Genomic DNA, 57,224 nt, shown 5'->3' with positions numbered 1-57,224 from the left:
GGCGATTTTCACGCGGTCACCGTGGCGGAGGAGCGAGTTGAGCAGCGTGCCCACCACCACGGCGTCGGTCACGTTGTATTTGTCCTCGATCACCCGGGGGTGCTCACGCCAGCCTGCCTTGGCCACATTGTGCGGCTGGTCCTCGGTGTCCAGTCCGCGCTGGTACCAAACGTTCCACTCATCGAAGGACAGATTGATGTGCTTCTTGTGCTTGCCCTTGGCACGCACAGCGTCCGCGGTGGCCACCACTGACTCAATGAAGTAGTCAGTATCGACGGCGGAGGCCAGGAAGCTGCCCACGTCACCTTCATGTTCCTGGTAGTAGGCGTGGAGGGAAACGTAATCCACTTCGTCATAGGTGTGGGTGAGGACCGTCTGCTCCCACGCGCCGAAGGTGGGCATGCTGGAACTGGAACTGCCGCAGGCCACCAACTCAAGCGAGGGATCCACGAACCGCATGGCTTTGGCGGCTTCCTGTGCCAACCGGCCATACTCGTCGGCGGTCTTGTGGCCAATCTGCCAAGGCCCGTCCAACTCGTTGCCGAGGCACCAGAGCTTGATGTTGAACGGGTCCTTGTGCCCGTTCTTTGCCCGGAGGTCGGACAGGTACGTGCCGCCGGGGTGGTTGGCGTACTCCACAATCTCGCGGGCTGCGTCCACTCCCCTGGTGCCCAGGTTGATGGCTTCCATGATTTCCGTGCCGGCCTGCTTGGACCAGTCCACAAATTCGTGCAGGCCAAACGCGTTGGTCTCTACGGTGTGCCAGGCACCGTCAAGCCTGCGCGGCCTGTTTTCGCGGGGGCCGATGCCGTCTTCCCAGTTGTAGCCCGAAACGAAGTTGCCGCCGGGGTACCGGATGACGGTGGCGCCCAGTTCCTTGACGAGTTTCATGACGTCCTGGCGGAAGCCGTTCTCGTCCGCCTCGGGGTGTCCGGGCTCGTAGATGCCGGTGTAGACACAGCGGCCCATGTGCTCCACGAAGGAGCCGAAGAGTCGTCGGGGTACCTCGCCAATGGTGAAGTCGCGATCGAGGGTGATGCGTGCGCGGGACATGTATCTCCTTGGTTGTGATGCTGAATCTTTGGTTGTCAAAAAGGTGCCGGTCAGGTTCCGGCGAGTCCCGTCGTCGCAACGCCTTTGATGATTTGGCGCTGGAAGAAGAGGAAGACCACAATCAGCGGCAGCGCGGCCAGCAGCGCGGACGCCATGTTCTGCGCGTACTGGATGCCGTAGGCGCTCTTGATGGTCTGCAGCCCCACGGGGAGGGTCAGCAGGTTGCCGTCGTTGGTGGCGATGAACGGCCACAGGAAGTTGTTCCACGCGCCGATGAACACGAAGATCGCGACGGCGGCCAGGATGGGCCGGGACAACGGCAGGATGATTTGGGTAAAAATCCGCAAGCGACTGGCGCCATCCATCACAGCCGCTTCCTCGAGCTCGCGCGGGATCTGGTCGAAGAACTTCTTCAGCACGAACACCATGGCGGGGTGGATGACCTGCGGCAGGATGATGGCCCACGAGGTATCGATCAGGTTCAGCGCCAGCATCTGGTAGAACAACGGGATGATCAGCACGGGTGGCGGAATGATGATGGACGCGATGATCACGGTCATCAGCACCTTCTTGCCCTTGAAGTCGATCCTCGAGAGCGCGTAGGCCACCAGTGCCGAGATGACCAGGGTGATGGCCGTGATGGCAGCCGAGGTGTAGAGCGAATTCCAGGTCCAGAGCGGGATGTTGCCGTCCTGGAACACCTTGACGAACGCTTCAGGAGTGAATCCCGACGGCGGCAGCCAGGTGACGTCCGGAGCGGCGGCATCCGTCTCGGTCTTGAAAGCGGTCGCCGTGGCCCATGCGAATGGGATCAGCCACAGAACGGCAATAATAGCGGCGACCACGACGGCCGCGATCCTGCCCACCGTCAGCTTCTTGCGGGGTTGGCGGATCTCCGGGCTGTTTGTGGTGGTGCTGGGTGCGGGACGTGTCAGGGTAGGGGTTGCCATTGCTTATGCACTCCTGCGGCGGGTGATGACGAACTGCATGACGGAAACAACCACGATCAGTCCGAAGAAGATGTAGGAGATGGCTGCAGAGTAGCCCAGCCGGTAGCCGGTGAACCCGGTTTCAAAGATGTACTGCACCACGGGGCGGGTGGACCCTGCCGGGCCGCCTGCGGTCATTTGGTAGACCTGATCGAAGATCTTCAGTGACGCCAGGATCTGGAGGAGCACAATCATCACGGTGGTGGGGGTGAGCTGCGGCAGCGTGATGGAGAAGAACTGGCGCCAGGCTCCGGCGCCGTCCAAGGAAGCTGCCTCGTAGTGCTGGGCCGGGATGTTTTGCATGGCGGCCAGGTAGAGCAGGAAGTTGAAGCCCACGGTCCACCAGAGGGTGGCGATGACAATTGCCCACATGGCCACGTTGGGGTCGTTGAGCCAGGCAACCCGAGGGAGGCCGATGCCGGTGAGGAACTCGTTGATCAGGCCAAGCTGCGGGTTGTACAGCCAGGTGAAGAACAGCGAAACCACAGTGGAAGCCAGCAGGTACGGCGCAAAGTAGGAGAGCCGCCACAGCCATTGGGCCGGGAGTCCCACGTTGAGCAGGGCTGCCATGACCAGGGCTACGAGGACCAGGGGCACGGTGCTGATCACCGTGAAGTAGAGGGTGTTGCCCAAGGACCGCCACATGTCTGCGTCGGCCAAGGCCTCGGCGTAGTTGGCGAAACCGATCAGGCTGTCGTTGGCCCCGGTGAGGGACTTGCCCGTGAGGCTCATGTAAAAGCCGTAGAGGATGGGCCAGACGAGGAAAACGAGGAAGAACACCAGGAACGGGGCGGCAAATCCCCAGCCGCTCAGGTTGCTGCGGGTGCGGCTCCCGGGTTTGCGCAGACTCTCCGGCCTCGGCCGGGACAGCGTAGAGGTACTCATTCAAGAACTCCTTTGGTCGCTCGGTACGTGGGCCGGTTAGACCGGGTTGGGACGGGAGAGGAGGGTGTTGGTGCGCTGTTCAAACGCATCCCATCCGGCGGAGGCCTTGTCCCTGCCCAAGAGGACGTTCTGCACGTTCTCCGCAAAGTAGGTCTGCCAGTCCGAGCCGGAGCCACTGAACCAGGCCTCGGGATCGTAGGCGATGATGTCCGCAGCGTTGGCGTAGTGGATCTGCGGGGTCAGTTCGCGGTACGCCTGGGATTGGACCACGGGCTGGTAGCCGGGGATGTGTCCGGCTTCTGCCCAGGACAGTGATCCCTTCAGGACGTCGGTGACAAACTTGTAGACGTCCCGGCGCTTGTCCTCGTTGACGTTGAGTTGCCGTGGGAGTACGAACGAGTGCGAGTCAGCGTAAGAGGCCGGTGTCCCATACAGCGTGGGAATGGTGGCCGCGTCAACGGGAATGCCGGCCTTCTTCATGGTGGGCAGTTCCCAAACACCGCTGAACAGCATCCCGGAACCGCCACGGGCGAACTCGGCGATACCGGTGCTGATGTCACCGGCCTGGGCTGCGATGGTGTCGTCGAACAGGGAGGCCATGAATTCCAGCGACTCAATGGCCGCGTCCCGGTCCACTTTCATAGGCTGCCCTGGCGTCAGTTCCATGTCCACGCCGTGCTGCTTGTAAAGCGTGTAGAACAAGCGCCACATCTGCGATCCACTGCCCAGATAGCCGAAGGACAGGCCGTGGGCCTTGGTCACTTTCTGCATTTCCAAGGCCATTGCCTTGAACCCGTTCGGCGAGCTCACCTCCTGGAGCAGCCCGTTGCCGCCCAGGACGCCCGCTTTGGCTGCTACGTCCGTGTTGTAGAACATGACGAACGGGTGCGAGTCCAGGGCAATGGAGAAGACCTTGCCGCCATGCTGGCTCTTCTCCCAGATCCTCGGGGCGAAATCCGAGGCCGTCACACCGTTCTCGGCGAGCAGGTCCAGGTCCCAAGGATCAATGAGTCCCCCTGGCGCGTAACCGGGCACCCTGCTGGCGTGCATAATAGCTACCTCAGGAGGGCGGCCTCCCGCCGATGCCATAGCCAACTTGGTGTAGTACGGCGGCCCCCAGGCCAGCACTGTGGGGTGCACCTTGAAACCGGGATTGGCCTGGTTGGCCGCGTTGATCATGGCCTGCATCTTGATGCCGTCACCGCCGGAGAGGAGGTGCCAGAACCCGATGTCCTGCACTGCGGCGGCCTGGGCTGCCCCTCCGCAACCGGTGAGGCCTGTTGCCAGGAGTCCCCCGCCAAGGAGGGCCGATCCTGTTAGTAACTGTCTCCGGGACAACTGTTTCCCGGTCAAAGAATCAAACTGCTTCACCCGTCACTCCTTTGGATGGGTCCGCTGAAAGGTCACTGCTGCACTGCTCAAAAGCCGGCTCCGGTGCGTCCCCACGCTCGGGTAAATGGTGGCCCGGGGTGACGCAGGTCTCACATTACATCGATGTAATAGGCAGGGCAAGAGAAAATTGTTAGCGCCAACATTTTCGGTGGGAAGTGTCGTTTCAGGCCCAGGGAACTCCCGGCTCAGGCGCGGCTGCTGTCCCGCTCTACGATCTCGTACTCGATTTCAACAAGACGTTGCCCATGGGACCTGTCAGACATGCGTTCAGTCAGCAGGCGAAGGGCCTCCGTGGCAATCGCTCGCTTGTCGAAGGAAACCGTGGTGAGGGACGGTACCGCAAAGCGACCGTCAATCACATCGTCAAACCCTGCCACCGCGATGTCATCCGGAACGCGCAGGCCTCTCTTCCACAGGAGATTCAATGCGCCAAGAGCCATGGAGTCCGTGAAACAAAACAGTGCATCCGGCACCGGGTTCGAGTCCAAATACTCCGCAAGTGCTTCAGCGGCTGATGCGGGCGTCCAGCTGTCGCAGGAAATCCTCAGTGACTCATCCCTGGGGATTCCCAGCATGTCGAGCGCAGCTTCATAACCACCCCTCCGCTGAATGGCTGTGGCGGATTGTCTTCCTCGATTTACCCCCAGAACCGCGATCCGCCTTCGCCCGGGCCGGGCCAGAGCCAGGGTCATGTCCCGCGCCGCAGCGAAGCTGTCCACAAAGACGCGGTCAGCCAACTGCTGGGTGACCTCGCCCAGGAGAACAACCGGGGGCAGCGCGACACCCACTTGCACGGCACTTTCCTTGAGCACCACGGGGTTGAGAATCAGCCCATCGATGAGGTTGGCCCGCGCACGTGTCATCAACTCGTGCTCACGATGGGGGTCGGAGCCGGTTTCCTCGATCTGCACGCTGAAACCCTGCGCATGGGCAACTTCCACGATGCTTTGGGCCAGTTCCGCGGAGAAGGGAGTAGCCAGGTCCGGCAGTGCCAGGCCGATGACACCTGAGCGGCCATTCCGCAGTCCGCGCGCCGAAAGATTTGGGACGTAGTCGAGCTCCGCCATAGCCTGCTCAACCCTGAGCCGGGTGGGTCCACTGACCGGCACGACGCCGTTCATCACGTTCGAGACTGTCTTGGGCGATACCCCTGCACGGCGCGCCACGTCCTTGACCGTTGCGCGCAATACGCCCCCTAGCTACAGTGTTGACCGGCGATGCGATTGACCGGTTTTCCTTGATGCTACGCGAGTTTTGACCCGTGGATGCAGCGCTCCCGCGCAGGTACCGACCAACGCGGGAGCGTAGGGTGCCATCCCTGACCCGCGGGCGGGCCGCTCTTAGCTAGCTTTCAAAGGCCGCACGGAACGCCGCCAGCGCGGCATCCCCTGATTCCAGGTCGTCTCCCCCGGCGGCCTTCGCCTCGAGGCCTACTACCCCCGCGTATCCGGCCTTCTGAAGAGCATCTGCGACTCCGCGATAGTTGACTTCCCCGGTGCCGGGTTCGCGGCGGCCCGGGACGTCGGCCACCTGTATTTCTCCGACCCAGGGCAACGCGGCCCGGACAAGTTGGATCAGGTTTCCCTCACCGATTTGGGCGTGATACAGGTCCAACATCATCCTGACGTTGGGGTGGTTAACCGCGGAGACCAACGCCAGGGTGTCTTTGGCCCGCGCCAAAGGGATCCCGGGATGGTCCAGAATGGTGTTCAGGTTCTCCAGCGCGAAGGTTACTCCGTGCTTCTCGCCCAGCGCGCCCAGGCGCTCGAGGGTGCTTCGCCCGGTCAGCCACATCTCGCCGGTAGACCGGTGAACCGGTCGGACAGCATGGCCGCCCTCCCCGAGCTCCGCAGGGTGGACCACCATCCGCTCGACACCAAGCTCAAGCGCCACGGGAATCAACTTCTCCGCGGAAGCCAGCACCTCCTCGGCACTACCGGGATCAGTAAGGCTGCCGCCGAAATAGCCGCTCATCGACGAGAACCGGGCTCCTGTTGCTGCCAGGGCCGCGATATCCCGGCCCCGGGTGTCCCACAGCTCCACTTCGAACCCTTGCCCGTGGATCCTCTTCACCCGCTCCGTCAAGGGCAGTTCGCCATAGAGCATTTCAGCGCATACGGCCAAGCGGAAGCTCATGCTTTATCCCCCACAGTGAGCAACGCGGGCTCCGCCGGGCGCAGTGCGGCAATCGATGCCACATCAACAGGCAGCCCCGTGTGGGCCGAACGGGTGGCAGCCAGGGCAACAGCCAAAGCATTCCGCGCGTCCGCTCCGCCGGCACCTTGGGCCACGGGAGCCTGGGTACCATCGCGGCCAGCCTTCACCGCATCCACAAAGTGGGCGAGTTCAGCCGTGTAGGCATCGTGAAAGAGATCCACGTTCAGGCGGACGGTGGCCGCATTGATGCCGGCAGCAGTGTAGCTCGTGGCCGAGCTGGCCTGCGGGCCACCCGCCGTCACCATACCCGCAGATCCAAATACCTCTCCCCGCACGTCATAGCCGTACAGCGCATTGAAGTTGGCCTCGGCCACGGCAATGGCCCCATTGCTGTAGGTCACGGTGACTACAGCGGTATCCAACAGGCCGCCCTCTTTTGCCTCAGGAGCAACCAGTGCGTCAGCCACGGCATGGACTCGCACTGGGACCGCGCCGGGGTTCAGCCAGTTCAAGGTGTCAAAGTCGTGGATGAGGGTCTCAAGAAAAATGGTGCCCGGCGGAATCCTCTCCGGATTGGCGATCCCGTCCCTGCTGCCCGGGTCCCGTGTCAGGGACCGCAACAACTGCGGGGTTCCCACAACGCCATCATCGATAAGTTGGCGGGCGGCAGCGAAATCTGCAGCGAAGCGGCGGTTGAAACCGAACTGGACCACCACACCCGCGGCCTCTGCTGCTTCCAGTGCCGCGTCAAGTTCTTCCACGGTACGGCCGCCCGGCTTTTCGCAGAAGGCATGCTTTCCTGCACGTGCGGCCGCCGAGATCAGCCCGGAATGAAAGCGGGCCGGCGCGGAGATCAGGACAGCATCCACCTCGGGATCGTTCAGTACATCCTCCGGGTCAGTACTGATCTTGCGGACACCCAGTCGGCCAGCCAGCGTCTGGACGGCGGGGAGGGCCGGATCCACGATGGCCTCCAGCCGGGCATTGGGGATCCGCTGGGCAACGGATTCGGCGTGGAAACTGCCAATCCATCCCGCTCCGATCAGAGCAATACGAACCGGTCGGTCTTCACTGACCTGGTGCTGAAGGTAAACCATGGGAGCTCCTGACGCATGTCTTCTAGATCGTTCTAGTCCGACCATACTGACATGCGGTTCACGTCCCGTCTAGATCGTTCTATACACTGATTGCAATTGGAGGAAATATGTCAGAACTGCAGCGCCGCCCCACCCTGATGGACGTAGCCGAGGCGGCTGGCGTCTCGCGGGCCTTGGTTTCCATCGTGATGCGGGGCGCCCCCGGTGCAGCGGAATCCACCCGGCAAAGAGTCCTGCAGGCGGCCAGCGATCTCGGTTATCGGGCAGACTCCCGCGCCAGGCTGCTGCGGAGCAGCAGGACGAAACTCCTGGGCCTCACCTTTTCCAGCTCACAGCCGTTTCACGCTGAAATCGTCGACGCCGCCTACGCCGAGGCGTCCGCCAAGGGATATGAGATAACGCTGAGCGCCGTGGCCGGCGGCAGACCCGAGGCGCGCGCCATCGAGACCTTGTTGGATGTTGGCGCCGAGGCGTTGATCATCATCGCCCCCACCCTCAGCGTGGATGATCTGGCACGGCACGCCCGACAGGTGCCGGTAGTGAGCCTCCTGCGCGAGGATGTGGGCGAGTACGTGGATTCGGTCAGCAGCGACGATCACGCCGGCATCGTACTGGCCGTTGACCATCTGGTGGGTCTGGGTCATCGCCGGATCGTCCACGTGGATGGCGGCGAGGCTGTCTCCTCGGACAAACGCCGGGAGGCGTACCGCACTGAAATGGTCCGGCACGGCCTGCAACCTGTGGTTGTTTCCGGCGGCCCCGGGGAAGAGGACGGCATGAGCGCGGGGCCGATCCTTCAGGCTGATCTGCCAACGGCAGTCATCGCCTTCAACGACAGGTCGGCCCTCGGAATCATGGAAAGCTTCAGGGCTGCGGGAATCAGCATCCCCTCAGATGTATCGGTGCTGGGCTATGACGACAGCAACTTCGCCAAGCTGAGTTACGTCCAGTTATCCTCTGTCAGCCAGGACGCTCCGCTCCTTGCGGCAGCCGCCGTCGGCCGCGCCGTGGACCGGATTGAAGGGGCAAAGTCGCCGGGCAGCGTGGTCCGGACCCCGCACTTGGTCATCCGCAAAACCACGGCCCCAGCTCCTGAAGGAAACAGCGACACCTGACCTAACCCGCAGCTCTTAGTGACAGATCACTGTAAAGTGTCTATATGCCCAGGATCACGGCCGCCACGAATGCTGCCCAACGCGCCGAGACCCAACGGAGGATTCTCACCGCCTTCGGTGAACTTCTCTTCACCCATGGCCTCCCCGGCCTGACCATGACCGACGTCGCCCGGCATGCGGGGGTGGGCCGTACCGCCGTCTACAACTATTACGCGGACATGGAACAACTGCTGATCGCGTACGCCTTGGACGAGACCGAGCGCTTCATTGTTGATCTCCGGGAGTCACTGGCCGCGCTGGAAAACCCCGTGGACAGGCTGGCCCTCTACGTCCGTGCGCAAGTGGAGGACCTCAGCCGCCGCCATCTGCCCCCGGGGCCGGCCATGGCCGCTGTCCTCTCCCCCGGCTCCTTCGCGAAGCTCGCGGACCACGTGGGCGACCTCAACATCCTTCTGCAGGACATCCTTCAAGACGGTGTCCACCAGGGCTACCTCCCTGACGTCGATGTCGCCCAGCTGGCGCGACTCATTCACGGAACGCTGTCTGCCAGCGCCGCACGACGCAACCGAACGCCCGACGGCGAGACTCCCCCAGCGGCCCCGGCCACCGACGTCGAAGTCCGGACGGCTACTGAAGCAAACACGGCCGTTGAAGCGCACACAGCGCAGACGGTGCACTTCATCCAGCTCGGGGCAGGAGCACGCTTCGACGACGACGGCCGGCCGATCCGGTTGGAAGCACCCGTCCACAACGCCCCCATCCACGACGCCCTGGCGGGCTAGCACAGGCGCGCGGCGCTGGTCTTGCTGCGGCCGTTATTGCCCCGCCGGAAGCGTCGGAATGATCGGCCACTTGGAGTTGTCAGCGATACGCAGGTCTTCGCGCGGACACAACAGCTTTCCAGGGGTCTGATCCACCAGTTCGGGCTCCACCAGGCCTTCGTAGCCTGAGGTGAGGATGACATCCACGGACTCGTCCTCACGGTTGTCCTGGAAGTAATCCGTGCCGGCAAGGTTGCGCTGGACGTTGAACGCAGCCGCCTGGCCCTTGACGCCGGAAACTACTACGGCCACTCCGGCGTAGGCGGTCTCGCTGTTGTCCACCGAAGCCACTTTGAAGCCCCGGGCAGTAAATTGCTCAGCCACGGTACCTGCCAGGCCGCCGCGGGAGGTGGCGTTGAAGACGTTGAGGTTCACTGTTTCGTTCGGAACGTAGTCGAACGTGGTGGTGGGGCACAGGCTGACGGGGGCTTTACTGGCGATCGCGGTGGGGACTTTGATCACGCCATTCATGATCGCCCAGGCGCCTACGGCCCCGGCAGCGATCACACCCACCAGCAGGACCAGGACAATTCCGTGAAGCAGCCGGCGCCGGAAACGGCTCTTCTGGGCCGCGGCATCCTCGGCAAAGGTGGCCCGGAGCTCCGGGCCGGTGACCACGTGGTGGCCATGGAGCAGCGTCACATCCTTGGGACGCTTACGTTTTTTTGCCGGGGACGCCTCCGGATCGGCGGGACCCGTCCGCCTAGCCATCGATCACCAATACACGTGCGTGAATTGCGGTCCTCTGGTGGAGCGCCGTGCGGACGGCCCGGTGGAGCCCGTCTTCGAGGTACATGACGCCCTGGTACTGGACAACGTGCGGGAACAGGTCGCCAAAGAAGGTTGAGTCCTCAGCCAACAATGCCTCCAAATCCAAGGTCCGTTTGGTGGTTACCAATTCATCGAGGCGGATAGGGCGCGGGGGCAAGGCAGCCCAGTCCCGCGGCGCCGAGTATCCATGGTCAGGGTACGGGCGTCCCTCGCCCACAGCTTTGAAGATCACCCTGCAAGCCTATGGAAGTTGGCGCCCTAACGGAACTTGTGACCCGCGGCACAGGCAGGTTGTAGCCAAAAGGTGACTTCCGGCTTCTGCTCCTACGGCCCCGGACCTGGACGCCCGCAGATCGCCTGACTTGAGCAAGGCCCTGATCTGGTTCCCGGGGGTAGCAAAATAGCCTCTCCACGGGCACGGTAATGGTTACAGCGGCCAAAGAGGGAATCAAGAAACGTTGAATCGACTGCTGATGCCGTCTAGGTCCAGGCGCGACCTTCCCGCCGCGGCGATCATTCTTCTCACCCTTGCAGGGTGCGGGACAACGCCTGGCACCAACCCACCTACCAGCACCGCGGAGCAGACCATGGACCCAGAACAAGCCCGCACAGAGTACTTCGACCTCTTCAACAAGATTCAAGCCCTCGCCCCCGGCGACTGGACAAAAGTCACTCCAGAGGCTCCGGGGGACGCCTGCCATCTGCCTCTGGGCATGGAAGGGACTCAATTCAGCTTCGACAGCATGCACGGCGGCGTTGTTCAAACCCAGCCTTCGGGGGCCAACCGGGACCAGACCACCACTGGCTTTGGCGATGGCAAATTCTCCATGCAGCTTGGAACCAGCAGCTTCGGCACCACGCTCGGCGGCAACACTCGATGCGCTCCGGATCCCGAGGGCAAATTCCAGTAGGAAGCAGTGACCAGCAAGGTCCGCCGGTACTGGCGCGTACTTTCCACGAGTGCCGTCTAAATCCTTCGTGGGGCGTCACAGACGTCATAGCTGTGAGGGTGGCCGCGGGGACTGACAGAATAGGGTCATGACTCAACCGCTCCAAGGTACTGACCGGACCGCTGCCCACGCCACGCCCGCCCTGGCGTTGCTGTTGGATGTCGACGGCCCCATTGCCAGCCCTGTGACGCGCGACGTCAAGCCGGACATCATCGCGGACATGGTGGCGCTGGCCTCGGCGGGCATTCCCGTCATTTTCAACACAGGCCGCTCTGACGCGTTCATCAGCGAGCAGGTCATGGAGCCCATGATCGCCGCCGGAATGCCGGCCAACACCGTCATCCACGCCATCTGCGAGAAGGGTGCTGTGTGGTTCAGTTACACTTCGGAAGGCCCCGGTCCCATCCATGTGGACCACGAACTCGCGGTACCCAAGGCCTACGGCGACGATATCCGCCGATTGGTTGCCGAGGACTATTCGGCGCACATGTTCTTTGACGAGACCAAGCGCGCCATGGTTTCCGTGGAGCAGCACCTGGACGTGGCCAGCGCGGACTACCTGGCCGAACAGAAACTCTTCGACGCCGACGCCCTGGACATTATGGGACGGCACGGCCTTAACGCGGCGATCCTGGACCACCACGCGCCGGAATCCGATGACACGGCGGACTACCGCCTGGACCCCACCATCATCTCCACGGACATCGAATCCGTCCGCCTCGGCAAAGACCTCGGCGCGAGCCGCGCCGTCGAACTGCTCGCGGCCCAGGGCATTACTCCGCTCTCGTGGCGGACTGTGGGTGATTCCCGCACGGACTATGCCATGGCAGACTGGCTTCACCACAACGATCACGACGTAAAGCACGTGGATGTCCGGCCCGCAGACGGCGTACCGGTGAAGCCCTACACCATCCTGACGGCCTCGGACCTCCAACTGGCGGACGACGTCATCCACGACGAAGCCGGCGGCGCTTTCCTCCGCAGCTGGCGCGAGGCCCTTTCCATCTAACAACCAGCGAGTCCAGTTTCACGCACCGACGATCCCGGAGATACAGCCATCACACAAGCACAGGTCGATCCGATCTACCACGGCAGCCCGTCCATTGAAGAGGACACGATTGCTGAGGCGATTTCGCCTGCCGTCGTCGCGCACCTTAAGCACCGGTCCGACGTCGTCCGTCACCGTGGGCGGTACGCCCTGATCAACGCCGACCTCACCCCGCAACAGGCCATGGTGTCCGATCTCCTGGCTGTCAGGGCGGCACTGGACGCTGCCGGCGTCGATTTTATCCTTGTACGCGGCAATGACGAGAGGCCGGTTGTCGCTGTCGACTGGGAGTCGCGCAAAGAGGTCCGTGAGGCGCTGGTGTCAGCGTTCCGCAACGAGCCCTTCTACTCCATGACAGTGGACGCCAAGAAGAAGACCTCGGTCCTGGTGGCTGACGGCGAGCTGTCCGCCAACCGGAAAGCCCGCATCTTCCGCCTGTACCGCCCGCGTGTCGAAACGGGCGGTGGCCTGTGGTACGGCCCGGCGTTGGGTGTGCAGCTGGAACTGTGGCGGTTTGAAGGCGACCATCTTGAGTTGCCCGTGGAGAACTCGCTGACACGCCGCACCATGCTGCGGCAAGACGCTGTCCGTGGAACCGTCCAGCGGCACGGCCTGACCTGGCCCACCATCGAGAACATGTTCGCGGACCACGCCAGCGACATCGACTTTGATATCGACATGGTTTTCTCGTGGGTGGACGGCAGCGACCCCGAGTACATCGCCAGGCGGCGCGCGCAGCAGGCCGGGGCAGTTCTGGGCGAGGGTGACGACCATGAGGCCCGCTTCCGCCAGATCAACGAACTGAAATACGCGCTGCGTTCGGTGCACATGTTCGCGCCCTGGGTCCGGCGGATCTTCATCGCCACGGACTCCCCCGCCCCGGAGTGGCTGGCCGATCATCCGTCAGTCACGATCGTTCGCAGCGAGGAGTTCTTCGCCGATACCTCAGTCCTGCCCACGCACAACTCGCAGGCCGTGGAATGCCAGCTCCACCACATCGAGGGGCTTTCCGAGCACTTCCTGTACTCCAACGACGACATGTTCTTTGGCCGCCCCGTGGGCCCTGACATGTTCTTCACTCCCGGCGGCATCACCAAGTTCATCGAGGCTGACACCCGGATCGGGTTGGGCGAGAACGACGCCGAACGCAGCGGCTTCGAGAACGCGGCACGCGTCAACCGGAAGCTGCTCTGGGAGCGCTTTGGCCGGATCACCACCCGGCACCTCGAACACACCGCAGCTCCCCTGCGCCGCAGCGTGGTGGCCCGCATGGAGAAAGAATTTCCGGCGGAATTCGCCAAGACCGCCGGGAGCCGTTTCCGCGCTGCGGACAACATCTCGGTCACCAACTCGTTCTACCACTACTACGCACTGCTCACGGGCCGCGCCGTCACGCAGACCAACGCCAAGGTCAGGTACGTGGACTCCACCATGTGGGCAGGCCTGCATTACCTGCCCAAGCTCCTGGCGAAGCGCCACATGGACTTCTTCTGCCTGAACGACGGCAGCTTCCCGGAGGTTGAAGCCAACGAGCGCGCGGACCTGGTGACGGACTTCCTGGAGAAGTACTTCCCGGTTAAGGCGCCTTGGGAGAAGTAGAGACACCCGGAGCAACAAGCGGCATCGACGAGGTGTGTGTGCCAGGCGATGTGTGGGCACCCACCCGCGATTCGTGGGGAATGCGGATGCCGGCTTCAGCCAGCCGACGCTGAACCTCGTCAGCGTCCACGGGCTCGCCCACGGTGACGCCGCCGGACATTGGCACCACCGAATGCACAATCGTGTGCTCGTACACATGGATCATGTTGTACGACTGCGCGCCGTCCCTGCCTCGCTGCGCGCCTGCGCGGACACCAAGGTCCTGCGTGTAGCACGTGGCCGAGGCCACCGATACCGGGATGCCGGCGAAGCCCGCCGTCGTGGAGTAATGCAAGTGTCCACCCAGGATGGTGCGGACGTCAGTATTACGGACGACGGCGGCCAGTGCGGCTTGGCCGCGCAGCTCCACCAAAACGGCGAGGTCCTGGACGCACGGGACTGGAGGGTGGTGCAAGGCAAGGATGGTGCCGTCGGGTGCAGGGGTGGCCAGTTCGGCAGCCAGCCATTCGAGCTGGGACTCTGACAGTTCACCGTAGTGGTGGCCAGGGACGGTGGTGTCCAACGTGATGATGCGGAGCCCGTTGACGAAGTAGCTGCGGTCCACCGGGTCGTGGGGCTTGCTGGCCTCGGAGGCATCCACAAAGGCGGAACGGAAGTTGGCACGGTTGTCGTGGTTGCCCATGGCCCAGATGGCTTTGGCCCCGAGGGCGTCGCAGACTGGTTCGATCATGTCGCGCAGCCGCTTGTAGGCTTCCAGCTCACCCTTGTCCGCGAGGTCTCCGGTGAAAATGATGGCTTCCGGCCTGATCCGGGAGGCGATGATCTGGTCGCAGATCTCCTGGAGCCTGGTGGCACTGTCCACAGAGCCATAGAGCGTGCCCGGACCACCCACCAGGTGCAGATCGCTCAGGTGCAAAAGCACATGACCTGGTTTGGGGTACTCGGCCTCGATGAGCTCCATAGCTTGCCTTAGCGTTTGGTGGGAGACGGCGCCTCCCGTATCAATCCAGTAGGGCCAATCCAACCAGACAACTAGCCAACAACTGGCTAACATCCGGCGGAATGTTGGAAAATTACTTTCCTCCCTTCAGAATTGATGGCTTTACGCCAGCGCCTTTTCCACTGCCTTCACAAGGTCTTCGGAGTCAGGCTCCACTGTGGATGGGAACCTTGCCACGAGATCTCCGCCCCGGTTTATGACGAACTTCTCGAAGTTCCACTTCACCTTGGCAGGCTGGCCGTCCTCATCCTGGGTCAGCTTCGCGAACAGGGGGTGCTGCTGCTTCCCCAGGACGTTCGCTTTGCTGGTCAGCGGGAACGTTACGCCGAAATTCCGCTCACAGAATTCCGCGATCTCCTCGTCCGCGCCGGGTTCCTGTCCCCCGAACTGATTGCAGGGCACGCCGAGGATCTCCAGGCCCTGTTCGCGGTATTTGCCGTACAGCTCTTCGAGCCCGGCGTACTGGCGTGTGAAGCCGCACTCGGACGCCACGTTGACCACCAGGACCGCTTTCCCCTCGAACCGGCCGAAGTCCGCTTCTGAGCCATCGTTGAAGGTGAGGGGAATGCTGTACAGGCTGGTCATGGGATTCGCTTCCTGACGACGTCGGCTGGCGGGCTTGCCGCCATCGAGCTTACGGGAGCTGGCTTGGGGGCGCGAAACGCAGACGTGCCGGCGTTTCGCGTGCCCTCAGCGTGGGGACCTTTAGGGCGTCGGAGGAAGGACCAGGGTGGACAACAGCACCACCGTGCCGTTGGGCAGCCGGACCTTGTCCGGTGCTACCAGGACATATCCGGGCGGAAGAACCACCACTGGGAGCGTTGACGGCAATACAGCAACGGGCGCCGGAGCAGGCACAGGAGCCACCGGCGCAACGGGAGCCGGAGCCGGAGCCACGGCCTGCGTCACGGCCGGCGCAGCAGGTGCTGGAGCCACCACTACAGGAGCCGGGACTGCTGCGGCCGGCGCTGCCGGAGCGGGCGCGGCCGGGGCAACCACCGCAGGTGCCGCCGGCGCTGGTGCCACAGGAGCGGGCGCTGCCGGCGCTGGAGCGGCCGGAGCCGGTGCCGCAGGAGGCACGACGGCGGTCGGCGCCGAAGCGTCCGACGACGTCACTGGCGGTGCAACAGTTTTCGTGGTCGGAGCCGTGGTCGGAGCCGGCGCCGTGGTGGTCGGCGAAGGCGTCGGAGTTGGGGTAGCTGTCTGCGTAGGTGCGGCCGTGGGTGAAGCAGTCGGCGTCGCAGTCTGTGTAACGGTCGGCGTAGGCGTTGCAGTCGGGGTCGGAGTCGGCGTCGCCGTCACGGACGGTGAGGCGGTCGCCGTCGGACTCTGCGTTGGGCCCGGCGTCTGCACCGGCGGCGTGGTGGTACCCGGAGTCGTGGTGCCTGGCGTGGTGGTACCCGGAGTCGTGGTGGTAGGCGGAACCACCACCGGCAGTGGCTCGTGCTCTTCGTGCTCTCCACCGATGACGGCGCGGTTGGTGCCGTCGGCCACCGGAACGGCCCATTCCGGAGCCGCGGACGTTCCCGTTCCAACGCCGGGCTGGTAGTTGACCATGGAGATGTTCTGCAGCGGATCAATCTGCCGCATGGGCAGGTAGGTCCAGCCGTTGGGATTGGTGTGCAGGCCGTTCACGATTGTCTCGAAGTGGAGATGGCAGCCCGTGGACCAGCCGGTCGTGCCAACCTGGGCGATGACCTCGCCAACCCGGACTGATTGGCCTTTGGTGACGCCGATGGCCTGCAGGTGGTTGTAGGTGGTGACCAAGCCGTTGCCGTGTTCGATCTCCACGCGGTTTCCGCCACCCCACAAGTGCCAGCCGACGGCCCGGACCACACCGGCGTCGGCCGCGTAAACGCGCGTTCCGCAGGCGGCGGCGTAATCCTGGCCCCAGTGGAACTCGCCTGCCAAGCCCGTCAGGGGGCTGTAGCGGTAACCATAGTTGGAACTCAGGTTGAGGACCTCTAGGGGTGCGTACAGGGCACCGGTGGGCGGACGGGACAACCCGGCGGAAGCTACCGTGAGGCCTGTGGAACCGTCTTTGCTGACGGTTCGGACCATGGCGCGGTCAAAGTAGACCATGGGCGTTCCGGGAAGTTGTTCCGGAGGTTCGGGCATGGGATCGATGACGAGTGTCTCGGCCTCCGGCGGCACCAGGGTGCCCAATGCCGTCGGTTCAACCACGCCCTGCGCCAAGGAACCGCCCACACCACTGGTGGAAACGGCACTGAGAGGCTGGAACCCGAAGGCGAAAAAGGCCAGGATGGCCAGGCTTCCCGCGATCAGGACGCGATGGAAACCTAATGCTCGGATCAAGTTTATTGCCCGGTCTGAATCATGATGCTTGCCCACAAAACACTCCCCAAAAGCCAGCGGCACCAAACCCCAGCCTGGCGTGCAAGCACCATTGTTGCGGGAATCACAACAGAAATAAAGGCTTCCTGCGTCGTTGCCGAAGAAAGGTTCCATCAGTTTTTGCTCAAGATTCTTGAGCCTGAGGTCAGGTAGCCGTAGGCCCGGCGGCCTTTGGGGAGTTGGACGACAGGCACGCCTCAGCTAAACAGCAGGCAACACTGGACGGGCGGACTAGCCGACGAGCCTCTGTACGTTTTCCATGATGGTTTCGCGGCGCCGTTTGAGGCTCGGAAGCTTGGACCGGGCCATCTCGGGAGTGAGCGTATGCCAAGTCATGGCCAAGGCACGCACGCTTGCCAGCAGTTCGATGGGTGTGAGATCAGAGCGAAGGTGGCCGGCTTTCTGGGCGCTTTCGATCCGGGAAAGCTTTTCCTGGTGTGAGGTCACCAGGGTTTCAAGGTCCGCCGCCTGGCCGCGTTCAAGGATGTACCAGTTGGTGAGCCTGAGGACATTGGGATCCTTCTGGTAAAGGTCAAAAGCACGGGCCGCGTACGCCGGCAAGTCCAGTGCGTCGAATTCGGTCTCCTCCACTACTGCGACCACCCGTCGGGAGAAGACCTCGTCAAACAACTGTTCCTTGCTGCCGAAATACCGGTACAGCATCGCCTTGTTGGCCAGTGCCTCGTCAGCAATACGGTCCACCCGCGCCCCGGCTATGCCATGGCTGGCAAACTCCTCCTCTGCCGCCTTCAGGATCCGCTGCCTGGTTGCTTCTGCATCTCTCGCCATGCCCTCACCATAGCAAGTAACTGGTTAGTTGACAGCGATGCATTTCAAGAGCATGGTTAAAAACCAACCAGTTAGTTACTTAGAAAGGGTCCGACATGTCAGCAACGCACATGGAAACAACCCCTGCCACGCGATTGTCCAGAACCGTAACCTTGGCGGTCATCTTGGGCTGCCAGCTGATGATGGTGTTGGACACGTCCATCGTCACCACGGCACTGCCGCACCTTGAACGCGAACTTGGCTTCAACAGCACAACGCTCTCGTGGGTCCAGAACAGCTATGCGCTGGCGTTCGGAGGGCTGCTGTTGCTGGGCGCCCGTATCGGAGACCTTCTGGGCAGGCGCCGGGTCTTCATGGTTGGCGTAGGAGTGTTTACGTTCGCATCCCTGCTGGCCGGGGTCGCCTTCAACGCCGAGGTCATGATCGGTGCCCGCGTACTCCAAGGCGCCGCATCGGCTTTCGCCATCCCGGCAACCCTGGCGCTCTTGGTGCAGACCTTCCCCCAGCCCGGGGAACGGTCCCAAGCGATCAGCATCTACAGTGCCGTGATCGGGGCCGGGGGCAGCGTGGGCATCATCGTCGGCGGCGTCTTCACAGACCTGCTGTCGTGGCGATGGGGCTTGCTGATCAATGTTCCGATCGGAATTGTCGTCTTGCTGCTGAGCCCACGTTTCCTACCGGAAACCGGAAGGGTCAAAGGCAGTGTAGATATCGCGGGCGCGTTGACAGTTACAGCAGGAATGTCCGCCTTGGTCTATGGCCTCGTGAACGCGGGTGAGGCCGGGTGGGGGAACCTGACGACGATCGTTTCACTCGCGGCAGCCGTGCTCATGCTTCTGGCTTTCGTACTCGTCGAGCGTCATGCCGAGCGGCCCATCACTCCCCTGCGTCTCTTCAAGGACATGACCCGGTCGGGCGCCTATATCATCCGGATTCTGATCGTGGGGGCCATGTTCTCCACCTTCTATTTCCTCAGCCAGTACCTCCAGAATGTGCTGGGCTTCAGCGCGTTCGCGGCCGGAATCGCCTACATTCCGCTCACGCTCCTGTTCTTCCTCATGGTCTACGCGATCAAACCCCTCAGCGCCTTGCTGGGCAAGCCGGCACTGCTGGTGGCCTCGTTGGTCATCGCCGGCCTGGGCATGCTGTGGCTCAGCTCCATAGGCCCGGGCACCGCGTATTTCCCGGACGTCCTGCTTCCGCTGATCGTGCTCGGAATCGGCCAAGGAACAGCAATCATCCTGCTGACCGAGTTTGGCATGTCAGGCGTGGCGCCTGCGGATAACGGCGCCGCCTCCGGACTGGTCAACACGGCACATCAGCTCGGCGGGTCCATCGGCTTGGCACTGTTGACGGTGGTGTTCGCGGGCTCCGGCGGAACAGCCCAAGGGATGGCAGGAGCCGAGGCCTACGGAGCAGTATTCACCTCGGCCACCTGGTTTTACGCCCTGGCCGTCCCCTGCGCTGCACTGATCTACCTCGCCCAACGCAGGGCGGCGGGAAACGCGTCAGCTACCCGACCGTGACCCAACGGGCAGGGAGGGCAGCTCGGTGAGTGACCCGTCATGGTCCAGACCCAGCACCAGGTCCAGATCGAGGCGGGCCAGGAACCCGTCGTCGTGGCTGACCAGGATGACGGCACCGCGGTAGGCATTCAACGCTTCCACGAGTTGGTCCACACTCTGTATGTCGAGGTTGTTTGTTGGCTCATCGAGAATCAGGACCTGTGGCGGCGGATCGGCAAAGAGAAGCTTGGCCAAGGAGACCCTGAACCGTTCACCGCCGGAGAGAGTCCCAACGGGACGGTAGACGCTATCACCCCGTAACAGGAACCGGGCCAACTGGTTGCGGATTTCCCCGACAGGGACACTTGGTGCGGCCGCCTGGACATTTTCCAAAGTTGTCGCGGCCTCGTCCAGGCCGTCGAGTCGCTGCCGCAAATACCCGGACCGCTCGGTCAGGAGCCAACCACCTGCGGTGCCGGATTCGACGTCGTCATCATCCTCTGTCCACGGTTCCCCGCTGACCAAACGTTCGAGCAAGGTGGTTTTTCCCACCCCGTTGGCGCCGATGATGGCCACCCGTTCCGGCCCCTCCACCACAAAAGCACGATTGGTTCCCCGCAGCTCGGCGATCCGCCGGCTGCGGGGAACATCCGGATCCGGAAGGTTCACGCTGATCCGTTCGTCTTCCCTGATTTTGGAAGAGGCCACATCCAGCGCAGCCTGGGCAGCGTCCACCTTGTCATCCGATCCTGATCGAAGCTTGCCCGCTGACACCTGCGCATCGGAGGCCCGCTGATTCATAAGGATCTTGGAGCCCTTCTTGTTGTCATAGCTGGTTTGACCGGTGCGGGCACGCTGCGCCAGCTTCATCTCAGCTTCCTGGCGCTGGCGCTTCTCAGTCTTCACGGCCTGCTTGGCAGCTTGGGCAGCCTGAACCGCAGCGGCCTGCTGCTCATCAACATACGACCGCCAAGCACTGTACGGACCCCCGAACACTTCGAGTTCTCCACCATGCAGTTCCGCTGTGTTGTCCATGATCTCCAACAGTGTCAGGTCGTGGCTGACCACCACCAGCGTTCCCGGCCACGTGGACAGGAGAGCGGACAGTTTGGTTCTCGCGTCCCGGTCCAGGTTGTTCGTTGGCTCGTCCAAGAGCGTGATTGCCCTCCCCTGAAGCCGGAGCCCCGTGATGGCAACAAGCATCGCTTCGCCTCCCGAAATTTCGCCTACGTTCCGCTCCAGGTCCGCCCCCGAAAAGCCGACATGGCGCAGGGATTTGTCAGCCCGGGCTTCGATATCCCAGTCATCGCCCACCGCATCGAAGTTCTCCACCGAAACGTCACCGGCTTCGATGGCCCGCAGTGCTTTCACTTGAGGGCCGATACCCAGCAGGTCCGCCACCGTCGAGTCAGTCACGAGGGTGAGAGTCTGCGGAAGGTATCCGACATCACCGTTGGTCGTGATACTGCCACCCGTAGGGGCAAGGCTCCCGGCAATGAGGCGCAGCAAGGTTGATTTTCCGGCACCGTTGGACCCCACAAGGCCTGTACGGCCCGGTCCGAATGTTCCGGAGATCCCGGCAAGGGCAGTGGTACCGTCGGGCCACTGAAGGCGCACGTCGGTCAGGGTGATGGACGGGTTTTTTGTTGTAGACATGATGTTCCGAAGGCTCCAGTGGTTTCAGCGAATGCGCTGCAACCACCGGCCCACGAGGGCATCAGGGCAAGGTCAGCGCACGGTTGGCGTCGTGAAACCTGTAATGCCCGTCAAAACATCGGCCTAACACTGGGGAATAGAGGACTACAGTCTTGCAAAAGCCCTCAATGAAGGCAACTTGCCTCCCGCAGGCTCCTTCGCCGCCACCGATGCGCACGTCACCACCGGCGTCGTGACGTTCTGGACCGCCAGGCCGATCAGCCGAGGTTTTCCTTGAGCAACGCACGGTGCTCGACGGCGGCAGTTGAGTGGAGTGCGCGGCCGGCGTCCGTCAATTCCAGGAACAGGGAGCGGCGGTCGTCAACGCAGGTTTGGCGCGAGACCAGGCCCGCTTTTTCGAGCCTGTCCACCACCTTGGAGACGGCGCTCTGCGTCATGGGGGTGCGCTCTCCCAGTGCCTTCATCCGGCATGCCGATTCTTCGCTTTCAGCCACGAGATCCAGGATTTCGAACTCGTTAAGGCCAATGTCGAACTTGGCTTCCAGCGCGCGGTCGATAGCTCCCGCGGTTCGGAAGTAGGAGTTCTGGATGCTGCGCCACTGCTCAACCAGTTGACGGTCACGCGTCGTTGCCATGTGCCGATTCTAGTTCATTACGCGATTTGAATCCACGTCATAAAATTCTGCGTCATCCAATGACATGTCATCGTAGTCCTTGTCATTGAATGACACGTCATATAGATTGAGGCGCATGACATCACCCACCACCCTCAAAACTTCCGCCGAGCCACCCTTGGTCTCAGCCGTCCATTGGACCCGGGCGCAGTGGCTGCTGCTGATGGTTGTCTGCACCGTCTTGGCCCTCGACGGGCTGGACGTTTCCATGGTTGGCGTTGCCCTGCCGTCCATTGGACAGGAACTCAATCTCGGAACCGATTCCCTGCAGTGGATCGTTTCCGCCTACGTCCTGGGCTACGGGAGCCTGTTGCTCCTTGGCGGCCGGCTCGCGGACCTGTTGGGCCGCCGTCGCATCTTCCTTATTGCTTTGACCGTTTTCGCCGCGGCGTCGCTCCTGGGCGGACTGGTGGACGACCCCGCCATCCTGATCGCCACCCGGTTCATCAAGGGACTTGCGGCCGCCTTCACTGCGCCCACCGGTTTCTCCATCATCACCACCAACTTCGCGGAGGGACGCGAGCGCAACAAGGCGCTGTCCATCTTCACGACGTTCGGTGCCAGCGGCTTCTCGTTGGGCTTGGTGGTGGGTGGCCTCATGACCAGCCTCAGCTGGCGCTGGACGTTCCTGGTTTCGGTGCCGATCGCGGTGGTGGTTGTCCTCCTGGGCATGAAGTTCATCCCCAAGGACAAGCCCTCCGTTGAGGACAGCGGGCACGACGTTTGGGGCGCTGTCACCCTCGCACTGGGCATGCTTGGCCTCGTTTACACCCTGGTTTCAGCACCGGAACAGGGCTGGGGATCTGTGGCAACAATCGCCGGATTCGCAGTTTCCGTTGCCGTGCTGGCCGCCTTCGCGGTGATCGAGAACAAGGTCAAGCACCCGCTGATCCGCTTCAGCATCCTTAAAGAAGGCTGGGTGGCACGGGCCAACCTCAGCGCGGTGGGGTTGTTCGGGTCTTACCTGAGCTTCCAGTTCATCGTCACCATGTACCTGCAGGCGGTGCTCGGCTGGACGCCGCTGGGCATGGCGTTGGCCTTGCTGCCCGCCGGGCTCTTGGTTGCGACCAGCGCGCCGTTCGCGGACAAGCTCATCGAAAAGTTCGGCGCCACCCAACTCATCCTCACCGGACTCACAGCCCTGGGATTGGGCTACGTCCTGTTCCTCCGCGTCGGCACCACGCCCAATTACGTGCTGGATATCTTGCCGTCGGTGGTCCTGCTGGGAGTCGGGTTTGCGCTGGCCTTCCCGTCCATCAACGTACAAGCGACCGCCGGGATCAAGGATTCAGAACAGGGACTGGCGGCCGGCCTGATCCAGACCAGCACACAAGTTGGAGCCGCACTGGTTCTGGCAGTCACCACAGCGTTGGTCAGCGGCCACGGCCAAGCCGCCGGAACCGTCAGCGCCCAAGCCATGCTGGAACAGTACCGGCCGGGACTGATCCTTAGTGCCGCCGTCGCCATCGCCGCCCTGCTGGTGGCAGCGGCTCCCTCCCGGCGCCGCATCCGCGCCTGAGCCCCGGGTTTCTGGACAGATAAAGCCCTGATGCATCCGTCATCAGGGCTTTATCTGTCCACAATCTGCTCTGTACACCTCCGCTAAATGGAGGTCTCATGGGATCTATGAGGAATTACCTCACGGAGTACAGGCACGAGCTGCAGCGCACCTTCACGGGAACGTCGGGCACGCCTCCGGAGTGGGTGCCGCGGCTCGCAGACGGGAACGACGCCGGATATCACCTCCCGGGGTCGGCCGTCTGGGCGGTGCACGGCCACGTGGCCACCATCGTGGCGGGCATCCGCGTCCTGCTGATGCAGGCCCTCCATCCCGGCGCGCTCGCTGGCGTCTATGAACACTCCGGCTTCCAGAAGGACCCCTTGGGGCGCCTCGCGAACACCGTGCGGTGGATCTTCACGGTAACGTACGGCTCCACGGAGGCCGCTGAAGCCGCGACCGCCCGGGTCCGGAAGATCCATGAGCGTGTCCGGGGAACCTACCGTGACGGACAGGGCGTGGAGCGCGAATACGCCGCCAACGATCCCGAACTCCTCCGCTGGGTCCACGTCACCTACGCGGACTCCTTCCTCACTGCCAACCGGATCTGGGGCAGGGCCATCCCGGGCGGCCCCGATGCCTACGTCCGCGAATGGGCAGCGGCAGGACGGCTCATGGGAGTTCTGGACCCGCCACTCACCGAGGCCCAGGTCCGTGACGAACTGGAGCAGTGGTACGCCTCGGGGATACTCCGGGCCGATGAGCGGCTTGCCGAGACGGTGTCCTTCATCCGCTATCCTCCCCTGAGCCCACTCCTCAAGCCCGGTTACCGCATACTGTTCGCGGCCGCCGTCGCAAGCCTTGAGCCCAAGTACCGGGACTTGCTCGGCCTCCGGCCCGCCAGGCTTGGCCCCGTGCCCTTGCCGGCCATCCTGGCGGCGCGTGGCGTGTTGGGGATGGTCCGATTCGCCCTGGGCTCCCACGGTCCCAGCGAGCAAGCAGCGCTGCGCAGGCTGCAAAGGCTGGGCTATGCGGAGGCCTGAAGTGCCTTTCGCCGAGGGGCTGGCTTTCAACCCTTCGCTCTTCGCCGAGGGGTCAGATCTCAACCCTTTGAGCCTCCCATAAAGGCGAAAGCCAACCCCTCGGCGGGGACCCACGTGGTGGGGACTTCGCCGAGGGGCTGGCTTTCAACCTTTTGGTGCGTGCTTAGTGCCGAGAGGTCACCCCTCGGCGCACAAACTAGATCAGGTGATCCGACAGGTGGTTCGGTGTGCCGAAGCGGTGGGCCGTGATGGAAACGGCCTGCTCGCGGAGGAACGGCAGCATCTCGATCCGGCCTGCCTGGGTCACAGCACCGTGGTAAACAGCCACATCCGGACGGCCGCCCATCGCTGCGCTCAGCGCTGCGAAATCGCCACCGATCAGGCGGATCCGGCCGGCGTCGAAGTTGGCCGCACGGCCCAGCCACGCGGCGTCGTCCTCGATCCGGACGCTGACGCCCAGGTTCGCAAACACGGTCACAACGGCATCAGGAAGTACGACGGCGGAGCTCACCTTGAGGGCCGAGCCCGCCACTGCTCCGGCTGCTGCCACGCGCAGCAGGTCAGCGAGCCGCTCACCTTCGGAGAGGCGGATGGTGACCGGGAGGGAGCGGTAGCGGAAGACGTTGCGCTCTGCGGAGAGGGCGGAGACGTCCTTGCGGGTGCCGAACTCGGATTCCCAGGCTGCGGCGTCGCTGAAGAGCGACTGCTGCAGGGTCTGGAGTTCTTCAGCGGTAACGTCGGCGGACTTTGCAGCAGCGAGGAGCTGAGCGGCTGCGCCCTGGAGCACCGTGCCGCGCTTGGCCTTGGCTTCGGCGGGGAGCCAGCTGCCCAAGCCGATCAGGTAGTTCGGTCCACCGGCTTTGGTTCCGGCACCGACTGCCGACTTCTTCCATCCACCGAACGGCTGGCGCTGCACGATTGCACCGGTGATGCCGCGGTTGACGTACAGGTTTCCGGCCTGGATGGTGTCCAGCCAGACGCCCATTTCAGCGGAGTCCAGGGAGTGCAAGCCGGCGGTGAGGCCGTACTCAATCTCGTTCTGGATGGCGATGGCTTCCTCCAGGGTCTCTGCGGTCATGACACCCAGGACCGGGCCGAAGAACTCGGTCAGGTGGAAGTAGGAGCCACGCTTGACGCCGGAGCGGATGCCCGGGGACCACAAACGGCCGGTTTCGTCGAGGCGCTCGGGCTTGATGGCCCAGGTTTCGCCGTCGCCCAGGGTGGTGAGGGCATTGAGGAGTTTGCCGTTGGCCGGTTCGATGATCGGCCCCATCTGCGTGGTGGCGTCCTCCGGGTAGCCCACGGTCAGGGAGCGTGCGGCGTCGATCAGCTGGTTGTGGAAGCGGGCGCTCTTGGCGACCGAGCCCACCAGGATCACCAGCGATGCGGCGGAGCACTTCTGGCCCGCGTGACCGAACGCCGAGTACACAACGTCCTTGGCAGCGAGGTCCAGGTCAGCGCTCGGGGTGACGATAATGGCGTTCTTTCCGGAGGTCTCCGCGAGCAGCGGCAGGTCCTGGCGGAAGGAGCGGAACAGCTCGGCGGTTTCGTAGCCACCAGTGAGGATCACGCGGTCAACGCTGGGGTGCGAGACCAACTGGGTGCCAAGCTCGCGCTCTTCGAGCTGCACGAGTGCCAGCACTTCGCGAGGCACGCCGGCTTCCCAGAGGGCATCCACCATGACGGAACCGGAGCGGCGGGCCTGCTTTGCAGGCTTGATCACGACGGCGGAGCCTGAGGCGAGCGCTGCGAGCGTCGAGCCTGCGGGGATCGCCACCGGGAAGTTCCACGGCGGGGTCACCACGGTGAGGTTGGCTGGGACGAACGTGGCGCCGTCGACCGTTTCCAGGTCCTTGGCACGCTCGGCGTAATAGTGCGCGAAGTCGATTGCTTCGCTGACCTCGGGGTCGCCTTGGTCGATGGTCTTCCCGGTCTCCGACGCCATGACTTCCAGGAGTTCAGCGCGGCGGGCTTCAAGGATGTCGCCGGCGCGGTGCAGGATCGCTGCACGCTCCGCGGCGGGACGGGCGCCCCATGCCTTGCCGTGTTCCACGGCGGTAGCGATGATGCGGTCCATCTCGGCTGCGTCGGAGACCTTGGTGGACTCCACGATCTTGTTGCCTGCGGTGGAACCGGGGATGCGCTTGAGGATGTCGCGCCCCCAGGCACGGTTGGCCGGGAGGGCAGGGTCGGTGTCAGGCGTGTTGCTGAAGCCCTCGAGCGGGGCAGGCTCAGCCGGGAGGCGGCGGTCCTGCTTGCGGTTAGGGCCGGGAACTTCGTCCGTCATTCCGGCGAGGGAGTCCAGGAAGCGCTGCTGCTCGCGCTTGAACAGGGCTTCATTTTCGCTCAGTTCGAAAACGGCCGACATGAAGTTTTCCTGGCTGGCGCCTTCTTCGAGGCGGCGGATCAAGTAGGCGATGGCGACGTCGAACTCGCCCGGGTGGACCACCGGCGTGTAGAGCAGGAGGCTGCCGACGTCCTTGCGGACTGCGGTGGCCTGGCCGGTCGCCATGCCCAGGAGCATCTCGAATTCGATGGCTTTCGGTCCCTGCTGGGCAATTCCGCGCTGCTTGGCCAGCAGCCAGGCGAAGGCGACGTCGAACAGGTTGTGGCCTGCGACGCCGATGCGGACCGCGTCAATGCGCTCCGGAGTGAGGGCGTAGTTGATGACGTTCTTGTAGCTGGTGTCCGAGTCCTGCTTGGTGCCCCACGTGGCCAGCGGCCAGTCATGAAGGGAAGCTTCAACCTGCTCCATGGGAAGGTTGGCGCCCTTGACCACACGAACCTTGATGGGGGCGCCTCCCTGGGCGCGGCGTGCGGTGGCCCACTCCTGCAGTTCCTGCATGGCACCGAGGGCGTCGGGGAGGTAGGCCTGGAGGACGATGCCGGCTTCCAGGTTCTTGAACTCCGGCATGTCCAGGATGCGCTTGAACACCGCGATGGTCATGCTGAGATCCTTGTATTCCTCCATGTCCAGGTTGATGAACTTGGGCTTGGGGAAGGACGCGGCAAGGCGGTACAGCGGGGTGAGCTTCTCCACCACGTGGTCGACGGCTTCGTCGAAGGCCCACGGGGAGTGCGGTGCCACGGTGGAGGACTCCTTGATGGAAACGTAGTCCACGTCATCGCGGGCAAGGAGTTTCAGAGTGCCTTCCAGGCGACGCTGCGCTTCGTGCTCGCCCAGGACGGCTTCGCCGAGGAGGTTCACATTCAGGTGCACACCGTCCCGGCGGATCTTGGCGATGGCCGGGCCGAGCTTGGCGTCAGTGGCGTCCACGATCAGGTGGCCCACCATTTCGCGGAGCACGCGGCGGGCGATCGGGATAACTACCTGCGGGACGATCGGAGCCATGACGCCACCTACGCGGACCGCGCTGCGCATGTACCACGGGAGGAATTTGGGCACCTTGGGTGCCAACTCTGCGAGTTTACGGCCGGCGACCGACAGGTCCTCGGGGCGGATGACGCCGTCGACGAATCCAACCGTGAAGTCCAGACCGTTGGGGTCTTTCAAAACGCCGGCGAGGCGCTGGGCGGAGACATCCACGGGGATCTTGCCGGCTTCTGTGAGCCAGTGGCGGACCAAGGCGATGGCTTCCTGCGCCAAAGCATCGAACTGTCCGGAATCCTGGCTGCTCGGGGCGGTGGCATCCGGGATGGTGCTGGTCATGGGGGCTCCTTCTGGGACGGAGAAGTTTGTTTGTTTCCATCAGTATGGATCTACAATCACGTTAGGAAAAGCGATCTTTTCTGACGAATATTGATTACCCATCCCGATCTTTTGGAGGCCCCCGTGCTGGACGTCCGCAGGCTGCGTTTGCTGCACGAGTTGAAGATCCGCGGGACCCTCGCGGAGGTGGCCGATGCCATGCAGTACAGCCCATCTTCGGTGTCCCAACAGTTGACTCTCCTGGAGAAGGAAGCCGGCGTGGAATTGCTGCGCAAAGCGGGGCGTCGCGTGCAGCTGACGCCCCAGGCAGAGATCCTCGTGGCACACACGGCGGCGCTGCTGGAAACGCTGGAGCGTGCGGAAACCGAGCTCGCCGCCTCGCTTTCCATGGTCACGGGAACGGTTCGCTTGGCCGTCTTCCAGTCCGCGGCCCTGGCCCTGCTGCCGGATTTCCTCACCATCATGCGGCACGAGTATCCCGAGGTGCGCGTGGAAATGACCCAACGCGAGCCCGAGACTGCCCTCTACGAAACATGGGCGCGGGACTTCGACCTTGTGGTGGCCGAGCAATACCCCGGCCACGCTGCTCCGCACCACAGCGGGTTGGACCGCGTCACCCTCACCAGCGACGCCATCCGCCTGGCCACTCCCCCGGTGGGACTCGGCGGCGAAACGGTATCGACGCTCGCGGACACCGCGTTGATGCCGTGGGTCATGGAACCCCGTGGCGCAGCCTCAAGGCACTGGGCAGAGCAAGCCTGCCGGTCCGCGGGCTTCGAACCCGACGTCAGATACGAAACGGCCGATCTCCAAGCGCAGATCCGGCTCATTGAATCCGGGAATGCCGTGGCACTCATGCCGGACCTTGTGTGGACCGGGCGCTCGCGTACCGTTCAACTGCTGGATCTCCCGGCCCTGCCAAAGCGCACCGTGTTCACCTCCACCAGGACAGCAGGCCGCATCCACCCCGCAACCGCGGCCTGCCGCGAAGTGTTGGAAAGGGTGGCAGCGGCGCAACAACAAGACGCCGAGCAGCACGCGGACGCGGGCTGAGGCCGCGGACGCGGACTAGCTTCAGGAAACGCAAAAGGCCCCAGTCCAAGGACTGGGGCCAACCGCGGAGAATGGGGGATTTGAACCCCCGAGGGCGTTAACCCAACACGCGTTCCAGGCGTGCGCCATAGGCCGCTAGGCGAATTCTCCTTGCTTCCGATTCGAAAGCAGATACTACTGTACCTGAGAATTTCGGCAACGTGTAATCGGGCCGAATGACCACCCCTGGAAGGCCTCGGAAACACTTCCGTTAACGGAAAAATGGACGCCCCCAACGCGCCCATTCTTGCGGTACATCGTTGAGCTGCCGGGTCCGGCCCCTCGCTCCCAGGCCCCGCAGCTCACAATCTTGAGATTGCCCCAATCGGTGTACATACCCATAGTCCGCTGTGATACCGGCTTTTGCAATGGTTGAGACCTGTTTGTAGCCGAAGTTTATTGACAGGATGTTCCCATGACGCAGCTCCACGCCTTGGTCGTTTACGTTCCTGAGACGCATATCGAAGAAGTCCTCCTGGCCATTGGCGACGCCGGCGCCGGGCGGATCGGCAACTACTCCCACTGCGCCTTTACGTCGCCAGGTACTGGCCGCTTCACGCCCCTGCCCGGAGCGCGACCCTCCGTAGGTGAGGTGGGGATTGAGGAGCAGGTGCCGGAAACCCGGGTCGAGTGCGTGGTGGAGGAGGACATGCTCGACGGCGTGGTGCAGGCCCTGCGGGCCGCCCACCCTTACGAGGAACCGGCTTTCATGACGTGGCCGGTGAATGGGTGGCGGTGATTCACGCAACCCAGCCACCCGCCGTCGAGCCTTATCCACAGGCCTTCAGGCCGATTCGAACCCCAACCCAAGTTCGGGTAAGCTTGTCGACGGCCCCTCATGTGGCGTCATCCTGTTGAACTCCCCCAGGACCGGAAGGTAGCAAGGGTAGATGGGCTCTGGCGGGTGCATGAGGGGTCACTTATTTAAATGTCAGTCTCTATAGGTAGGTTTCACTTGTGACTGTTACAACTGCCCTGTATCGAAGGTATCGCCCGGACTCTTTCGCGGACGTTATCGGGCAGGAACACGTCACGGAGCCGCTGATGACGGCGCTCCGCAAGAACCGCGTGAACCACGCCTACCTCTTCTCCGGCCCCCGCGGCTGCGGCAAAACCACTTCTGCCCGCATCCTTGCCCGCTGCCTGAACTGCGCCGAGGGACCCACCGACACCCCTTGCGGCAAGTGCCCCAGCTGCATCGAACTTGCACGTGGTGGTTCCGGCTCCCTGGACGTCATCGAGATCGACGCCGCCAGCCACGGTGGCGTTGACGACGCGCGGGATCTCCGCGAACGCGCAACCTTCGCCCCGGTCCGCGACCGCTACAAGATTTTCATCATTGACGAGGCCCACATGGTCACGTCGGCCGGCTTCAACGCGCTTCTGAAGATCGTCGAAGAGCCGCCGGAACATATCAAGTTCATCTTCGCCACCACGGAGCCGGACAAAGTCATCGGGACCATCCGCTCCCGCACGCACCACTACCCCTTCCGGCTGGTGCCACCCGAGCCCCTGATGCAGTACCTCGAGCTGCTCTGCCAACAGGAGAACGTGCCGGTGGCTCCCGGCGTGCTTTCGCTGGTCATCCGCGCCGGTGGCGGCTCGGTCCGCGACACCCTGTCGGTGCTGGATCAGCTCATGGCTGGCGCCGGACCGAATGGCCTGGACTATGAACTCGCTGTGGCCCTGCTCGGCTACACACACGCTTCCTTGCTGGACGACATCGTGGATGCCGTTGCAGCCTCCGACGCCGCGGTGGTCTTCAAGGCCGTGGATCGCGTTATCCAGACCGGGCACGATCCCCGGCGATTCGTTGAAGACCTGCTGGAACGTTTCCGCGACCTGATCATCGTCCAGGCCATGCCCGAGAGCGCCCAGGCCATTCTTCGTGGCATGCCGGCGGACCAGATCGCCCGCATGCGCAACCAGGCAACCAACCTCGGCGCGGCCGAGCTCTCCCGCGCGGCGGACGTCACCAACACCGCCCTCACCGAGATGACGGGCGCCACCTCGCCCCGGCTGCACCTTGAACTGCTGTGCGCCCGAATCCTGCTGCCAAGCGCTGAGCAGACCGAGCGAGGCATCGCTGCCCGCATCGACCGCGTGGAACGTCGCCTGAATTACGCGGGCGACGGCGGCGCGCCGGCCGTTGCTGCCGGCCCGCCTGCTACGGCGGCTGCTGCGCCTGTTGCACAGCCGACGCCGGCCCCCGCCTCTGCGCCCGCGGCACCGGTTGCCGTTGAGCCCGCACCTTCCGTGCCGGCACCCTATGCATCGGCACCTGCTGCGCCGGCTGCTTCGCCGCGGACGCCTGCTTCGGCACCTGCCGCTCCCGCGCCGGCCGCTGACGCCGGGTCGCGCGACGCCATCACAGCACCACGAGTGTCCACCAGCGACTGGCCTGTTGAGGACCGCCAGGCTTCCGGTCGTGCTCCGCAGGCTGCTGCACCTCAGGCTGCCCCCGCCCCGGCTGATCGCGTCCAGGCCCCCACCTCGCAGCCCAGTCCTGTTCAAGCGCCGGCGCCAGAACCGTCGGCGGCACCACCAGTTCAAGCTCCACCGCGGGCAGCCCCAGCGCAAGTGGCGCCCCAAGCTCCGCAGCCCGCTACCGCGGGAGGACCTGCTGGTTCTGGAGGAAGCGGAGATGTGGAGGCTCTGCGTCGCGCATGGCCCGACGTCTTGCAAACCCTGACCAAGATCAAGCGCAGCACGTGGGCGCTGGTGGAGCCTAACGCCCAGGTTGCCCAGTTCGACGGCCAGGTCCTGACTCTGGCATTCACAACGGGCGGCCTTGCGGGCGCGTTCGGCCGCGCAGACCACGCCGAGAACCTTCGCCAGGCGATCCACAAGACCCTTGGCATCGACTGCCAGATCGTGGCAGTCGCTGGCGGCAACAGCTCAGCGAGCTCTGAGCCAAACCCAAAAGCGCCTACTAGCCGGGAATCTCCGGCTGCTGCAGCACCAGCGGGCGCCCTGGCGTCGGCGCGTGCTGAATCCCCCGAGGCAGCAGCCGCAAACGTCACGTCGTCGCCTGCGGAAACAGCCTCGGTGCCGGCACCGGTGTCAGCTGTCGACTCCGCGTGGGGTCTAGCACCTGCTGCCGCACCAACAGCATCTGTTCCGGCAGCAGCATCCGTGCCAGCGAGGGCCACCCCTGCCCAGGCAGAACCCACAGCACCGGCACCCACAGTCCCAACGCCGGCTGCCCACATTCCGGAACCGGCTGTTTCAACGCAAGCACCGACCACGCCGACCCCCGAGCCCTCCGGCGACTACTCGTACCCTGACGACGATTGGGGTCCGCCGCTCGACGAGGACGCTCCGCCCCTGGACGAAGAGCCACCTGCGGATTGGGAGCCCCCGTCGGGTTATGGCCAACCGAGTACTGCACCCGCGGCGCCTGCAACTGCGGCACCGGCACCCAGTGTCCCCGCTTCCCCTTCGAGTGCCTCGGCGCCGTCAGCGGCCACCACGTCGGCCCCAGCAAGCAGCGCAACTACGGCTGCATCTTCGCCATCAGCGGGCACCGCCAAGCCCACAGCATCGTCCGACGACCCGTGGTCCAGGGCCGTCGAGCAAACGCCCGGTACTTGGGTCGTGGGCACAGAGTCCAACGTGGGCAAGAAACCCGCCGAAGCGGCCGAAGAAACCCCAACGGCGCCGGACGCTCCCGACTACGAGCCGGCCGCAGCCCAAGTTCCGGAAGCAACCACCGGCACCTACGGCCACCCGACCAACGCGGAACAGAACCCAAGTTCAAGCTGGGACGTCGCACCGGCGTCGAGCTGGCCCGCAACACAATCGATGCCCGAGCCCGTCAGCAGCGGCGCCCCCGCAGGAAGCAGCAACGCCGCCGCGCCGACCTGGCCCTCCTTGGCGACCCAACCAGAGGAAGCGCATGGTTCGGTCGCGACGCTGGAGGAGGCCGCGCCGTCGGGCAATCCGAATGGCCGCCAGAGCCTGTACCAGCGGTTGACCAACAGCCCCGAAGCCCAGGCTGGCCGTGTCCAAGCGCCGGTAAGGACCCCGGTGAAGCCGGACTCCGTGCCGGAGGACATCCCCAGCCCGGAGGACGAGACCATCGAGGAATCGAGGGTCTTTGGGCGGGCAGCTGTGGAGCGTATTCTGGGCGGAAAGCTGATCGAAGAGCGCGCCTTGGACGGTTCTCCCCTGCACAACCGCTGATTCCAGCATTGATTTCAACCAAATGAGGACATTGTGTACGAAGGTGCAGTTCAGGAGCTGATTGACGAGCTCGGCCGGCTTCCCGGTGTGGGCCCCAAGTCAGCGCAGCGCCTGGCATTTCACATCCTGGAGGCTGATCCAGAGGACATGAAGCGCCTGGTTACGGCCATCACCACGGTCAAGGAACGCGTGAAGTTCTGCTCCGTGTGCTTCAACGTGACCGAGCAGGAAAAGTGCAACATCTGCCGCGACCAGCGCCGAGACCCGTCGGTCATCTGTGTGGTTGAGGAGTCCAAGGACGTCCTGGCTGTGGAACGCACCCGGTCCTTCCGCGGCCGCTATCACGTGCTGGGTGGGGCCATCAACCCCATTGCGGGCATCGGTCCTGAGCAGTTGCGGATCCGGGAACTCCTCACACGCCTCAATGATGGCGCCATCCAGGAGATCATCATCGCCACCGACCCCAACCTTGAGGGCGAAGCGACTGCAACGTATTTAGCCCGCATGCTCAAGTCGATCGGAATCACGGTGACACGACTCGCGTCGGGCCTGCCGGTGGGTGGAGACCTGGAGTACGCCGACGAAGTTACCCTCGGCAGGGCCTTCGAGGGCAGACGCAACGCCTTGTTGTAGTCTCGCAATCACCAACAACAACCGTGATGGGGGTCCCGTGCGAGAGCTTGTGTACTACGTTGCCGTCAGCCTGGATGGGTACATTGCCGGTCCGGGAGGGGAATTCGACGCGTTTCCGGTGGAAGGTGACCATATGGCCGCCCAAATTGAGCGCTTCCCCGAAGCCATACCCACAGTGGCCGCGGACGCCATGGGCATCGAACAAGGCAAAGCGACCTTCGACGCCGTCGTGATGGGCTGGAACACTTACGCCGTAGGTCTACCAGCTGGCATGACCAGCCCTTATCAGCATCTTAAGCAGGTGGTCTTTTCCCGGTCGCACACCAAGGCGGACATCCCGGGCGAGCACCCAAACCTGGAGCTGACCCACGAGAACCCGGTGGACGTAGTCCGCAGATTGAAGTCCGAGCCAGGTAAGTCGATCTGGCTATGTGGAGGCGGCCATCTGGCTACGCAGCTTTCCGGTGAAATCGACAGACTGGTTCTGAAACGAAGCCCACTCCTGTTCGGCGATGGCATACCGCTCTTCGCGCCGGGTGCCTACCAGCCAAGCGCCTTCGAAGAGGTTACGACGACGACGTTCGGCTCCGGCGTCGTGATTTCCGAGTACGTGCGCCGAGGGGCTTAGCCAGAGCCCGTCGCCAGTCGCCGAGCCCTCAGCCGCCGGCCAGGTACCAGCACCAGGCCGGCCACCAAGGACTGCAGCGCGAGGCCGGTCACGAAGACAGGAACCGACGGTGCCAGCCCGTCACTGGATTCGCCACCGAGGCACGGCACTTCCCGTGAGGGCCCATCGGCGGCCCACTGCAGGCCGGCCAGCAACCAGCCAAGTTCATTGTCCCTGGGCACCACGTCGGCGCCCACGCTCCCAAAAAGCAGGGCAGGGTTGGCTGCCGCAATCCAGGCAACCCGTTCTGTATGGACCACTTCAACCGGGCGGAGATTGCCCACGCACTCGTAGGCAATGATCCTGCCGGAATCGTCGCGTTCCACGTTCACCGGGACGGAAGCCTGGTCCATCACCGTGGTCCCGGGAAGGAGCAGGATGGTGGTCACCACATTTCCAACGCACAGGAAAGCCACCACCAAGGCGGTCAATGCCGCCCCCGGCGCCGCTGCAGCAAAGCATGCCCGCGCACCCGCACCGATCAGTCCGAACAGGGCCACTTCCAGGATAATAACGACGACGGCGGCAACGGCCAGTGCCGTCGGCCCGCCGACGCTGGCGCCCACCACGAGCAAAACACCACCCGCGAGCGCTCCCAAAGCGACTCCTCGAATACCTCCGGCCAGCAACAGGACAAGAAGGCGCCCTTGGGAATGTCGGAAGCCCCACACCGCTCCCAGCACAGCGGCGGCGAGCGCAAGGAAGACCGCCGTGATCAAGTAGATGGCACTTGCAACCCTGGTATCGAACCATCCGTTGGCTTCTGCAAAAGAAACCACGGCCGCGGCCAAGCCCCAGGCGGCGGCAATCCCCAGTGCGCAGCCAAGCCAGAACCACCACGAGGTGAAGGATGTCCGGGCACTCCGCCATGCCTCCGCTGCGGCAGCCCCAAAGTTTCCGGCGGTTCGGGGCGGGGACCCGGCTCCTGGCATAGGGCGGGCCAGGCCGGAGGGCTGATCGTCGATCACACCGCCGATCACTTCGTATTCGGGCTCGTTGTCCGCCGGACCCGATGCGTCCGTGTGGTCAGATAAGCCGGCCATCGCCTGCCGAAGTCCTCATGAAGTGGATGGTACGCCGGGCACGCCATCACCGATACGCCGAAACTTCACGGGGAGATCCCAGCCGAGGGTGCCACCATGGGTGCATGGTCTCCCATCGCAGTGTTTCCGGTGTCTTTCGGCGTCCCCGTCCCATCAAGCCGGCCCCCGGCCAGGAATCGGTATGGGATTACCCGCGGCCGCCCAGAGTGGAGCCTCGATCCGAGCGGATTGTGGTGCGGCTTGGAGGTCAGGTGATTGTTGATACCACTGACTCCGTCAGGGTCCTGGAGACCAGCCATCCTCCTGTCTACTACGTGCCGTTGGACGCCTTCCCGGACGGTGCGCTGGTCCCTGTTGGGGGAACCACTTTCTGCGAGTTCAAGGGCGAGGCCAGTTACTTCACCATCACTGCCGGCGGGACGGTGGTTGAGCGGGCAGGGTGGACCTACCCAAGCCCCGCACGGGGCTTCGAAGCGCTGGGCAGCAGAGTGGCGCTTTATCCGGAGCATATGGACTCGTGCGAGGTGGACGGCGAGCGGGTGACGTTCCAGGAAGGCAACTTCTATGGAGGGTGGATCACACAGAAGATCGTCGGCCCGTTCAAGGGTGGTCCGGGCACTGCCGGGTGGTAGTCATCGCAGGTAGCCGCCATGTGGTCACAATTCCTGCCCGAACTGCACACGGCGATAAACTGGGCAAATAAGCTACGCAGGCGTGCCCGAATTGGAGCATGCCGCGTTCGAACCCTATTGATGCAGTGAGGGTGCGCGCATGACTATGCCCACTACCGAAGTGAAGATCGAAGAGCTCTCCAACGAGGCTGCCATTACCAAGCAGCTGATCGTTCAGAAGTTCGGCGGTTCCTCGGTTGCCGATGCCGATGGCATCAAGCGGGTCGCACAGCGCGTCGTGGATGCGCAGAAGGCCGGCAACGAGGTTGTGGTTGTTGTCTCCGCAATGGGTGACACCACCGATGAACTCCTGGACCTCGCGGGTCAGGTCACTGACTCCGCTCCCGCCCGCGAAATGGACATGTTGTTGTCCGCCGGCGAACGAATTTCCATGGCCCTCCTTGCCATGGCCATCAACAAGTTCGGCGCTTCCGCGCAGTCCTTCACGGGATCCCAGGCCGGCATGATTACCGACGGCATCCACGGCAAGGCGCGAATTATCGACGTCGACCCCCACCGCATCCGCACCGCACTGGACAAGGGCCACATCGCAATCGTGGCCGGTTTCCAGGGCATGAGCCGCAGCACCAACGAGATCACCACGCTTGGCCGCGGCGGCTCGGACACTACCGCCGTCGCGCTGGCCGCAGCGCTGGAAGCCGATGTCTGCGAGATCTACACGGACGTGGACGGCATCTATACCGCTGACCCGCGCGTGGTGACGTCCGCCCAGAAGATCGACCGAATCTCCAGCGAGGAAATGCTGGAGTTGGCCGCTTCCGGCGCCAAGATCCTGCACCTGCGGTGTGTGGAGTACGCCCGCCGTTTCGGTGTGCCGCTGCACGTCCGTTCCTCATTCAGCCAGCACGAAGGCACGTGGGTCATCCCGGGCGCCGACGAAAAGTTCAACATTCAAGAGGGAGTTGCCTTGGAGCAGCCAATCATCTCCGGCGTTGCACACGACCGGTCCGAAGCCAAGGTCACCGTAGTAGGCGTCCCGGATATCCCCGGCAAAGCTGCGGCGATTTTCCAGGTGATTGCCGATGCGCACTCGAACATCGACATGATTGTCCAGAACGTCTCCACCCACGGCACCGGCCGCACGGACATCTCGTTCACGCTGCCCATCGTTGAGGGTGCCGACGCCCTGGCCGCCCTGCGTGCTGCCGAAGGCCAGATCGGCTTCGAAAGCATTGAATACAACGAGCACGTCGGCAAGCTCTCCCTGATCGGCGCGGGCATGCGTTCACACCCGGGTGTTTCTGCCACGTTCTTCAAGGCCCTTTCCGACGCCGGGATCAACATTGACATGATCTCCACTTCGGAAATCCGCATCTCCGTGGTCACCAGCGCAGACGCACTGGATGACGCCGTCCGCGCCATCCACAATGCGTTCGAGCTCGACGGCGACGCCGAGGCTACCGTTTACGGCGGCACCGGCCGCTAGGGTCACCAAGGGCAACGCCCCCAAGTAAGTAACAGATAAGGCCGTTCTGAGCGCTCAGAACGGCCTTATCTGTTACTCAGTTGGGTGGGATGGCGCCAGCAGCACCTCGATGAGCTGCCGGAGGCCATCGGCCATGTCCACGTTCTTGTCGTACAGCCACTGCAACTGGAGTCCGTCGAAGGCAGCGACCGTCAACCGTGCCAGCATCACGGAGTTGACGTCTGACCGGACCTTTCCGGTGGCTTGGCGCCGCTCAATGTCAGCTGCGATGTCCCGCACCACGGTCTCGTAGCGCTCTTTGAAGTAACCGTGGGAATCGTGGTGAGGGTCGTTGGCCGTGGCTGAGGCGACCGCATAGAGGGTGGTCAGCCCAGGCTCACGCTCGTTCCGTTCAGCGATGGGCGCCATCAGGTCAAGGCCCACCCCGATGTCGCCGCCAACGGCAAGCGACCGACGGTCGCGTTCGGCGAGGACTGCGGTGAGGAGCTCCTGCTTGCCTTTGAAGTAGTGGAAAAGTGTGGCTTCCTTAACGCCCACGAGTTCGGCGACCCGCTTCAGCGCGGTCCCCTCGAACCCTTCCGTAGCAAAAACGTCAGCTGCCGTCTGGATGATCTGTTCGCGGCGCTCGGCCCCCTTGGCGTACTGGCCCCGGGCCCTCGTCGTAGACATCCGTTCAGTCTATTTCACGGTTTAAATATCGAGGGTCACTCGACTTTTTTATCAAAAACCTAGTCACACTAGATTTTTAGGGCTAGAGTCATTGCAGCGGCCCAACGGTGGGCCACCCGTTCATCAGGAGGCAATGTGGCCCTCAATATCGATCAGCAGAAGGCAGGCGCGGAAACCGCCGCCCCGGGTACCGGAAGCACCCCGCCTCAATCGGCTTCGCGCGCCTACGTCATCGGCATGCCGATCGCGAGCGCAGGCTTGTGGATGGCAGTCCTCGCCCCAGCCCTGGTAGTCCTCGCCATCAAGGTTTCAGAGATCACCACCCCGGATACCCGCGCGGGTGCGCTCAGCCTCGTCGCAGGAGTGGGAGCGGCCGTTGCACTCCTGGCGAACCCGTTCTTCGGCCGATTGAGCGACCGCACAACCTCCCGCTTCGGGATGCGCAAGCCGTGGATCGTAGGCGGCTCCCTGGTCGGCCTGGCCGCACTCTTCCTGCTGGGCTCCGGGACCAACGTCGGAACCGTCCTGATCGCCTGGGTTGTAGCACAGCTGGGCTTCAACGCTGCCCTGGCTGCCCTCGTGGCCACACTCCCTGACCAGGCTGGCCCCTCGGAGCGCGGACGCCTGTCCGGCCTGATCGGCATGACGCTTCCCATCGGCCTCGTGGCGGCAGCCTTCTTCGCCCAGATGTTCGACAACGCCCTCCAGATGGCTGTGGTCCCCGGCATCGTGGGAACGGCGGTAGCCATCGCCTTCGCCTTCACCTTCAAGGACCGTGTCCTCACCGAGAAGCCGGCACCTCTGAACGTCAAGGAGATTCTGGGCTCGTTCTACTTCAACCCCAAGGCCTTCCCGGGCCTGGGCTGGGCCTGGTTGACCAAATTCATGGTCTACGTCGGATACTGCGCGGGCCTGCTCTACCTGCCGTACTTCTTCACCGACCACCTCCACGTAGCCGAAACACAGGTGACCAGCCTGGTGTTCCAGGCAACCCTGGTGAGCTCTGCCGGCACGGTGATCACCAGCCTCGCCGGCGGCTGGATCAGCGACCGCCTTGGCAAGCGCAAGAGCATGGTGATCATGTCCGCGCTGATCATGATGGCCGGACTGATCGTCATCGCCACCAGCACGGGCACCGGCCAGGTCTTGGTAGGCCAGGGCATCCTCGGATTGGGGCTTGGCATCTTCAGCGCCGTGGACGTCGCCCTCATCACGGACCTGCTGCCAAAAGACCAGTCGGAGAATGCCAAAACCTTCGGTGTCTTCAACATTGCACAGGCCCTTCCCCAGTCCCTGGTGCCTGCCATTGCCTTCCCTGTCATCGCACTGGGTGGCTACCCCGCATTGTTCCTCGGTGGTGCGGTAGTCGGCATCATCGGCGCCCTCCTCGTCACACGTATCAAAGGAGTCAAGTAAATGAATCCCACCCTCCCGGCAGCTGTCACGGCGCCACAGGCAGGAACACAGGATGCGGAAGCCAGAATTCAGGAACTGGCCCGGAATCTGTCGCTGGAGCAGCAGGTGCAGCTCCTGACCGGCGCGGACGTGTGGTCCACGCACGCCATCCCGGAGATCGGACTGTCCCGCGTCGTCATGTCCGATGGGCCCGCAGGCGTCCGCGGCGAAGACTTCGATGAGCGTCACGACTCCGTCTCCTTGCCGTCGTCGTCGGCTTTGTCCGCGACATGGAGCGTTGAAACTGCCCACCGCTACGGCCAGGTCCTGGGACAGGAGGCCCGCCGCAAGGGCGTCCACGCCGTCCTGGGCCCCACCATCAACCTGCACCGCTCCCCGCTGGGCGGCCGCCACTTTGAGTGCATGAGCGAGGACCCGCGGCTCACCGCCACCATGGCCGCGGGGTACGTAGCAGGCGTGCAGTCCATGGGGGTCGGCGCCACTCCGAAGCACTACTTGGCCAACGAGGCCGAAACTGAACGCTTCACCGCCGATTCAGTAGTGGACGAACGACCGTTGCGGGAGCTCTACCTGGCAGCCTTCGAGGACGCCATCACCGAAGCCCGCGCCTGGCTGGTCATGAGCTCGTACAACTCCATCAACGGCACCACCGCCAGCGAGAACACGCTTCTTGAAACACCGCTGTCCACCGAGTGGGGTTTCGACGGCGTCGTCGTCTCCGACTGGACCGGTGTCCGCTCGGTCGACGCCGCCAACGCACACCAGGATCTGGAAATGCCCGGCCCGGTGGGCCACTGGGGTCCCAAGCTCCTGGCCGCCGTCAACGATGGCCGCGTCAGCCGGGAAGCGATCCTGGAAAAGGTCACCCGGATCCTGCGCCTCGCAGCCCGCGTGGGCTCGCTGGAAGGTTTCGAACCCGCGGTGACCCAGCTCCCCGCAGAACTGAACGGGGCCGCCGTCGCGCGTGAAGTTGCCGTCCGCGGTGCCGTGCTGGTTCGCAACCAGGGCCTGCTACCGCTGGATGCCAAGACGCTCAGCAGTATCGCGGTGATCGGCCACAATGCCGACGAAGCCCGCACCCAAGGCGGCGGCAGCGCCACCGTGATGCCCAAGTACACCGTCTCGCCGCTTGACGGGCTGCGGAAAGCACTGCCCGACGACGTCACAGTCACCTACGCCCGCGGCGCCAAGGTGGCAGAAGGCATCCAGGCCTTCCCCCGCACCTCACTGCATAACCCGGTCTCCGACGTCCCCGGAATCCGCGTGACCTTCCTCGCCGAAGACGGCACGGAAATCTCCGGAGAAGACCGCCTTGCCTCACACCTCATCTGGTTCGGCGTAGGAATTCCCGACGGCGCCGCCTCCATCCGTATGGAAGCGGACTGGACAGCCGAAACAGCAGGCGTCCACCACCTGGGCGTGGGGACCGTGGGATCGATCCGCTTCGTTCTGGACGGGTCGGAAGTCTTCAACGGCGAACTTGAGGACGACACCGAGGTCCTCGGGGCCGCCCTGTTCGACCCGCCCAAGACTGTCCACTCCTTTGAAACCGCGGCCGGCCAAGCGGTCCGCATCGAGGCCGAGTACCAGCTGCCCAAGGAGCAGGCCATCCCCTTCACTGCGATCCTGTTGGGCGAGGAAACCGTGGTTCCAGACCCTCAGGCAGAGATCGACGCCGCGGTGGAAGCCGCCCGTGCCTCCGACGTCGCAGTGGTTGTGGTGGGCACCAACGCCGCCATTGAGTCCGAGGGCTTCGACCGCAAGGACCTCGACCTCCCTGGCTACCAGAACCAGTTGGTGGAGGCCGTCGTGGCAGCCAATCCGCGCACGGTGGTGGTGGTGAACTCCGGCTCGCCAGTGCTCATGCCATGGTTGGCCAAGGTGGATGCGGTACTGCTGGGCTGGTTCGGCGGCCAGGAGTTCGGCAGCGCCATCGCAGACATCCTGCTGGGCATCGAAGAGCCTGGCGGACGCCTGCCCACCACCTGGCCCGCCGCGCTGGAAGACGTCCCGGTGTTGAACACCACGCCCGTTGAGGGCAAAGTGGTCTACGCCGAAGGAATCCACATCGGCTACCGCGCCTGGCTCAAGCAGGAAGCAGAGGGCGGAGCAGCGCCGGCCCTCCCGTTCGGTTATGGCCTCGGGTACACAACGTTCGAGCTCGGCACAGCGCACGCACCGCAGGCGGTGACCGCCGGGAACGACGTCGTGGTCCACGTGCCCGTCAAGAACACCGGCACGCGCACCGGCCGGGAAGTGGTCCAGGTCTATCTGGACCGCGCCGATTCCGCCGTCGAACGTCCCGTCCGCTGGCTTGCCGGCTACGCCGGAACGCACCTTGCCGCGAACGGAACCGAAAGCGTGGAAATACATATCCCCGCCAAGGCGTTTGCACATTACGACGGCGGCTGGCAGTTTGAGCAGGGCACGTTCCGCCTGCTTGTGGGTCGCCACGCGGCCGACCACTTCCAATCATTGGACATCGAACTCCGGTAACACATGGGCGAAATCACGCTGGGTGGCGGGTTTTTTTGCCCGTCACCCACGTGGTTTTCGCCACAAGCGGGAGAACTGGGGTATGGTATGGAATTTTCGTGGCATGCTGTACGTTGCATACCCGGTAACCCCCTAACACGAAGAGGCATTAAAAAGTGGCAGCCGATTACGACGAACTCCGTACCGATGTAAAAGAGAACCAGGAGCAGTCGCTCCAGGCTCTTCAATCCGCCAGCGCTCCCACGGCCAAGAGTGTCGTGCTTGAACTGGACGAAACCGATGGCCTCGACGCCAACGGCCCCGGTGGCGAAATCGTCGCCGAAGAACTGGTTATCCAGGTCATTCCGCAGGCAAACGACGAGTTCACTTGTCACTCCTGCTTCCTGGTTCGCCACCGCTCGCAGATCGCACGCGAAAAAGATGGCGTCGCCTACTGCACCGACTGCGAAGGCTAAGACAGCCCACCACCCCGGCGGAATCAACATCGTCAGGGAGTGCCGCCGTCGGGATTAAATTGCGGAAGGACCGGAGCAAGCGCTCCGGTCCTTCCGCAGTTAACAGCTGGCAGCCTCGAGTCCCTACGGCGCCGCTCCCGGGCCGCCCACCGTCTTCTTGCGGCGGTGGTTGACCATTCTGAGCTGGAGGATCCGCGCTCCTCCGGCAAGGGCCACCAGCACGCCTCCGCCCACGGCCGCGATAAAGAGGGTGGTGCCCAGCGCGAGGGTTCCCTGCAGCCCGAAGAAACGGACCGTGATCATGTCCTGGTTCTGGACAAAGAACACGATCAGCATCACCAGGACCACCAAGCCAACGGCCACTGCCACCCACAAGGCGGCCGTGCGGGTGGGCCTGGACGCGCCGGACACGGGAGGTGGGACAGCCCTGTCCTGACGGGGAGCCCCGGCGGGAACCCCTGCTGCATCATCCTGGAAACTCATTGACGACCCCCTCTTGTCCCGACATCACCCTGCTCCTACATACTAAGCATGCTGATGAGTTGGGCGATAGTCAGTGACGCATGGAGTAGTCAGTCGAGGTAGGGCCTGGATCGTTGTTACGGACCGCGTAGTGATGCCCTTCAGAGTCCGTCTCGATGTCGAAATTCTTCAGATCGGCTTCGGAGGCTGTCTCGAAGTCGTCATGTTTGTGCACCACAGGGCTGTCCGCGTCGCCGTGGGTTGCCGGTCCAAAAACGGACTGCAGCCGCTCGGTCACATGGACGAAGCCTTCCATTCTGCGTCCCATGTTCTTCCACCTCCTTTCCTACAGGAGAGAAAGAGCGGCAGGGTCAGTGCGTGCCGTTCAGTGAGGCAATTTTACGCCCACAATCCAACGCCGAGATAGAGGGGGTTTACCGCAGGGACTTGTCGTCCGGGTTGCGGGGCACTACGTAGGTGCTGCCGTCGGGGCGGCGGAGTGTTTCCCACTGCTGGGTTTCGGCCTGGCGCTGGGCGAGCAGCTTCCGGTTGGCTTCAGTCATTTCATGGTCGAGGGAACTGCTGTGCGCGGGGCCGAAAACAACCCTGAACTTGCCTGTGGCGCGCATGAACTTCCGGGTGAGGGATTCCTTGGCCACTCGGATCGACTCCTTTTTAGACGGTTCAATGAGTCCATAGTACGCTAATCATTAGTACACTAACTAATTGATCGAAGCGAGCGGATGCAAGCACAGGAGGCAGCCATGACGGCCACGGACCAGAGCACCCAGGAAGTCGACGACCTCCTCTTGGAACGCCAACTGTGCTTCGCCCTCACTGTTGCTTCCCGTAGCGTGGTGGGCGTTTACAAGCCCGTACTGGAACGCCTCGGGCTAACGCACCCCCAGTACCTGGTGATGCTGGCCCTCTGGGAGCGGAGTCCCCGTACGTTGAAGGACATCAGCGACAGCCTCCTCCACGAGCCCGCAACACTCTCCCCACTGCTGAAACGCTTGGAGGAAGCCGAACTCATCACCCGGGAACGCGTTGCCGGCAACGAACGCGCCCTGGCCATCACCCTGACGGAAAAAGGCGCCGCCCTCCGCCAGCAGGCCACCGCCGTCCCCGGTGAAATCCGCGAGCGCCTTCAACTCAGCCGGGAAGAGGTAGCCGAGCTGCACCAGGCAATGACGGGCCTGATCGCTGCCACCCAGCGGGACAACTCCCTCTAACGGACCAACCCTGCAATCCAGGCAGACCACCCGCGTGCCCCCTAGCCAAGCGCACTGCCCCGGTGGTGTTCTTGAAGCGAACAGAGAAACGGGCACCACAAGTGCCACGTAAAATGGACGCAACCTAGGAGATTCCATGCGCATGCGATTTGTTCGGCCCCTGTTGGCAGTCCTGGCCGTCGCCGGCCTGGCCGCATGCTCAGGCACCCCAACCCCAGGTACCACAGGCAGCGCAAGCCAAGCCCCGTCGTCGTCCCCTTCAAGCAGCAGCCCAAGCAGCAGCCCCGGCAGTGCAGCTCCCAGTGCGTCAGCAGCCACCGGCACCGGCAGCGCCGAACTCTCCATCACGCTGGTGGAATCCCCCGACGCCGCGCCCCAAACTTTCACGCTCGTCTGCGCGGACGGCGTCCCGGCCGCTGAAAGCAACCATCCAACAGCCGCCGAAGCCTGCACGTCCATCAAGAACAACCCCGCCATCCTGAATCCTGCCCCCACCAAAACGGACCAGGCCTGCACCATGCAGTACGGCGGCCCGGCAACGGCCAAGGTGACCGGCGCCGTGGACGGCAAGGAAGTCACCGCGGCCTTCAACCGCACGGACGGCTGCCAGATCGCACTGTGGGACGCCGCAAAGAGCATCCTCGGATCAGATGGCGGACTCTAGGCTGCGGCACCTCCCCCAGGAGCAATGGCTCGGGCTGGAGGCAGCCCATCACACCCGGGTGGCGCGCTACGCGGACCCCTACCTGGCCAGGCGTTCGGCGGGCCGGAAGCACCCTGTTGAGGATTTCCTGTTCACCTATTACACGCAGAAGCCGGGCCAATTGCTGCGCTGGCATCCGGGCGACGGCACTGTTCTCAGCGGCCCAAGCGCCCTTGCGCGCGCCACATGGAAGTTCTACCGAATGCTCGACGACGGCGAGCTCACCTCACTCGGGCTGCCGGCGGGAACGCCGGCGGTTACCTTTGATCGCCGCGGCTTCCTGGCCGACCGCTCCGAAGCTGTCCGCTTCGCGGGAATCATCCTCGCGGGCACGGCGAAGCGCCCGGCCCAGTTCGGCTGCTTTGGCCTGCACGAGTGGGCCATGGTGTACCGGCAGGACAAATTTGAGCTGCGGCACGAATACCTGAAACTGCGACTTGGTGGTGAAGGCACGGACACCGTGGTGGAGGAGAACCGTATCCGTTGCTCGCATTTCGACGCGTTCCGGTTCTACACTCCGGACGCCATTCCCCTGAACGAGCTCGAACCCACCCGTGAAAACCAACGGACCATGGAGCAGCCGGGCTGTTTGCACGCCAACATGGACCTCTACAAGTGGGCGTACAAGCTGACCCCGGCGCTGCCCAGCGAGCTGGTGATGGACTGCTTCGAACTCTCATGGAGGATCCGCGTCATGGATATGCAGGCCTCCCCCTATGATCTCGAAGAATGGGGCTACCCACCCATCAGGATCGAGACACCGCAGGGCAAGGCCGAGTACGTTGAATACCAGCGGGCTTTCGCGGCCGAATCCCAGGAGCTGCGGACCCGCGTGCTCCAGGCAGTAGATCCGCTCCTCCATGAGCTGAGTGGATTGGCCGCCTGAGCACCCGCCGCCACCAGCGAAAGGTCACTATGGTTTCCCCCACGAGCGAGTCACCCAACAGCGAGTACGACGTCGACCTCACAGTCACGCTGACTGAGGCACCTGGCGCTGAGAGCCACGAGTTCCACCTCCGGTCCGTGGCCGGTGTCCTCTCCCCGGATCCCGACTCACTGGACTCAAACTTGCCGGACGCACGGGCGGCGCTTGCCGCCGTCGAGCAGTTTGGCGAGGAGATCTTCTTCCCGGAACCCCGGCCGGACCGGATCTGCACGCAACAATACGGCGGCCCGCAGGTAGCCGTCGTCACGGGATGGTTCCGTGGTCGCAAGGTTAACAGCCAGTTCAGCAGGACCGACGGCTGCGAGATCGCGCGCTGGAAGACCCTGGCATCGTTGCTGGGGAACACCGGAGGTTCGACGGGAGCTGTCTAGGACACCCTTTCCGGTTTACGACATGCAAATGGGCTGGGGACGCCCGAATTCGGGAGTCCTCAGCCCATTTGCGTGTCCGTCAGAGGTTTAGCCGGCGTTGTTGCCCTGCGTCGGCTCGTCGGCGCGGATCTTGCCGCCGTGCTTCTTGTCCTTCTTGTCCTTCTTGGGGTCTTCCTCGTCCGGAACCACTACGGTTCCGCCCGGGTTGACCAGGACGGTGACGAAGCTCGGCTCACTGGTTCCTGCGAACGTCAGACGGCCAATGTAGGAGCCGGGCTCCAGGTTCTTCCAGTTCAGCGAAATCTGGCCCGTCTTGCCGTTGGCCAGGCGGATCGGATTCGGCGTCACGGTAGCGTTGCCCTGGTTGGCACCCAGGACCGCGGCATCAACAGTGGCCTTGGTGGCCTGGTTGTTGGGGCTCGCGTAGAGGTTGGCGAACACGTAGTAGTCGCCCGGTGCCGGGTTGGGAACGGACAGGGTTTCGCTGGCGGACGCCGTTGCGGCCGGCAACTGCTGGCCGGACGGGGTGAGCACCAGCATGTCGAAGTCCGCGGCCTCGTTCGAGGATATGACCGAGAATTTAGCCAGGGCACTGCCCTCGCCAACGGTCACCTTCTTCACGTAGTTGGAGGCATTGGTCTCACCCGCGAACGGACCGGGAACCAGCTCAACAGCGGAGGAATCAGCCTTGGACAGGCCATCAACCGTAACCCCGACCGGCAGGTTGGTGCCGGAAGTGATGTTGATGGTGGCGGAGCCATTAGGGCCGGTTCCCGTGAAGGCCAGGGCCTTGTCCGCGATGACGGACTGCGGCCGGACGGCGATCGGCGAGGTGACGGTCTTGTTGGCACCCTGCCAGCTCAGCGAACCCATGGCGAACTTGCCCAGCTCAGCGTTTTTGTTTTCGAACTGGACCTTGAAGGTCTTCTTCTCACCGGGAGCTCCGAAGGTCAGCACGGACGGCGTGACCTTGACGTTGACACCTGGAACGTTGACTGATGCCCGGTAGGTTCCCGCGGTCAAGGCGGTGAGCGTGCGGGTGACTTCGATCTTGCCTGCGAGGTTGCCGATGGCGAAGGAGGGAACGTTCATGTCGCGTGGTGCCGTAGTGCCAAGCCCTTCCATCCCCAGGTCCATGCCCGTGCCTTGGATGAACTTGAGGTAGTCCTCGGTGGTTGCGTCATACACGAGGCCGGGCGAGAGCACCTTTGCGGGGTCAACCTGTCCGGCGCCGGTGGCGAAGACGTCCTTGTTGACGGCGCCGTTGGCCAGCTTGACCGGTCCGGCGGTGGTCATCATGGCGGACTTCACGGTGGCCGGGGACCACTGCGGGTTCTTGCCCAGGATCAGTGCGCCGAAACCGGCAACGTGCGGTGAGGCCATGGACGTTCCGGAGAGGAAGCCGAAGTTGTCTCCACCGGTTCCGATCGGCGAGACACCAGCGAGGATCGCGACGCCGGGAGCGGACACGTCAGGCTTCAGCAGGTCAGAGTCGGTTGCGAGCAACGGACCGCGCGACGAGAAGCCGGCAATCTGCGGCTGTGCTTCGGCGGGCAGGCCAGTGGTGTCCCGGTTCAGCAGGGAGACGGTGATGGCCGGGTTGGCTGTCACCTTGTCCTTGATGGTCTGCGTTGCCGGCGGGTTCACGTGGACCGTGGGGATGACGTGCTTGTCCGTGTCCAGCGACGAATCCGTCAGGTTCACCAGGATCATGCCGACGCCACCACCGCGCAGTACTTCGGCGCTCTTGGCGGTGCGGTCAACCACGCCGCGGTCGCAGACTACAACCTTGCCGGCTACTTTGGCCGGATCCAAGGAGCCCGGAGCACACAGAGCCGCGTTGCCTTCACCGCTTGCAGCGTTGGTGGACAGCACGACGCCGGCCCCGCTCACCTCGCGGTTCATGATGCTCGCTCCGCGGAACTTGCTGCCATCGGAAAACTCAACGGTTCCCTGAAGCTCCTGCGAGAACGAGGTCGCGGCAACCGTGGTCAGCCAGGGGGCTCCGTGGTTCACGGTGCTGGCGGTTGGTCCGGAGTTGCCTGCCGAGGTGGCCACGAAGATACCTGCCGATGCTGCCGAGAGGAAGGCCAGCGAAACAGGATCCGTGGTGGACGTGGTGGAACCGGAGATGGAGTAGTTCAGGACGTCCACGCCATCCAGGATTGCCTGCTCGATCGCGTCCACGGAAGCGGAGCCGTAGCAACCACCCGTGGCAGGATCTGTGTCTTCCCAGCAGACCTTGTAGACGGCGAGCTTGGCGGCGGGTGCGATACCGCTGGTGGTTCCGAAGCTTCGGCCGTCCACAACGGCGTCGACGTTGGCGTTGCCTGCCGCGGTGCTGGCTGTGTGGGTGCCGTGGCTGTCCACGTCCACGGGAGAGATGACTTCTTCCGGGGCACGGTTTTCCGGGGGAACAGTCTCCAGGAAGGCGTCTGCGAAGTAGTGGGTGCTCAGGACCTTGGAGTTGCAGGCGCTGCCGTCGTAGTCCGCGCCGGTGTCGGTGCCGGGCTGGCATTCACCGACGAAAGTATCGCCGTCGGCCTTGAGCATGGCGATCTTGCCATCTGCCGTGCGGTAGGGAACGCCGACCTGCGGGTTGCCTGCCAGCGGGCCAACGGGCTCACCCGCGAAGAACGGGTTGGAGGGGGTATAGCCGGTGTCGATCACGCCAACAACGGTGCCCTTGCCCGCGTTGTCCTGGCCACCGTACTGGGTGGCCCAGGTGCCGTTGGGGCCGCTGAGCTTCAGGAAGTCGGTGGTGGAGTAGTCCGGGGCGTACTGGGTGTCCGGTGCCACCATGAGGACCTTGGGATCCTTGGCCAGATTGATGGCCTGGTCTGCCGTCAGATTGGCGCTGAAGCCATTGACGGCGGTAGTGAAGTCACGCTCGATAGTGATGTTTTCCTGTTTCGCGACTTCCTGCTGCTTCTGCTGCAGGTGCGATTGGTATTCCTTCACCTCGGCGCTGTCGGCGTCGAGCTTCTTGCCCTCTTCCGGCTTGGTGGGCGCGAGGCCCGCCGTGCCGCCGTCGTACGTTGCTGCAGGCTTTTCCGCCAGGACAACCATGTAGCGGCCGTCCTTGTAGGCACTGGGGTCAAGGTTCTTCTTGGCCACGCCTGCAACGGTCCCGGGCGTCTCCGGCGTGGGAGCGGCCTGGGCCGGCATCGCCATCGAAGAGAGAAGCAACGGCAAGCCAACGGCCAGTGCCGCGGCCTTTCGAAGCCCCCCGCTTCTGACGAAGCTCTTTCCTTGTGATTTCACGAGTGGTTGCACCTTTCACTGAGGGAGGACCAGGCTCCATCGCCTGGACCTGTCAACTTTTAGTTGGTTGAACCTTTGACAGTTCTTGTCAAAGCCGCGCAACCAGCCGAGTCACAGAGTACCTAGTGATAGCCGAATATGACATACAGCACATTTCAGGAATTTTGTCTTGTCACAGCGGTGGCGGTTCGTCATGGAACTACCCACAACGGACCGCAGGAATGTCCTGCGGTCCGTTGTGTGAGCCTGCCGGGAAAGATCAGCCCTTCGGCGTCACCTGAAGCCGGTCAAAGGACACCTGAAGGCCATCCTGATCCAGGACTACGACGTCGTCCCGGCCGTTTTGCACATCGGAGGGAAGGATGAACTCAACGGTGTTGCCTGTCGTGGGGAAGATCCATCCCAGGCGATGCCCCGTCTTGTTCAGGTACACGTAGTACCACCGGCCGTGGTCCAAACCCTGCAGCACTACCTTTTGGCCCGTGCGGTACTTGTCTGCGGTGCCCAAGTCGATCGGCGGCGTACCCAGCTCCTGGACCTTGAGTTCGGGAGCGCTTTCGGGCTTTTCCGGCTGGACCTTCAGCTCGAGGGGATCACCCGATGCCGACGTTGCCGCCTCCAGCGCTCCGTTGCGGGCCGTCGCCTCAAAAGAGACTGCGCCCAGGCTGCCTGCAGCAACATCCACGGCCGTCAAGACGTAGTCCCGGGTGGCGGTAACAGTCTCACCGGCAGCAAGGGTGGCTGCAGAGATGCCGGCATCGGGGGCTTCCAGTCCGGTCACTGCAACGTTTCCGGCGTTGCCCACGGTGTACGTGTACGTCACCGGATCGCCGACGCTGGCGAAGCGGTCACCGTCGGTGTCGATCCACTGGGCAGAAACGGTTCCCTCAAGCTTGGGCTCGCGGACTTTCAGGTCCACTTCGCCGCCGTTCACCGTGATGGTCTTGGTGGTTTGGCCGGCCGAGCTGACTTCCCACGTGCTTGTCGGAACGAAGAACCCCTGCTCAGCTTCCTGTGCAGTCACCGTGTGGCGAGGGGTGGCGCACTGGTAGCTCTGGCCGGCCGGCAGCACGCTGTAGCGGCAGTTGCCCGGCCCCTCCGGAAGGAAGGGGCTGAAGTTACCGGCGGTCGGGACCACCTTCTCAACCAGCGGGCTCGTGTTCTTCACCGTGAAGGTGTACGGGACCAGGTCCCCTGCCGCGTACGGCTGGGTCGCAAGGTCACGCCCGACGTCGGCACGCGCCCCGCTGATCCCGGCCGTTAGCAGGCCGTCGCGCAAAGCGACGGCAGCGCCGGTGAACGGCACCGTCTTAGTGAGCGACGGCGTCGAGCTGGCTGTGATGCTGAAGCTGGCTTCCGGCACGAAGTAGCCACGCTCGATGTCGGCTGCCGTGATCACATGTTTGGCGGTGGTGCAGGCGTAGCTGGCACCTGGGGCCAGGTTGTTGAACCGGCAATTCGGGGCAGACGGTGGCAGGAAGCCGGAGTCGAATGTCCCGGAAACCGGTACTGAATTGGCCGTGACGTTCGCGGTGCTCTTGACGTTAAGCGAGTAGCTGAGGACGTCGCCCACCTGGTAGGGGCTGGCCACGACATCCCGGGTGGGTGCCGTTCCCGTGATCGTCAGGCCCACCTGCGGCGCAACCGGCACGGTGGCGGTGAAGGTGAATTGCGAAACCCGGCCATTCGCCGTCGTAAATGCTGCGTTGAGATTCTGCGGGCCACTGGCGTTGGCCGGTGCCGTCAGGGCAACGTTGACGGTCACCGAGGCTCCGGGGGCGACGTCGGGAACCGGCACCGTGGTGGCCGACCATCCGCTGGGTGTGTAGACGGTGGCTGTTGCGCCGGACAGTGTGGCGGCTTCCTGGTTGCTCACTGTCACGGGCACCTGCTGGGTGGCCCCCGGCGCGGTGGTGACGGCCTGGACGGAGAGCGGAGCGCAGGCGTAATTCAGCCAGGCGTCGTCGAACTTCGCGAACGGCATGTTGTCCGTGTAATTGCCTTCGTAAAGCACCCCGAACTTGCCCTCTTCCAAGCGGGTGACCGTGGAGTACGCGGAGAAGCCGGAGCGGATGGTGCGGACGCCCGGCCAGGTGGCACCGTCGTCGCAGGAGACACGGGCCGAGACATTTTCACGTCCGGTCTTGGAGTTCGCGTTGGTGAAGATGAGTTTCTTCGCGTCGGCCGAGCCCTGCGCCGCGTTGGGGAACATGCGTGCAATGGCCCCGTTGTTGGCGGGATCCGGGAGTTCCGTGTCCTGCGTGACCGGCCCGTAGGTAGCGCCGCCGTCCGTGGAAATGGCCACTTTACGGTAGCCCTGGTTGGCGTTGTCCCGGGAATTCAGCAGCACCCGGCCATCGGAGAGTTCCACGGTCTTGTTCTCGTCCATCCGGTCACCGACGTTGGCGCCCTTCTTCCACGTCACCCCATGGTCGTCGGAGTAGACACTGTAGGCCTGGATCTTGTTGGTGCCGTCTGCCTGGCGGATATCACCGGCGTACTGCTGGATGAGGCGGCCCTTGTACGGGCCGTACTTGAGCTGGATGCCCTCGCCCGAGGATGCGAAGTTGGAGCGCACGTCGCCGGCCACCGGGCTGGTTTTGCTGGTTCCGGGTTTGGTGACATTCGTAATAAGCCGCGGCTGGCTCCAGGTGACGCCGCCGTCCGAGGACTCGATGACCGCCGAGGAAATCACTGACCTGTCGGCATCGTTGTTACCGAACTGGCTGCCGCCGAAGCCCTGGTCCTTGGAGTACACAAAGAAATTGAAGACCTTGCCGGCCTCGGCGTCGTAGACGTAGGAGGGGTCGCTGTAGCCGTATTTGGGACCGCTGGCGTCGCCCACGTGCCCGGCGGCTATAACGGTGACAGGTCCCCAGGTCTGTCCGCCGTCAGTACTGCGGCGTTGGACTATCGAGTTGGGGTTCGGAGCATCCGCGGCTGAGCCCGGACGACCGTCCCATGATGCGAGCACCGCGTTGTTGCCCAGATACGTCAGGGCGGGGATCCGGTAGAAGAAGTTGGCGGCCGTGCGGTCAGCCGCGATGTTGGCCTCAGTGAAGGTACCCGGCGCTGCCGCAGGGTTGTTGGGTGGGATGGGGGCGGCGGTGGCCGGAAGAGCAAGGCCTCCAAGGAGGCCAAGACTCAGTGCGCCGGCGGCTGCGATGCGGGCGAGCGATGGTGCAGGGGGTATGGATTTCAAATCCAAGGTCCTTTCAAATCGGCGCGAGAGGACGTTCGTGTTACGTGCTACGTCGAACGTCCTACAACCATAGGGTGTTCGCCGTCACATTGCTAGGGATGACTTTCGGGCAAACCTCCCCCCGCGCTGAAGCGGTAGCCTCAAGGGCACACCGCCCACCGCTTTTGAACCTGGAGTTGCCGTGAAAATCCTCGTCCCGGACACCATCGAATTGAACCTCGCCGATCTCACCACTTCAGGGGACCACCCGGTGGTGTACGCGGTGGACGAGCCCATCCCCGCCGAACACCGGGATGCCGAGGTCCTGGTGGTGTGGCGGAACACTCCGGAGAACCTCTCGGGCGCCGCCGAGGAACTGCCGAAACTCAGGCTGGTCCAAACGCTCGCGGCAGGCCCGGACTCCGTGCTCGCTGCCGGATTCGCCGACAACGTGGCCATCACCTCCGGCCGCTCACTGCACGACGGTCCCGTGGCTGAACACGCACTCGCGCTCGTGCTGGCAGCCATCCGCCGGCTGGATGTCCTGCTCGAATCCCAGAAGGACGCTCGCTGGAACAACCCGTACAACGAGGCACAGTCAAACCCCGCGACCGAACAGCTCTATACACTCGACGGCGCCAACGTCACCATCTGGGGCTTCGGTTCCATCGCGGGGCGGCTGGCTCCCCTGCTGGCCGCTTTGGGCGCGAAGGTCACCGGCGTGGCCAATTCCAAGGGGGAGCGCTACGGGTTCCCGGTCGCTTCAACAGAAGAACTACCCGATGTTCTGCGCACCACGGATGTCCTGATTTCCATCCTGCCCGCGACGGCCGAAACTGCGGATGCCCTGAACGAGGACGTCTTGCGGGCCCTCCCGAAGACCGCCGTATTCGTGAACGTGGGACGCGGGGCGACGGTGGACGAAAACGCACTCCTGGCCGCGCTTACCGAGGGCCGACTGCGCGCCGCCGCCCTGGACGTCACCAAGGTTGAACCTCTCCCCGCCAGCTCACAGCTGTGGAGCGCCCCGAACCTGATCATCACGCCCCACGTGGCGGGTAACCGGCCCAAGGGCTCCGCCCGGCTGGTCACGGAAAACATCTCCGCCCTCAAGGAGGGCAAGCCGTTGACCAACCAAGTGGCCGGATAACCAATCCTCCGATTCCTCACGGGATTTCGTTGCCACCGAATAGTAAGCATGCTTATGGTGGGTGGGTCCGGGGTGGCCAGCAGAGGGTTTCCATCCCACGCATAGCATGAGACAACGTGAGGAAACGTATGTACCTGCACACCCAGCTTCTCATCAATGAAATCGCTGCCGACGAGCCAGATCCCGCAGCCGCCAACGCCCTCCAGGAAGGTCTCGGCGGTCAATTCGGCGAAATGCGCACCATGATGCAATACCTCTTCCAGAGCATGAATTTCCGGGGTGACGCAGCTTCGAAACCCTACAAGGACCTTCTTCAGGGCATTGGCACGGAAGAGATCAGCCATGTGGAGCTCATCGGCACCACCATTTCCCAGCTCCTCGATGGTTCGCCCCGCTACCAGGGCAAGAAGTCCGATCCCGTGGACCAGCCAGGCGCGGGGGGAGCTACTCCCCTGAAGATCGCGCTGGACACCAGCAACATCCACCACTACCTGGTAGGTGCCCAGGGCGCTTTGCCGGTGGACGCTGCCGGCAATCCGTGGAGCGGCTCCTACGTCTACAACAGTGGCAACTTGGTCCTGGACCTGCTCTACAACCTGATGCTGGAATCCACAGGCCGGCTCCAGAAGTGCCGCATCTACGAGATGACGGAGAACAAGACGGCGCGCTCCACCATTGCGTACCTGATAGTCCGTGACCAGGCGCACGAGAATGCCTACGCCAAGGCCTTGGAGAGCCTGGGCGTCAACTGGGGGAAGGTCCTTCCGATCCCCAAGACCAACGCCGAGCAGTTCCCGGAGGTGAAGAAACTGCTGGACAAGGGCCTGCAAAGTATCCAGTACACCTTCAGCGCCGACAACCTGAGCGAAGCCGGCAAGCTCTACCGCGGAGCTTCGCCATCCAACGACGGAACTGAGCTCAGCACCGATGTGATGCCGGACGGATTCCCTATCACCATCTCCCCTGAACGCAAGGAAGAGTTCGCCCCCGGCCTGGATCCTGAGCTCCTGGCGCTCATCCAGGCCACAGCGGAGCAGGAACTAAAAGACGCGGACAGCCCCAAGGAAGGCAAGTCCGCGGCTGCCAAGACTGCAGCAACCAGCAAGAAGTAAATCCGCACGAAAAAGCGGGCCTGTCCTCGAAGGAGGACGGGCCCGCTTTTGGCGGAACGAGGAATTATCAGGCGTGCTCGTACGTGAGGCAATCGGCGGCTTCCCGGCCCGGGCCGACCTTGACGTCGTGGGCCTCGCACATGAGGTTGTTGTTGTGGACGCACTCCGAGCGCTGGCAGGCACCTACGTGGGCCAGGACCTTGGGAAGGCCGCCCATGGCATTGGTGTCAATGAACGTTGCACAGGATGCATGATCCGTGCTTCCACCGATGGTGATTCCAAAGGCGGTGCAGCCATCATGGTTGAATCCGCAGCTGCCAACGCTACAGGCGGATACTTCGGCAATGTGTTCGGTCATTGTTCCTCCTGGTGTGGATCCTGAATAGTACTGGGGCTGAACCCCGCGTGTACTTTCCAAACTACGCCGGAATCACGCCGGTTGACCCAATTTAATAGCGCATTTGTATGTGCCCTAATCCGCGCCATTCCGCCGAAAAACGGCAGATGCAAGGTGAGGCTTCACTTACTTGGAGTACGCAATGCGTCACTGATTTTAGCCCGCGTTTCGGCGTCCAACGGAGCGGTCACATGGCTGCTCCGCCCAGCCCTGTCCGCCAGGATTTTCTGGATCACCATGCGGCCCAATCCAGCAAAAACTGCCGCGGCGACAACGCCCAGCACCATGGATTTCGGTTTCTCAGCCATGCCGCAATCCTAGTGACACCGGACACCCCCTGCCAGTGCCGGCGCAAGCCCCGCCAGCAGGCATAAGCAGCCGCCGCCGTCGAGCCTTCAGTTGGGACTTTTGCACCGCCGCGGCGGGGTGTCCTCGCGCAATCCGCCTGAATAGGGTATGTGCGCCACTCCCGGTAGAATAGGTGTGCAAGCTCGCGGAGCGCCCCCCATGCCGTTCAAACATTGCAGTTCACCACCGTGTTTAACCCTGTGTTCAAGACGCTGTTTGAATGCGGCTGAATGGCGTGAGACGGCACCTCCGCGGCAGCCTTATTTAAGGTTCACCCAACTCACGCACAGGAGTTACCGGATGCCCCGGATCGTCGTTGACGTCATGCCCAAGCCCGAGATTCTGGACCCCCAGGGGAAGGCCATCGTGGGTGCACTGCCCCGCCTCGGCTTCAACAGCTTCAGCGCAGTCCGCCAGGGCAAGCGTTTTGAACTGACCGTCGACGGCGAGGTGACCGACGCTATCCTGGCCCAGGCCCGTGAAGCTGCCGAGACCCTCCTGTCCAACCCGGTGATCGAGGATGTTGTCAACGTCGAGGTCGTCGAGGCCTGATATGACGTCGATCCCCCTGATTGGCGAGGCTGTCGCCGTCGCCGCCGAGCCCCGGCTGGCAGGCGCCAAGGTTGGCGTCGTCACCTTCCCCGGTACCCTTGACGACCGCGACGCCGCCCGTGCAGTGCGGCTCGCAGGCGCCACGGCGGTGCCCCTCTGGCATGCCGATTCCGAACTCGGCGATGTTGACGCAGTCATCATCCCCGGCGGTTTCTCCTACGGTGACTACCTTCGCGCCGGCGCCATTTCGCGCTTCGCGCCGCTGATGTCCAAGATCATCGATGCCGCGAACTCCGACGCGAAGCTCCCGGTGTTGGGTATTTGCAACGGCTTCCAGATCCTCACCGAGTCGCACCTGCTCCCCGGTTCCATGATCAAGAACGACCACCTGAAGTTCATCTGCCGCGACCAGACGCTGCGCGTGGAAAACGCCAACACCGCCTGGACCGTGGACTACACCGACGGCCAGGAAATCATTGTGCCGTTGAAGAACCAGGACGGCCAGTACATCGCTGACGAGAAGACCCTCGATGCCCTTGAGGCTGAGGGCCGCGTGGTGTTCCGCTACGTCGGATTCAACCCGAACGGTTCCCGCCGCGACATCGCGGGCATCTCCAACGCCGCGGGCAACGTGGTGGGCCTCATGCCGCACCCCGAGCACGCAG

General features: G+C 63.6%; 51 protein-coding genes, 1 tRNA gene and 1 other RNA gene (2 of these 53 only partly in view). 27 read left to right on the top strand and 26 right to left on the bottom strand.

From position 1 onward, the window contains the following. The 7 genes from ABQM86_RS04085 to ABQM86_RS04055 form a co-directional block, all read right to left on the bottom strand. Positions 1 to 1,053: the 5' portion of an alpha-N-arabinofuranosidase gene (locus tag ABQM86_RS04085; protein ID WP_369745992.1), read on the bottom strand. Its footprint begins 486 nt before the window's first position; 1,053 of the gene's 1,539 nt are visible here — the first part of the coding sequence; its start codon is at positions 1,051 to 1,053; its stop codon lies off the left edge, out of view. A gap of 50 nt (positions 1,054 to 1,103) precedes the next feature. After that, the gene (locus ABQM86_RS04080; RefSeq protein WP_207596203.1) at positions 1,104 to 2,003 is read right to left on the bottom strand and encodes a carbohydrate ABC transporter permease; all 900 of its coding nucleotides are present in this window, start codon (positions 2,001 to 2,003) and stop codon (positions 1,104 to 1,106) included. Positions 2,004 to 2,006: 3 nt separating this feature from the next. Beyond that, complete coding sequence (locus ABQM86_RS04075; protein ID WP_311211322.1) at positions 2,007 to 2,927, bottom strand: sugar ABC transporter permease; 921 nt, start codon at positions 2,925 to 2,927, stop codon at positions 2,007 to 2,009. A 36-nt stretch (positions 2,928 to 2,963) separates the two neighbouring features. Next, positions 2,964 to 4,298, bottom strand: coding sequence for an extracellular solute-binding protein (locus ABQM86_RS04070; RefSeq protein ID WP_369745991.1), 1,335 nt, complete (start codon positions 4,296 to 4,298; stop codon positions 2,964 to 2,966). Between the two features lie 206 nt (positions 4,299 to 4,504). Continuing rightward, a complete protein-coding gene (locus ABQM86_RS04065; protein WP_369745990.1) occupies positions 4,505 to 5,506 on the bottom strand; it encodes a LacI family DNA-binding transcriptional regulator in 1,002 nt (333 codons plus the stop codon). A gap of 157 nt (positions 5,507 to 5,663) precedes the next feature. Next, positions 5,664 to 6,455, bottom strand: a complete 792-nt coding sequence (locus tag ABQM86_RS04060; protein WP_207596200.1) for a TIM barrel protein — start codon at positions 6,453 to 6,455, stop codon at positions 5,664 to 5,666. After that, complete coding sequence (locus tag ABQM86_RS04055) at positions 6,452 to 7,573, bottom strand: Gfo/Idh/MocA family oxidoreductase (protein ID WP_280626562.1); 1,122 nt, start codon at positions 7,571 to 7,573, stop codon at positions 6,452 to 6,454. Before ABQM86_RS04055 ends, ABQM86_RS04060 begins: the two co-directional genes overlap by 4 nt. A 107-nt stretch (positions 7,574 to 7,680) precedes the next feature. Here ABQM86_RS04055 and ABQM86_RS04050 point away from each other — a divergent pair, with 107 nt between their 5' ends. Next, positions 7,681 to 8,688 carry a LacI family DNA-binding transcriptional regulator gene (locus ABQM86_RS04050; RefSeq protein WP_369745989.1) on the top strand — a complete coding sequence of 336 codons (1,008 nt, stop codon included), beginning with the start codon at positions 7,681 to 7,683 and terminating at the stop codon, positions 8,686 to 8,688. Positions 8,689 to 8,732: 44 nt separating this feature from the next. Beyond that, the gene (locus ABQM86_RS04045) at positions 8,733 to 9,470 is read left to right on the top strand and encodes a TetR/AcrR family transcriptional regulator (protein ID WP_207596197.1); all 738 of its coding nucleotides are present in this window, start codon (positions 8,733 to 8,735) and stop codon (positions 9,468 to 9,470) included. Positions 9,471 to 9,503: 33 nt separating this feature from the next. Here ABQM86_RS04045 and ABQM86_RS04040 read toward each other — a convergent pair whose 3' ends face one another. Beyond that, positions 9,504 to 10,151 (bottom strand): LytR C-terminal domain-containing protein, encoded by a 648-nt coding sequence (locus ABQM86_RS04040; protein WP_026541840.1) that lies wholly within the window; start codon positions 10,149 to 10,151, stop codon positions 9,504 to 9,506. Positions 10,152 to 10,212: 61 nt separating this feature from the next. Then, a complete protein-coding gene (locus ABQM86_RS04035) occupies positions 10,213 to 10,512 on the bottom strand; it encodes a type II toxin-antitoxin system VapB family antitoxin (RefSeq protein ID WP_011773432.1) in 300 nt (99 codons plus the stop codon). A gap of 355 nt (positions 10,513 to 10,867) precedes the next feature. On the opposite strand from ABQM86_RS04035, the gene ABQM86_RS04030 reads away from it, so the two are divergent. The 3 genes from ABQM86_RS04030 (at position 10,868) to ABQM86_RS04020 (ending at position 13,877) form a co-directional block, all read left to right on the top strand. Next, on the top strand, positions 10,868 to 11,191 hold the full coding sequence (locus tag ABQM86_RS04030; RefSeq protein ID WP_369745988.1) for a hypothetical protein: 324 nt from the start codon (positions 10,868 to 10,870) through the stop codon (positions 11,189 to 11,191). A 127-nt stretch (positions 11,192 to 11,318) separates the two neighbouring features. Beyond that, positions 11,319 to 12,239, top strand: a complete 921-nt coding sequence (locus ABQM86_RS04025; protein ID WP_369745987.1) for a hypothetical protein — start codon at positions 11,319 to 11,321, stop codon at positions 12,237 to 12,239. A 222-nt stretch (positions 12,240 to 12,461) separates the two neighbouring features. Continuing rightward, positions 12,462 to 13,877, top strand: coding sequence for a stealth family protein (locus tag ABQM86_RS04020; RefSeq protein WP_369745986.1), 1,416 nt, complete (start codon positions 12,462 to 12,464; stop codon positions 13,875 to 13,877). Here ABQM86_RS04020 and ABQM86_RS04015 read toward each other — a convergent pair. From ABQM86_RS04015 to ABQM86_RS04000, 4 genes are all read right to left on the bottom strand, one after another. Next, complete coding sequence (locus ABQM86_RS04015; protein WP_207596194.1) at positions 13,855 to 14,838, bottom strand: phosphodiesterase; 984 nt, start codon at positions 14,836 to 14,838, stop codon at positions 13,855 to 13,857. The two genes, ABQM86_RS04020 and ABQM86_RS04015, sit on opposite strands and share 23 nt — an antisense overlap. Positions 14,839 to 14,979: 141 nt before the next feature. Next, positions 14,980 to 15,462 (bottom strand): glutathione peroxidase, encoded by a 483-nt coding sequence (locus ABQM86_RS04010; RefSeq protein WP_280626551.1) that lies wholly within the window; start codon positions 15,460 to 15,462, stop codon positions 14,980 to 14,982. Positions 15,463 to 15,582: 120 nt separating this feature from the next. After that, positions 15,583 to 17,193 carry a M23 family metallopeptidase gene (locus tag ABQM86_RS04005; RefSeq protein ID WP_369745985.1) on the bottom strand — a complete coding sequence of 537 codons (1,611 nt, stop codon included), beginning with the start codon at positions 17,191 to 17,193 and terminating at the stop codon, positions 15,583 to 15,585. Between the two features lie 270 nt (positions 17,194 to 17,463). Further along, positions 17,464 to 18,021, bottom strand: coding sequence for a TetR family transcriptional regulator (locus tag ABQM86_RS04000; protein ID WP_207596191.1), 558 nt, complete (start codon positions 18,019 to 18,021; stop codon positions 17,464 to 17,466). A 95-nt stretch (positions 18,022 to 18,116) separates the two neighbouring features. Between ABQM86_RS04000 and ABQM86_RS03995 the strand changes: the two genes are divergently transcribed. Beyond that, complete coding sequence (locus ABQM86_RS03995; protein WP_369745984.1) at positions 18,117 to 19,547, top strand: MFS transporter; 1,431 nt, start codon at positions 18,117 to 18,119, stop codon at positions 19,545 to 19,547. On the opposite strand, the gene ABQM86_RS03990 is transcribed toward ABQM86_RS03995, so the two are convergent. Both ABQM86_RS03990 and ABQM86_RS03985 read right to left on the bottom strand, forming a co-directional pair. Beyond that, positions 19,530 to 21,182: an ABC-F family ATP-binding cassette domain-containing protein gene (locus ABQM86_RS03990; protein ID WP_369745983.1), complete on the bottom strand. Its 1,653-nt coding sequence runs from the start codon at positions 21,180 to 21,182 to the stop codon at positions 19,530 to 19,532. The genes ABQM86_RS03995 and ABQM86_RS03990 overlap by 18 nt on opposite strands. A gap of 257 nt (positions 21,183 to 21,439) precedes the next feature. Continuing rightward, a complete protein-coding gene (locus ABQM86_RS03985) occupies positions 21,440 to 21,817 on the bottom strand; it encodes a MarR family winged helix-turn-helix transcriptional regulator (protein WP_172324606.1) in 378 nt (125 codons plus the stop codon). Between the two features lie 115 nt (positions 21,818 to 21,932). Here ABQM86_RS03985 and ABQM86_RS03980 point away from each other — a divergent pair, with 115 nt between their 5' ends. Beyond that, a complete protein-coding gene (locus ABQM86_RS03980) occupies positions 21,933 to 23,375 on the top strand; it encodes an MFS transporter (RefSeq protein ID WP_207596189.1) in 1,443 nt (480 codons plus the stop codon). A 98-nt stretch (positions 23,376 to 23,473) separates the two neighbouring features. Next, on the top strand, positions 23,474 to 24,397 hold the full coding sequence (locus ABQM86_RS03975) for an oxygenase MpaB family protein (RefSeq protein WP_207596188.1): 924 nt from the start codon (positions 23,474 to 23,476) through the stop codon (positions 24,395 to 24,397). 196 nt (positions 24,398 to 24,593) lie between these two features. Here ABQM86_RS03975 and ABQM86_RS03970 read toward each other — a convergent pair whose 3' ends face one another. Continuing rightward, complete coding sequence (locus ABQM86_RS03970; RefSeq protein WP_369745982.1) at positions 24,594 to 28,067, bottom strand: bifunctional proline dehydrogenase/L-glutamate gamma-semialdehyde dehydrogenase; 3,474 nt, start codon at positions 28,065 to 28,067, stop codon at positions 24,594 to 24,596. Between the two features lie 123 nt (positions 28,068 to 28,190). Here ABQM86_RS03970 and ABQM86_RS03965 point away from each other — a divergent pair, with 123 nt between their 5' ends. Next, positions 28,191 to 29,120, top strand: a complete 930-nt coding sequence (locus ABQM86_RS03965) for a LysR family transcriptional regulator (protein WP_207596186.1) — start codon at positions 28,191 to 28,193, stop codon at positions 29,118 to 29,120. Between the two features lie 65 nt (positions 29,121 to 29,185). Here ABQM86_RS03965 and ABQM86_RS03960 read toward each other — a convergent pair. Beyond that, a tRNA-Ser gene (locus tag ABQM86_RS03960) sits at positions 29,186 to 29,270 on the bottom strand. 304 nt (positions 29,271 to 29,574) lie between these two features. Between ABQM86_RS03960 and ABQM86_RS03955 the strand changes: the two genes are divergently transcribed. From ABQM86_RS03955 to ABQM86_RS03935, 5 genes are all read left to right on the top strand, one after another. Next, positions 29,575 to 29,898: a hypothetical protein gene (locus ABQM86_RS03955; RefSeq protein ID WP_207596185.1), complete on the top strand. Its 324-nt coding sequence runs from the start codon at positions 29,575 to 29,577 to the stop codon at positions 29,896 to 29,898. Positions 29,899 to 29,986: 88 nt separating this feature from the next. Further along, positions 29,987 to 30,083: signal recognition particle sRNA small type (gene ffs, locus ABQM86_RS03950), an RNA gene on the top strand. Between the two features lie 33 nt (positions 30,084 to 30,116). After that, positions 30,117 to 33,344, top strand: a complete 3,228-nt coding sequence (locus tag ABQM86_RS03945; RefSeq protein ID WP_369745981.1) for a DNA polymerase III subunit gamma and tau — start codon at positions 30,117 to 30,119, stop codon at positions 33,342 to 33,344. 33 nt (positions 33,345 to 33,377) lie between these two features. Next, positions 33,378 to 33,977, top strand: a complete 600-nt coding sequence (recR, locus tag ABQM86_RS03940; protein WP_089593619.1) for a recombination mediator RecR — start codon at positions 33,378 to 33,380, stop codon at positions 33,975 to 33,977. A 37-nt stretch (positions 33,978 to 34,014) separates the two neighbouring features. Beyond that, positions 34,015 to 34,605, top strand: a complete 591-nt coding sequence (locus ABQM86_RS03935; RefSeq protein WP_207596183.1) for a dihydrofolate reductase family protein — start codon at positions 34,015 to 34,017, stop codon at positions 34,603 to 34,605. Here ABQM86_RS03935 and ABQM86_RS03930 read toward each other — a convergent pair. Beyond that, positions 34,602 to 35,687 (bottom strand): hypothetical protein, encoded by a 1,086-nt coding sequence (locus tag ABQM86_RS03930; RefSeq protein ID WP_369745980.1) that lies wholly within the window; start codon positions 35,685 to 35,687, stop codon positions 34,602 to 34,604. The genes ABQM86_RS03935 and ABQM86_RS03930 overlap by 4 nt on opposite strands. Before the next feature lie 251 nt (positions 35,688 to 35,938). Here ABQM86_RS03930 and ABQM86_RS03925 point away from each other — a divergent pair, with 251 nt between their 5' ends. Both ABQM86_RS03925 and ABQM86_RS03920 read left to right on the top strand, forming a co-directional pair. Next, complete coding sequence (locus ABQM86_RS03925; RefSeq protein WP_369745979.1) at positions 35,939 to 36,319, top strand: DUF427 domain-containing protein; 381 nt, start codon at positions 35,939 to 35,941, stop codon at positions 36,317 to 36,319. A gap of 139 nt (positions 36,320 to 36,458) precedes the next feature. After that, positions 36,459 to 37,805, top strand: coding sequence for an aspartate kinase (locus tag ABQM86_RS03920; RefSeq protein WP_011773413.1), 1,347 nt, complete (start codon positions 36,459 to 36,461; stop codon positions 37,803 to 37,805). Positions 37,806 to 37,877: 72 nt separating this feature from the next. Here ABQM86_RS03920 and ABQM86_RS03915 read toward each other — a convergent pair whose 3' ends face one another. Continuing rightward, positions 37,878 to 38,474 (bottom strand): TetR/AcrR family transcriptional regulator, encoded by a 597-nt coding sequence (locus ABQM86_RS03915; protein ID WP_369745978.1) that lies wholly within the window; start codon positions 38,472 to 38,474, stop codon positions 37,878 to 37,880. Positions 38,475 to 38,609: 135 nt separating this feature from the next. On the opposite strand from ABQM86_RS03915, the gene ABQM86_RS03910 reads away from it, so the two are divergent. The 3 genes from ABQM86_RS03910 to ABQM86_RS03900 all read left to right on the top strand — a co-directional run bounded on the left by ABQM86_RS03910 (position 38,610) and on the right by ABQM86_RS03900 (position 42,841). Beyond that, positions 38,610 to 39,890, top strand: coding sequence for an MFS transporter (locus tag ABQM86_RS03910; RefSeq protein WP_242703512.1), 1,281 nt, complete (start codon positions 38,610 to 38,612; stop codon positions 39,888 to 39,890). Continuing rightward, positions 39,891 to 42,386: a beta-glucosidase gene (locus ABQM86_RS03905; protein WP_369745977.1), complete on the top strand. Its 2,496-nt coding sequence runs from the start codon at positions 39,891 to 39,893 to the stop codon at positions 42,384 to 42,386. Positions 42,387 to 42,541: 155 nt separating this feature from the next. Then, on the top strand, positions 42,542 to 42,841 hold the full coding sequence (locus tag ABQM86_RS03900) for a DUF4193 domain-containing protein (protein WP_011773410.1): 300 nt from the start codon (positions 42,542 to 42,544) through the stop codon (positions 42,839 to 42,841). Positions 42,842 to 42,964: 123 nt separating this feature from the next. Here ABQM86_RS03900 and ABQM86_RS03895 read toward each other — a convergent pair whose 3' ends face one another. From ABQM86_RS03895 to ABQM86_RS03885, 3 genes are all read right to left on the bottom strand, one after another. Beyond that, positions 42,965 to 43,324 (bottom strand): lipopolysaccharide assembly LapA domain-containing protein, encoded by a 360-nt coding sequence (locus ABQM86_RS03895; RefSeq protein ID WP_207596180.1) that lies wholly within the window; start codon positions 43,322 to 43,324, stop codon positions 42,965 to 42,967. Between the two features lie 70 nt (positions 43,325 to 43,394). Next, on the bottom strand, positions 43,395 to 43,631 hold the full coding sequence (locus ABQM86_RS03890) for a hypothetical protein (RefSeq protein WP_207596179.1): 237 nt from the start codon (positions 43,629 to 43,631) through the stop codon (positions 43,395 to 43,397). A 106-nt stretch (positions 43,632 to 43,737) separates the two neighbouring features. After that, positions 43,738 to 43,962 (bottom strand): hypothetical protein, encoded by a 225-nt coding sequence (locus tag ABQM86_RS03885; RefSeq protein WP_026541816.1) that lies wholly within the window; start codon positions 43,960 to 43,962, stop codon positions 43,738 to 43,740. Positions 43,963 to 44,067: 105 nt separating this feature from the next. On the opposite strand from ABQM86_RS03885, the gene ABQM86_RS03880 reads away from it, so the two are divergent. From ABQM86_RS03880 to ABQM86_RS03865, 4 genes are all read left to right on the top strand, one after another. Next, complete coding sequence (locus ABQM86_RS03880) at positions 44,068 to 44,535, top strand: MarR family winged helix-turn-helix transcriptional regulator (protein ID WP_369745976.1); 468 nt, start codon at positions 44,068 to 44,070, stop codon at positions 44,533 to 44,535. Between the two features lie 136 nt (positions 44,536 to 44,671). After that, positions 44,672 to 45,199: an SSI family serine proteinase inhibitor gene (locus ABQM86_RS03875; protein WP_369745975.1), complete on the top strand. Its 528-nt coding sequence runs from the start codon at positions 44,672 to 44,674 to the stop codon at positions 45,197 to 45,199. After that, the gene (locus ABQM86_RS03870) at positions 45,186 to 46,124 is read left to right on the top strand and encodes a 3-methyladenine DNA glycosylase (RefSeq protein WP_369745974.1); all 939 of its coding nucleotides are present in this window, start codon (positions 45,186 to 45,188) and stop codon (positions 46,122 to 46,124) included. Before ABQM86_RS03875 ends, ABQM86_RS03870 begins: the two co-directional genes overlap by 14 nt. A 29-nt stretch (positions 46,125 to 46,153) precedes the next feature. Then, on the top strand, positions 46,154 to 46,555 hold the full coding sequence (locus tag ABQM86_RS03865; RefSeq protein ID WP_207596175.1) for a serine protease inhibitor: 402 nt from the start codon (positions 46,154 to 46,156) through the stop codon (positions 46,553 to 46,555). An 87-nt stretch (positions 46,556 to 46,642) separates the two neighbouring features. Here ABQM86_RS03865 and ABQM86_RS03860 read toward each other — a convergent pair whose 3' ends face one another. Continuing rightward, a complete protein-coding gene (locus ABQM86_RS03860; RefSeq protein ID WP_369746625.1) occupies positions 46,643 to 49,729 on the bottom strand; it encodes a S8 family serine peptidase in 3,087 nt (1,028 codons plus the stop codon). A 349-nt stretch (positions 49,730 to 50,078) separates the two neighbouring features. After that, a complete protein-coding gene (locus ABQM86_RS03855; RefSeq protein ID WP_369745973.1) occupies positions 50,079 to 53,021 on the bottom strand; it encodes an exo-alpha-sialidase in 2,943 nt (980 codons plus the stop codon). A gap of 181 nt (positions 53,022 to 53,202) precedes the next feature. Here ABQM86_RS03855 and ABQM86_RS03850 point away from each other — a divergent pair, with 181 nt between their 5' ends. Then, positions 53,203 to 54,150 carry a phosphoglycerate dehydrogenase gene (locus ABQM86_RS03850; RefSeq protein WP_369745972.1) on the top strand — a complete coding sequence of 316 codons (948 nt, stop codon included), beginning with the start codon at positions 53,203 to 53,205 and terminating at the stop codon, positions 54,148 to 54,150. A 128-nt stretch (positions 54,151 to 54,278) separates the two neighbouring features. Next, positions 54,279 to 55,262 carry a manganese catalase family protein gene (locus tag ABQM86_RS03845; protein WP_207596172.1) on the top strand — a complete coding sequence of 328 codons (984 nt, stop codon included), beginning with the start codon at positions 54,279 to 54,281 and terminating at the stop codon, positions 55,260 to 55,262. A gap of 67 nt (positions 55,263 to 55,329) precedes the next feature. On the opposite strand, the gene ABQM86_RS03840 is transcribed toward ABQM86_RS03845, so the two are convergent. Continuing rightward, complete coding sequence (locus ABQM86_RS03840) at positions 55,330 to 55,620, bottom strand: DUF1540 domain-containing protein (RefSeq protein ID WP_207596171.1); 291 nt, start codon at positions 55,618 to 55,620, stop codon at positions 55,330 to 55,332. Between the two features lie 161 nt (positions 55,621 to 55,781). Beyond that, entirely contained in the window at positions 55,782 to 55,967 is a 186-nt protein-coding gene (locus tag ABQM86_RS03835) for a hypothetical protein (protein ID WP_207596170.1), read from the bottom strand. 340 nt (positions 55,968 to 56,307) lie between these two features. Here ABQM86_RS03835 and purS point away from each other — a divergent pair, with 340 nt between their 5' ends. Both purS and purQ read left to right on the top strand, forming a co-directional pair. Continuing rightward, entirely contained in the window at positions 56,308 to 56,559 is a 252-nt protein-coding gene (purS, locus tag ABQM86_RS03830; protein ID WP_011773385.1) for a phosphoribosylformylglycinamidine synthase subunit PurS, read from the top strand. A 1-nt stretch (position 56,560) separates the two neighbouring features. After that, positions 56,561 to 57,224, top strand: partial view of a phosphoribosylformylglycinamidine synthase subunit PurQ gene (gene purQ, locus ABQM86_RS03825; protein ID WP_337340491.1) — the 5' portion only. Its footprint extends 119 nt past the window's final position; the window shows 664 of its 783 coding nt (coding positions 1–664); its start codon is at positions 56,561 to 56,563; its stop codon lies off the right edge, out of view.

This window comes from Paenarthrobacter sp. AMU7 (assembly GCF_041200195.1).
GTDB lineage: Bacteria > Actinomycetota > Actinomycetes > Actinomycetales > Micrococcaceae > Arthrobacter.
Note: the sequence above shows the minus strand (reverse complement) of the source record. Positions and strands in the feature narration are given on the sequence as shown.

Bases quoted from the DNA above. Each gene is read 5' to 3' on its own strand.
- ABQM86_RS04015 (WP_207596194.1), bottom strand. From the start codon at position 14,838: ATGGAGCTCATCGAGGCCGAGTACCCCAAACCAGGTCATGTGCTTTTG.
- ABQM86_RS03995 (WP_369745984.1), top strand. From the start codon at position 18,117: ATGTCAGCAACGCACATGGAAACAACCCCTGCCACGCGATTGTCCAGA.
- ABQM86_RS03880 (WP_369745976.1), top strand. From the start codon at position 44,068: ATGACGGCCACGGACCAGAGCACCCAGGAAGTCGACGACCTCCTCTTG.
- ABQM86_RS04080 (WP_207596203.1), bottom strand. From the start codon at position 2,003: ATGGCAACCCCTACCCTGACACGTCCCGCACCCAGCACCACCACAAAC.
- ABQM86_RS03835 (WP_207596170.1), bottom strand. From the start codon at position 55,967: ATGGCTGAGAAACCGAAATCCATGGTGCTGGGCGTTGTCGCCGCGGCA.
- ABQM86_RS04010 (WP_280626551.1), bottom strand. From the start codon at position 15,462: ATGACCAGCCTGTACAGCATTCCCCTCACCTTCAACGATGGCTCAGAA.
- purS (WP_011773385.1), top strand. From the start codon at position 56,308: ATGCCCCGGATCGTCGTTGACGTCATGCCCAAGCCCGAGATTCTGGAC.
- ABQM86_RS04030 (WP_369745988.1), top strand. From the start codon at position 10,868: ATGGACCCAGAACAAGCCCGCACAGAGTACTTCGACCTCTTCAACAAG.
- ABQM86_RS03865 (WP_207596175.1), top strand. From the start codon at position 46,154: ATGGTTTCCCCCACGAGCGAGTCACCCAACAGCGAGTACGACGTCGAC.
- ABQM86_RS03895 (WP_207596180.1), bottom strand. From the start codon at position 43,324: ATGAGTTTCCAGGATGATGCAGCAGGGGTTCCCGCCGGGGCTCCCCGT.
- ABQM86_RS03990 (WP_369745983.1), bottom strand. From the start codon at position 21,182: ATGTCTACAACAAAAAACCCGTCCATCACCCTGACCGACGTGCGCCTT.
- ABQM86_RS03915 (WP_369745978.1), bottom strand. From the start codon at position 38,474: ATGTCTACGACGAGGGCCCGGGGCCAGTACGCCAAGGGGGCCGAGCGC.
- ABQM86_RS03840 (WP_207596171.1), bottom strand. From the start codon at position 55,620: ATGACCGAACACATTGCCGAAGTATCCGCCTGTAGCGTTGGCAGCTGC.
- ABQM86_RS04075 (WP_311211322.1), bottom strand. From the start codon at position 2,927: ATGAGTACCTCTACGCTGTCCCGGCCGAGGCCGGAGAGTCTGCGCAAA.
- ABQM86_RS03860 (WP_369746625.1), bottom strand. From the start codon at position 49,729: ATGGCGATGCCGGCCCAGGCCGCTCCCACGCCGGAGACGCCCGGGACC.
- ABQM86_RS03875 (WP_369745975.1), top strand. From the start codon at position 44,672: ATGCGCATGCGATTTGTTCGGCCCCTGTTGGCAGTCCTGGCCGTCGCC.
- ABQM86_RS03870 (WP_369745974.1), top strand. From the start codon at position 45,186: ATGGCGGACTCTAGGCTGCGGCACCTCCCCCAGGAGCAATGGCTCGGG.
- ABQM86_RS04020 (WP_369745986.1), top strand. From the start codon at position 12,462: ATGGTGTCCGATCTCCTGGCTGTCAGGGCGGCACTGGACGCTGCCGGC.
- ABQM86_RS03845 (WP_207596172.1), top strand. From the start codon at position 54,279: ATGTACCTGCACACCCAGCTTCTCATCAATGAAATCGCTGCCGACGAG.
- ABQM86_RS03975 (WP_207596188.1), top strand. From the start codon at position 23,474: ATGGGATCTATGAGGAATTACCTCACGGAGTACAGGCACGAGCTGCAG.
- ABQM86_RS03890 (WP_207596179.1), bottom strand. From the start codon at position 43,631: ATGGGACGCAGAATGGAAGGCTTCGTCCATGTGACCGAGCGGCTGCAG.
- ABQM86_RS04000 (WP_207596191.1), bottom strand. From the start codon at position 18,021: ATGGCGAGAGATGCAGAAGCAACCAGGCAGCGGATCCTGAAGGCGGCA.
- ABQM86_RS03970 (WP_369745982.1), bottom strand. From the start codon at position 28,067: ATGACCAGCACCATCCCGGATGCCACCGCCCCGAGCAGCCAGGATTCC.
- ABQM86_RS03905 (WP_369745977.1), top strand. From the start codon at position 39,891: ATGAATCCCACCCTCCCGGCAGCTGTCACGGCGCCACAGGCAGGAACA.
- ABQM86_RS04050 (WP_369745989.1), top strand. From the start codon at position 7,681: ATGTCAGAACTGCAGCGCCGCCCCACCCTGATGGACGTAGCCGAGGCG.
- ABQM86_RS04045 (WP_207596197.1), top strand. From the start codon at position 8,733: ATGCCCAGGATCACGGCCGCCACGAATGCTGCCCAACGCGCCGAGACC.
- ABQM86_RS04060 (WP_207596200.1), bottom strand. From the start codon at position 6,455: ATGAGCTTCCGCTTGGCCGTATGCGCTGAAATGCTCTATGGCGAACTG.
- ABQM86_RS03985 (WP_172324606.1), bottom strand. From the start codon at position 21,817: ATGGCAACGACGCGTGACCGTCAACTGGTTGAGCAGTGGCGCAGCATC.
- ABQM86_RS03980 (WP_207596189.1), top strand. From the start codon at position 21,933: ATGACATCACCCACCACCCTCAAAACTTCCGCCGAGCCACCCTTGGTC.
- ABQM86_RS04025 (WP_369745987.1), top strand. From the start codon at position 11,319: ATGACTCAACCGCTCCAAGGTACTGACCGGACCGCTGCCCACGCCACG.
- ABQM86_RS03930 (WP_369745980.1), bottom strand. From the start codon at position 35,687: ATGGCCGGCTTATCTGACCACACGGACGCATCGGGTCCGGCGGACAAC.
- ABQM86_RS03920 (WP_011773413.1), top strand. From the start codon at position 36,459: ATGACTATGCCCACTACCGAAGTGAAGATCGAAGAGCTCTCCAACGAG.
- ABQM86_RS04055 (WP_280626562.1), bottom strand. From the start codon at position 7,573: ATGGTTTACCTTCAGCACCAGGTCAGTGAAGACCGACCGGTTCGTATT.
- ABQM86_RS03955 (WP_207596185.1), top strand. From the start codon at position 29,575: ATGACGCAGCTCCACGCCTTGGTCGTTTACGTTCCTGAGACGCATATC.